Below are 56,344 nucleotides of genomic sequence, written 5' to 3'. Positions count from 1 at the left end.
GATCGCTGGGTGCTCCCGATCGTGGCCATGGGCGTCGTGGTGGGCAATTGGGGGCAGTCACTGCTGTGGATGGCCGTGGCGCGTCGCCAGCTGGATGGGCTGGGTCTGCATGAGGTGGTGCGCCTGTGGACCCGTTTGCTGATCGCCTCCCTGCTGGCCGGCGGCACGGCCTGGCTGGCCGTCTACGGAATGTCCGGCTTCGGACGCTCCTGGCTGCTCTCGGTCCTCACCTGTGCCGTGGCTGGACTGTGCTTCGGGCTCGTCTTCCTGGCTGCCGCACGGTTGATGCGCATCCGCGAGGTCGACGGGATGCTGGCGCCCGTGCTGCGCCGCCTCAAGCTGGCCTGAGCGCCGCAGCCTGGTCGAGTTCGTTCGGTCCAGCTGCGGGCAGCTGCCCGCCCCAAGGTGAATCCACACCAAAAGCCACATGCTCGCGCCGTCCCGGGCATCGCCGCCCGGGTGCCGGAGCCCGAGAATCCTTGCCAGCAACGGATTCGCGATCGATTCCCCAGGGCAACAGAAAGGCCCCGGATTGCGTTTCCGGGGCCTTCCTTGGTGCAAGTTCCGCTCGGGGGTTCGGAACTTGCGATGAAGGAACAGCACTCGGGGGATTGCTGTTCCGTTGTGTCGATGACGCTCGGGGGTTCGTCATCTGTTGATAACTCTATGCAGACCGTGCGACTGAGTCAATGTGAGAAGGGCTTCTACAGCTCGTATTCAGTTGTTAAGTATTAAGTCCTTCTAGTTCAAAGATTTGTTGAAGATTTTATCGTCAATACTTGAACTATCGCTCAACTTGTGGGTCGCACATGAGCCTCGCCGAAGATATCAGGGCCGGGCACCGTCCGCCAAGAATCCGGTGATTCCCTGTCCAGTCTCGTTTTCCGGGGTCAAACCTGGTCGCCGGAGGGGAGTGGTGCCGAGTGCTCGCCTGGAGAAGATGAATCTCGTGGACTCAATGATCACCATCATGTCGCACTGCCCCGAGAGGTGGTCATCAGGGGTCAGCTCCCGGCATCCTGTGGGGTTCAGTAACCGATTCAGATGTCCGAATATCTGCGTTCGGAGTTCTGGGCCTCTGCTCGTCCACGGCTCACTGACCACCGGCTGGGTGGACATGAGGAAGGGCGTGGATTCCAGTGGAATCCACGCCCTTCCTCATGCTGGTCGGGGTGACAGGATTTGAACCTGCGACCTCGTCGTCCCGAACGACGCGCGCTACCAAGCTGCGCCACACCCCGTCCTGCTGGCCCTTGGGCCGTGGAACACTGTATCCCACTTTCCTCTTGGAAGACCAATCGACGCGCCTGCGCCGGCGGCGGTCGCCTCCCTCGGAGGCGGGCTCAGCGGCTGACCAGTGTCAGCAAGGTCGCCTCCGGGCGGCACGCAATGCGATATGGCGCGTACGGTGACGATCCCATGCCGGCCGAGACATGCATCCAGCTGGTGTGCTGGCTGCCGTCGGAGGTCCGCGCGGTGTGCTGGCTCAGGCCCTTGACCCGTTCCGTGTCCAGATCGCAGTTGGTGACCAGCGCACCCTTGAAGGGGAGGCAGACCTGCCCGCCGTGCGTGTGGCCGGCGAAGATCATGTCCATCCGGTCTGCCGTCATCGCGTCCAGCAGCCGCAGGTACGGCGCATGGGTCACCGCGATGTTCAGCAGCGCATCGGCCACGGGCGGGCCAGCGACCTCGGAGTAGTCGTCGCGCTTCAGGTGGGCGTCATCCGTGCCGCGGAAGGCCAGACGTCGTCCGTCAACCGTCACCTCCGCACGACGCTGGTTGAGGTCGGCCCAGCCGCGCGCCGTCATCGCCGCCCGCAGGTCGTCGAAGGGCAGCGCGGGGTGGTCGTGCTCGTCCACCTTCGACGGCCCGGCCAAGTACTTGGCCGGGTTCTTGAAGGCCGGCATCGTGTAGTCATTGGAGCCAAAGACGAAGACGCCCGGGACGTCCAGCAACCGGCCCCACGCATCCAGCAGCGGTTCCATCGCGTCGGGGGAGCAGAAGTTGTCTCCGGTGTTGACCACCAGGTCTGGCTCCAGCCCGGCCAGGCTCGCCACCCATTCCAGCTTTCCCTTCTGGCGGGGCAGCAGGTGGATGTCGCTCATGTGCAGCACCCGGATGGGGCGTTCACCGTCTGGGAGCACCGGCACTTCAACCCGGCGCAGCGTGAACTGCTGCGCCTCCCAGAGGCCATAGCCCAGGGCACCAGCCCCTGTGGCCACTCCGGCCAGGGCCACCTTTGCGGCCGTGCGCATCAGGCGCTCGCCTTGGCTGTGGGCTTGGCAGCCGCCGTCGTCCTGGCGGCCGCGGTCTGCTTCGTCGTGGGCCTGGTGGCCGCGGTCTTCTTGGCGGTCGGCTTGGCCGTGGGCTTGGGTGCCGTGGTGGTCTTCTTGGTCGTGGGCTTGGGGGCCGTGGTGGTCGTCTTGGCCGTGGGCTTGGGGGCCGTGGTGGTCTTCTTGGCCGTCGGCTTGGCGGTCGGCTTCCAGGTGGACTTCTTGGTCTCCTTGGCAGTGGCCTTCTTCGTCGGCTCGGGCTTCGGCTTGGGTCGCGGCCCCTGCGAAACGTAGAAGGTGATCGGCTTGTTGGTGTCCCAGGTGCCCTTGTTGGGCCAGGCGTAGAGATAGGTGCCGTAGCTGTAGTCGCTGTACTGATAGGCGGTCTCGGTGCCGAATCCGGCGGCCTCCACCGCGGCCATGGCCTCCTTCATGTCCATCCCCTTGATGTTGGGGATGGAGAGCTTCTTGCCCTCGATGATCTTGCCGCTCGGCTTGTGGAACTTCGTCTTCGCGACGCCGTCCAGCGCGGCCTCCATGGAGGCCTTCCAGATCTTGCCTGCGTCGCCGGAGCCGGAGCCGGACAGCCAGCAACCACCATCGCCACAGTCGGTGCCGTGGATCCGCTTGCCGGTGATGGAGCGCTTCGCGCGACCCTTGTACTCCGGGGCCTGCTTGTCTGCGGCGATCATGGAGACGCCCGCCATGTCCGGGGTGTAGCCGGCCAGCCAGACGGCCTCGGCCGAGTCCGTGGTACCGGTCTTGGCGGCCTGGTCACGCCCGTCGCCCATGTAGGCGGGGCGGGCCGTGCCGGACTCGATCGTGCGCTTGAGCATCTTGGTCACCTGGTCGGCAACATCCGGGTTGATCGTCTGCTTGCAATTGGCGGACGGAACCGGTGACTCCTTGCCGGCCTTGGTCTTGACCGACTTGATGATGATCGGATCGCAACGCACACCGCGGTTGGCGAGGGTGGCGTAGGCCTGGGTCATCGACAGCGGCGTGACCTCCACCGGGCCCAGCGTGAACGAGACGACCTTGTCGAAGCCCATCACGCCGCCGCTGCCAGGAACCTCGTCCTTGAGCAGGTCCTTGCCGTCGGCGCGCTCCACGCCCGCGGCCTGGGCCATCTTCACCACATCGCAGTTGCCAGTGGCGCGCTGCAACTGCACGAAGTAGGTGTTGATGGACTTCATCGTGGCCTGCTCCATGTCGAAGTTGCCCACGCCCGTCGAGTTCTTGGGGGTGTAGGCCGGCGACTTGAAGGGGCCCTCGCAGGACCGGAAGGTCGAGCCGGTGAAGTCCATCGGTGACGGGGAGTTGTACTTGCGCGTCGGCGGGATGCCCTTGTTGATGGCTGCGGCCGCCGTGAAGACCTTGAAGGTTGAGCCGGCCTGGTAGCCCTCGGCCCCGCCCATGGACCGGTTGACCGAGTAGTTGTACCAGGTCTGGCCGGGCTTGTCTCCGAGCTTCGTGCGGTTCTGGGCCATGGCGACGATCAGACCGGTCTTGGGCTGGATCAACACCGAGGTGGAGATGAACGGGTCGGTGGGGGCGATGCGTCGGGACACGGCCTTCTCGGCAGCGGACTGCGCCTTCGGGTCGATCAGGGTCTGGATGGTCAGGCCGCCGCGCTTGAGCGTGTTGTCACGCTCCTCCTTCGTCTTGCCCAGGCTCTTGAACTGGTCGCTGAGCAGCACATTCTTCACGTACTGGCACATGGTCTGGAAGCGGGAGTCCGTGCAGTCGTTCTTGGGCTCCTGCACCTTGGACCGGTCGAAGCCCTTCTTCTTGGCGGCCGCGGCCTCGTCCTGGGTGATCTTGCCCAACTGCGCCATGCGGTTCAGCACCATGTTGCGGCGGGTCAGGGCGGCGCTCTCGTGCGCAATCGGATCCGTGACGGCCGGGTTCTGCACCAGGCCGGCCAGCAGAGCTGCCTGGTCCAGGGTCAGCTTCTCGGCCGTGGTGTTGAAGTAGCGCTTGGCGGCCGCTTCGACGCCGTAGGCGCCGGCGCCGTAGTAGGCAATGTTCAGGTAACGCTCAAGGATCTGGTCCTTCGTGAGCTTCTTCTCCACCGCGACGGCGTAGCGCAGCTCCCGAATCTTGCGGGTCAGGGACTGCTCGGTCGCCTTGGCCGCGGCCTCTTCGTCGTTGTTGTACATGGCGGCCTCAACCTGCACCTGCTTCACGTACTGCTGGGTGAGCGTGGAGCCACCCTGGGTGGTGCCGGAGGCGCTGCGCACGGCGGCGCGGGCGGTGCCCTCGAAGTCGATGGCACCGTGCTGGTAGAAGCGGTGGTCCTCGATGGCGATCTGCGCGGCCTGCATGACCGGCGCGATCTTCTTCAGTGGCACGTACACGCGGTTCTCGGAGTAGAATTCGGCCAACACGCTGCCGTCGGCCATGAGCACCTTGGAGCGCTCCGACTGGGGGCCGATCTCGAGCTCGGCCGGCAGTGACTCGAGCGACTCGGCGCTCGCCTTCGCCACGGAGCCGGTGATCCACGCATAGGGCAGCACGAGGCCCGCCACGAGCAGGCCGCAGATGACGCTCAGTGCGGCGAACCATCCCAGGTGGTAAGCATTGCTGCCGGTCTTGCGTGAAGTCATGGTGACAAGAGTACGTGAGGACTCGCCTCAGGCTGGTGAATGAGGGGTCGCCGCGGGCGTCTGGGAGCATCTGGTGGGCAGTTGTCCCGATGTACTTGGGTCATTGTCCCCACTCGGTGCACGTGAGGCCCACGTCGTCTGTCTGGTGGGCCGCGGGATTGTCACAACCGTTGTGACGGACTACATTCAACTCGAAAGCCACCTGACAAGCTACGGCGGTTACTTCCAGCGCGGGAAGGAGAACAGGGCATGAGCCTGACAGAGCCTGACGACTGGACCCTTCTTGCCCGGTGTCGAGGGATGGAGGACGCACTCTTCCCCGAGGGCAAGGATCAGAAGCGCGCCCGAGTGGTGTGCATGGGATGCCCGGTGCGCAGCACATGCCTGGCCGAGGCACTCGACAATCGCATCGAGTGGGGTGTCTGGGGTGGGCTGACCGAACGTGAACGTCGCCAGCTCCTGCGCCAGCGGCCGGACGTTCCCTCGTGGGCGGCCGTGCTCGAGGGCGTGGAAGACATCGATGCCGCCACCGGCCGTCCGGGTCTCACCCTGTTGCAGGGCGGTGGTCGTCGCGTGGTCGAGCGGGCCGGCGCCGAGCGCGCTCGCGCCTGACACAACCGCCCCCTGACTGCGCCCAGTGCCAGGGCGGCGCTCAGTGCCAGGCGGCGCGCGGGATCAGATCTCGCAGACCAGCTCCACCTCGACGGGGGCATCCAGCGGGAGCACGCTGACCCCCACGGCGCTTCGCACGTGCTGGCCCTGCGCACCGAAGACCTCACCCATCAGCTCACTGACGCCATTGGCGACGGCCGGCTGGCCGGTGAAGGACGGGTCCGAGGCGACGAAGACCGTCACCTTGAGGATCCTGCTGATCTCGTCGAGACCGCCAGCGGCCTGGGCGGCAGCGGCGATCGCATTCAGGCCCGCGATCCGTGCCTGTGCCTTGGCGTCCTCCGGGGTGATCTGCGTGCCCACCTTGCCCGTGGCCTGCAGCGTCCCGTCGACGAAGGGCAGCTGCCCCGACGTCCAGACGTGGTTGCCCAGCACCATGGCCGGCACATAGGCCGCGACGGGGGCGGCAACCGGCGGAAGCGTGATGCCCAGCTCCTGGAGGCGGCTGGTGGCCGACATCACTTGTCCTCGAGGATGGGGCGCTTGAAGTAGCCCACCAGGGTGTCGGGATTCGGCCCCGGGACCAGCTGCACGAGCTCCCAGCCCTCCGAGCCGAAATTGTTCAGGATCTGCTGGCTCACGTGGCTCAGCACGGGTGCGGTGAAGTATTCCCACTTGGTCATGCCACGAGCTTAGTGGGCCGCGAGGAGCCCCCGACAGTCTTGGCCGCCGTGAATGCGGTGGCGAGGCCTGTACTGGGGCAGTCGATGCGGGATCAGACGATTTGGGGTCAGTCGATCCGGGCCCGCAGCCGGGCGGCGTCGCGGATGACCACGCTCTTGCCGCTCATGGTGATCCACTTGCGGCCGGCGAAGTCCGTCAGCACCTTGTTCACGGTCTCGCGGCTGGCTCCCACCATCTGGGCGAGCTCTGCCTGGGTGAGGTCGTGGTGCACCTCGGTTCCGCGTTCGGTGGCGACGCCGAAGCGCTCACCGAGGGTGAGCAGCAGGTAGGCCATGCGGCCCGGGACGTCGCTGAGGACCAGACCGGAGATGATCTCGTTGGAGACCCGAACCCGGTGCGCCATCTGGTGCATCATGGCGTTGGCAATGTCGTGGTGCTCCTGAATGAGCTTCAGCATCGGCTCCCGCGGCACGTGGTACAGCCGACAGTCGAGCATCGCCGTGGCGGTGGTGCTGCGCTGACCACCGTCAAGCACGGACAGCTCGCCGAACATCTCGCCCGGCCCGATGAGGGAGAGCAGCGATTCCCGCGGTGCCGGGGCCGTGGGGCGACCCTTGCGGGTGATGGTGGCGGTGGGCTGCGGCTGCCGGGAGGGCTTGGTGAGCTTCACCTTGCCCATGGCCAGCACGTACAGGCCGAGCGCCTCGTCGCCGCTGCGGAAGAGGATCTCCCCACGGCTCAATGACAGGGGTTGGACGAACTCATCCAGGGCCTGGCGAGAGCTGGGCTCTAGGTTCTGGAAGAGCGGCAGACGCGCCAGAAGCTCCTCGTGCATGATCCCCCTTCATCGGATGACAAGAGCACGGTGACCGTCAGTCTAGTGGTCTTCCTCACTTCCTGGTGCACATGGGGTCCTCGTGTGGCACGGTGCCACGCCTACTGGGCGCCGCCTTGCTTTGGCGCCCCCACTAGGCTGCGGGCGTGGACGAACGAGAAGGGCCCCTCGCAGATGGCTCAACTGATGAGTTTCCTGCCGAGTTGGGTGGGGAGTCTCCAGATCACGGAGCGGCGCTGCGCGAGCGGGCGAACCGCGCCAACCAACTCCTGGCCCTGCAATACCCACAGGCCCGGTGCGAGCTGGACTTTCGCGATCCCTACGAGCTGCTGGTGGCCACCGTCCTCTCGGCCCAGAGCACGGACAAGCGGGTGAACCTGGTCACGCCGGCGCTCTTCGCACGTTTTCCTGATGCCACTGCCATGAGCCAGGCCAGTCCTGCGGAGGTGGAGGAGATCATTCGTCCGACGGGCTTCTTCCGGGCCAAGACCGAATCGCTGATCGGCCTCAGCGCCCGCATCGTCGATGAATTCGACGGGCAGGTGCCAGACACGCTCGAGGAGCTTGTGACGTTGCCGGGCGTGGGCCGAAAGACGGCCAATGTGGTGCTGGGAAATGCCTTCGGCGTGCCGGGGATCACCCCGGACACCCACTTCATGCGCGTCGCCCGGCGCCTTGGCTGGACGGCGGCCACTCGCCCCGATCCGATCGAACAGGAGGTGGGAGAGCTCTTCGACCCCGCTGACTGGGTGCAGCTGTGCCACAACGTGATCTGGCATGGCCGTCGGCGCTGTCACGCCCGTCGCCCTGCCTGCGGCGCGTGCACGCTGGCCACGCTGTGCCCGGCCTATGGTGAAGGGGAGACCGATCCGGTCAAGGCCGCCAAGCTCGTGAGGGAGCCCAGAGGATGAGACACCTGACCCGCACCGCCCTGCTGGCCCTCGCGCTCGTGGTCACCGCGTGCAGCCCGGCCACAGATGAGGCGAGCGTTCCCAGCATCACGGTCTCCGGCCAGCCGGACAGCCAACGCTCGCTGGCACCGGGCGAGGTCCTCGGCGCTCGACAGGAGGCCGGCATCGATGCCTGCCCTGCCAGCGACGCCAAGGCAACCCAGCGGGAAGGGGGGCTGCCGGCCGTGACGCTGGACTGCCTGGGCGGTGACAGCACGGTGAACCTGGCCGGTCTGCCCACCGGAAAGCCCCGCGTGATCAACATCTGGGCCCAGTGGTGCCAGCCCTGCGCCGAGGAGGCGCCCAGCTTTGCCCAGGTGGCGCGGGAGACCCGCGGCCAAGTGGACTTCCTGGGCATCAACTACGGAGATCCCTTCGTCGGCAAGGCGATCGACTTTGCGGTGGAGCACCAGACGCTGTACCCGCAGTTGGTCGACCCCGAGCAGACGGTGCGCGCTCCTCTGAAGGTTCCCGGCCCGCCGCAGACCTACTTCGTCGATGCGCAGGGCACGCTGGTGCACCACTCCACGACGGTGTACAAGACCCCGGACGCCCTGCGGGCCGACGTGGAGAAGTACCTCGGGGTCACGGCGTCATGACCGAGCCGATCGGTCCCATCGAACCGGTGCTGGCCGACCCGCGGCAACTGCCGCAGGAGCTGGGCGGTCTCACCGACTCCCTGGGCGACGCCGAACAGCTCGTCGAACGGGTCACGGCTCCCCGCCCCACCCGGCCCGGATCCCGTCGGGCCGCGGTGCTGATGATGATCGGCGAGGAGGAGCTGGACCTCACCTTCACCGAACGCTCGGCCATCATGCGCAAGCACCCCGGCCAGATCTCCTTCCCCGGCGGTGCGCTGGAGGAGGGAGAGGGCCCCGTCGAGGCCGCCCTGCGGGAGGCCCATGAGGAGATCGGCCTGGCGCCGTCGCGGGCCAAGGTGATGGGACGTCTGCCGGCGGCCCACGTGGCCGCCAGTGCCTTCGACGTCGCGGGCATTGTCGCGGCCTGGGATGGTGAGGGAGACAGCACCATCACGCCCGTGGACGCGCGTGAAGTGGCGGCCATCCACCGCTACCGGATCGAGGACCTGGCCGATCCGCAGAACCGCGTGACGGCCGTGCTCCCCAATGGGTACAGCGGGCCGGCCTTCAGCATGGGTGAGATCTTCATCTGGGGCTTCACGGCGCATCTGACCGACTGCCTGCTGGACCTGGGCGGCTGGCGTCGGGCCTGGAATCCCAACCTGCAGGTGGAGGTTCCCCAGCGTTTCCTGCGCGACAGGTCCGGCCCGCCCAAGGGCTGGAAGGGGCCGAGCGCCCGGCCTTCCTGACCGTCTGGAATGATCGGGGCATGACTGCTCAGCGACCCGGAAACAACCTCGCCAACCGCCCCGACGACTGGTGGAAGAGCGCGGTGGTGTACCAGATCTACCCCCGCAGCTTCTGCGACTCCGATGGTGACGGCATCGGCGACATTCGCGGCATCATCTCCCGGCTGGACCACCTGGCGGCCCTCGGCGTCGACGCAGTCTGGATGAGCCCCGCCTACAAGAGCCCCCAGGACGACAACGGCTATGACATCAGCGACTACCAGGACATCGACCCCCTCTTCGGCAGCCTGGCGGACCTCGACGAGCTCATCGACGGGTTGCACAGCCGCGGGATGAAGCTGGTGATGGACCTGGTGGTCAACCACACCTCCGACGAGCACCCCTGGTTCCAGGAGAGTCGGGACCGCACCTCCGCCAAGGCCGACTGGTACTGGTGGGCCGATGCCCGGGAGGGCTTCGAGCCCGGCGCTCCCGGGGCGGAGCCGACCAACTGGGCCAGCGCTTTCAGCGGCCCGGCCTGGCACTACGACGAGCAGCGCGGCCAGTACTACCTGCACCTGTTCAGCCGCAAGCAGCCCGACCTCAACTGGGAGAACCCCGAGGTGCGCCAGGCGGTGTACGACATGATGTCGTGGTGGGTCGAGCGTGGCGTCGACGGCTTCCGGATGGACGTCATCAACCTGATCAGCAAGGAACTCCCGCTGGCCGACGGCGTGACGGTGCCGGGTCAGGCGCTGAGCTTCACCGGCTCCTACGTGGACGGGCCGCGGATGGACGAATTCCTGCACGAGATGAACCAGCAGGTGCTGGCCGGGCAGAACCTGCTCACCGTCGGTGAATGCCCCGGCGTCAGTGTGGAGCAGGCCAGCAAGTACACCGACCCTGCCCGGGCAGAGGTCGGGATGGTCTTCCAGTTCGAGCACATGGGGCTCGACGAGCAGCCGGGCATGGGCAAGTGGGCGCTCAAGCCGCTGCACCTGCCGGACCTCAAGGCGAACCTGGCCAAGTGGCAGCACGGGCTCGAGGGCCGCGGGTGGAATTCCCTCTACTGGGACAACCACGACCAGCCACGCATCGTCAGCCGCTGGGGCGATGACTCGCCGCAGCACCGGGTCAACTCCGCCAAGACCTTGGCCACGGTGCTGCACCTGCAGAAGGGCACGCCGTACATCTACCAGGGCGAGGAGATCGGCATGACCAATGCCGGGTTCACGTCGATCGAGCAGTATCGCGACATCGAGGTGCTCAACCACTGGGCCGAGGCCACAGCCCTGGGCGCGGATGGCGAGCAGCTGCTGGAGAGCTACCGGGTGAAGAGCCGTGACAATGCCCGCACCCCGGTGCTGTGGGATTCCAGCGAGAAGGCCGGCTTCACCACGGGCGAGCCCTGGATCGAGATCAACCAGAACCGCGACGTGATCAATGTCGAGGCGGCAGTGGCGGATCCGAACTCGGTCTTCCACCACTACCGGAAGTTGATCGCCCTTCGTCACGAACTCGACGTGGTGCGTGATGGTGTCTTTGCCCTGCTGGAACCCGAGCACGAGCAGCTCTTCGCCTTCACCCGTTCCCTGGCCGACGAGAGCCTGTTGGTGCTGGCGAACATGTCGAGCACCGACTGCGAGATCCCGGGGGACCTGCGCCGAGCCGGTGAGCTGCTGCTGGGCACGCACGACGAGCGGGCCGAGGACCGTCTGGCACCGTGGGAGTCGAGGATCATCCGCCTGGGCTGACCACCGGCCAGGGCACGACAGGAGGGCCGCACCCGATCCGGGTGTGGCCCTCCTGCTGCTGGTCAGCTGGTGGTGATGTGGCTCACTTCAGCGCGTCGGCGCTGGTGGCACCGCCCGTGGCACGCGCCGGGGTGGTGGGCACATCGGTGCGCTGGGCGGGGAAGGTGGTGGCGACGTCCTTGGCGGCGCGCTTGGCGCTGGCCAGACCCTTGCGGTCGCGGATGTTGGCCTCGACCTCGTTCACACCACGGTTCAGCGAGTCCTTCAACGTGGCGACGGTGACCTTGGCCTCCTGGATGGTGGCCTCCGGTGCCTTGACCTGCTTCATCTTGCCCTTGCCGATCATCGCGAGGATGCCGGCCAGGATCAGCAGAACCAGCGCCATGGCCACGAAACCCAGTGCGACGGAGGCCAGCGGGCCCCAGCCGAACAGGTGGGAGAACCACAGGGCGAAGCCGACGCCGCCGGCCAGGAAGAGCAGGGAGGCAGCGTTGGCGGCCAGGTAACCGGCCGCGCCGAACATGCCGCCACCGACGCCCGCCGCCTTGGCTGCCGGAACCACCTCGGCCTTGGCCAGTGCGATGTTGTCCATCACGACTGACTTGGTGTCCACCTTCAGGTTGTCGACGAAGGTCTTCGGATTCTGCCGCTCGGCCATGTGTTCAGCTCCTCAAAGTGTGCTGTGCTCCAGACACAGCCTAGACGCACCGGCTCACGAAGGGCACCTCATGGGCGCTCACTGGGACACTGCATCGTGGGCATTACTCCGACGGCGTAACAGGAAGCCGCCCACCAGGGCGGACAGCAGGGAGGCCATCAGCACGGCGGCCTTGGCGCTCTGGGCAGACTCCAGATCGCCCGGGAAGGCCAGGTCAGAGATCAGCAGGGAGACGGTGAAGCCGATGCCGCACAGGACCGCTGTGCCCGCGATGTCGCCCCACTGGACGCCGGGGGCCAGCTCCGCTGAGGTGAACCGCGCTGTCAGGCGGGCAGCACTGTAGACGCCGACGAACTTGCCGACGAACAGGCCGAGCAGGACCCCCAGTGGCACTGGATTGCTCACCAGCGAACGCATCATCTCGCCGTTGACCGGAACTCCGGCCGCGAAGAAGGCGAAGACGGGCACCACCAGACCGGCCGACCAGGGTTCGATGGCGTGCTTCCAGCGGTCCACCGGGTCATGCTCCTCGAACTCGTCGGTGCGCGTCACCAGACCCAGCGCAACGCCGGCGATGGTGGCGTGCACACCGGACTGCAGCATCAGCCACCAGGCCGCGATGCCCAGCACGATGTAGAGCCACACGGTGTCGATCCTGCGGCGCTGCGCCAGGGCGAACAGCGCGACGCAGACCAGGGCGCCCAGCAGCTTCAGCAGTGAGATGCCGCTGGAGAAGAAGACTGCGATCACGATGATGGCGCCCAGGTCGTCGACGATGGCCAGCGTCAGCAGGAAGGCCCGCACGCCCAGTGGCAGCTGGGATCCGACGATGGCCAGCACCGCCAGGGCGAAGGCGATGTCGGTGGCCATCGGGATGCCCCAGCCGTGCAGGTTGCCGTCGCCGAAGGCGTTGACGCCGACGTAGATCAGCGCGGGCACCGCCATGCCGCCCAGCGCCGCCATGATCGGCAGCAGCGCATCGGCTGGCCGGCTCAGGGATCCCTCGACGATCTCTCGCTTGAGTTCGAGGCCCGCGACGAAGAAGAAGATGGTGAGCAGGCCGTCGGCCGCCCACTGGTGCAGGCTGAGCGGTCCCAGCTGGAGGTGGGACAGGTGCTCGTAGAAGCTGGGCGCCAGGTTGGCCACCAGCAGTGCCGCCGCAGTGGCCACGAGCATCAGGATGCCTCCCACGGTCTCCCGCCGGAGGATTTCTCCCAGGTGGAGCTGGTTGGCTTCCCGGCCGGGGCCAAAGGCGATGCGGCGGCGGGGATGGCGTCGGGCGCCCGTGTCCTGGGGCGTCGAAGGCTCCCCGGGGGTCGTGCCGGACGTGTTGTCGTGCTGAGAGGTCATGGTGCGCAATCTGGGTCGTTGGACAGGGCCGCCGACCAGACTTCCCGGCACACCAATGGGGAAATTCTACAGGCAACGGCTAGAGCGGTATGACCAGTCCGGTGTCGTTGATCTCGATCGGGGCAGTGAGTTCCACGTGGTCAACCCAGGCCCGCCAGACCGTCAGCGTGTACGGCAGGCGCAGGTCATCGGCGCCCGGAACCGCGCTGTCGTAGAGTTCGGCGGCCTCGGCCAGCACCATCTGGCGCAGTTCGTCGTCCAGGGCGGCGACGGCAGGCTGCTGGCGCACCATGGCCAGCAGGGTGGGGCGGTCAACTGGTTGCCACACGCGGAAGCTGCGTTGCTCCACCTCAGGGAAGTACTTGCTGGTGCACAGCGCTCCCATGGAATCGTGGCCGTAGTTCCCCCGCATGGCATTCTCATCCACCTGGCGCAGCAGCTTGACCAGCCGCTTGACCCACGGCACCGAGTCGTCGCGGACCAAGTAGGAGGTGCACGCCACGCCGCCGGGGCGCAGCACACGCGCCATCTCGCTCAGCACCAGACCGGGGGCGAAGCGGTGGAAGACCTGGTGACAGGTGATCGCGTCGAACTGGCAGGGCTCGAAGGGGAGGGCCTCGGCCTCGGCCGCGACGGCAACCATGCGTCCGTCGGCGCGATAGCGCTCAACCTGCTTGCGGGACTTGTCGAGGGCGAAGAGCGTGTGACCGCGGGAGGCGAGCAGCGTGGGGAGCGCCGCACCACCGCCCAGGTTGAGCACGCGGGCAGGCTGGGTGCCGACCATCCAGTCGATGGCCTGACCTGGGAACTGGCTGCGTCGGGGGGAAGGCATGACGGCAACTCTATGGGGTCTGGAGAGCGGCTCGGGGTGACGCCACGGCCGGCGGGTTGTCCACAGGCAGCGTTGTCCACAGCCCAGCCTGCAGCGTGAACGCAGGACAGGGTCGGATGCACATGACGTCGGTATGACAGTTCTGGAGACGGTTCCCCTGGTGATTGCCCGGGAACCCCGGATGATCGAGGCGATCCTTGCGGCCTCAGCCTCCACCGGGGTCCATCCGGAGGTGGTGCGTGACCTGCCCCGCGTACGAGCGGCGTGGCGAAGCGCCCCGTGCGTGGTGGTCTCGGTGGAGATGGCGGCCGCGGTCTGCGGCCTGGGTCTGGAGCCGCGCAGCCGGGTGCACCTGGTGGGCGACGACGTGGAGCAGCTGGCCGCATGGTCGCCCGTGCTGGAGGCGGCCGTCCTGGCGCTTCCGCAGCACACCTCGGCGCTGGCCCAGGCTCTGGGGCAAGGCGACCGTGCGGTGGGGCAGGCCCGCGTGGTGCGCGTGGTGTCCGGTTCGGGCGGGCTGGGTGTGAGCACCCTGTGTTGCGCCCTGGCCCAGCAGGCATCCGCACGGGGCTTGCGCTCCGCAGTGGTGGAACTCGACCCGGAAGGCGGAGGGCTGGACCTGCTCTTTGGAGCGGAGAATGCCCCGGGATGGCGGTGGCATGACCTGCGTTCCGCCAGCGGCCGGCTGGAAAGGCTCGACGGGAACCTGCCCAATGTCTCGGGCGTGGACATCGTGGCCCATGCTGGTCCCGGCCGCGCAGCTCGGGGTGGTTCGGCACCCAGACCCGAAGCGGTCGCATCGGTCCTGCAGTGTCTCTCCCGAACCCATGATCTGGTGGTCCTGGACGCCGGACATGGCAATGCGCTTTCGGACGGCCTGCCCGGCCAGCGTCAGCTGCTCGCCGTCGGAGCCGACGTCCGCGCCGTCATGGCGGCGCGGGCCAGGGCCGAGACCCTCGGCTTGCACGACATCGAGCTGGTGGTGCGCACCGGGCCGGGACGGCGGCTGGCACCACAACTGGTGGCGGAGACCCTGGGCGTTCCCTTGCTGGGCGAGGTGGGGCAGGACCTCTCCGTGGTGCGGGCGGCCGAACAAGGGCGTCCCCTGCGCCCGCGCCGCTGGGGACACGCCCGGCAGGTCGCCCGCATCCTCGACGCTCTGGTGGCGTGATGGCCAGCGCTGCAGAAGACCTGGAACTGGTGCGCCTGCGACTGGCAGCCCTGGGGCGGCCACACCAACCGGCCGACGTGGCGCACGCCCTGCGCTCCCTGGGAATGGTGGTCTCCGACGCGCTGGTCCTGGACACCCTCGAGGCCCTGCGCCGCACCAGCGTCGGCGCAGGGCCTCTCGAACCACTGCTGCAGGAGCCGGGCGTCACCGATGTCCTGGTCAACGGTTCCGGTCAGGTCTGGGTGGACCGTGGTCGCGGTCTGGAAAGGGCCGATCTGACCTTCGCCGATGACGACGAGGTGCGCCGGCTGGCCGTCCGGCTGGCAGCTGCGGCCGGCCGACGACTGGACGAGGCCAGTCCCTGCGTCGACGCGCGCCTGCCCGACGGGACGCGCGTGCACGCCGTCTTGGCCAGCATCGCCGCTCCCGGCACCTGCATCTCCTTGCGTGTTCCTTCCCGCCGGTCGCTGACCCTGGATGACTGGGTGGAGGGCGGCGCCATGTCCCGGGAGTGCGCAGACATCCTGCAGGCAGTGGTGGACCGGCGCATCTCCTACCTGGTCTCGGGCGGAACCGGCTCGGGAAAGACCACGCTGCTGTCGTCCATGCTGTCGCTGGTGCCAGAGGGCGAACGCCTGCTGGTGGTGGAGGATTCCCGCGAGCTCACCCCGCGTCATCCACACTGCGTCCGGTTGGAAGCTCGTCAGCCCAATGCCGAGGGCGTTGGGGCCGTCACGCTCACCCACCTGGTGCGGCAGGCGCTGCGCATGCGCCCGGACCGGCTGGTGGTGGGCGAGGTGCGGGGTGCGGAACTCGTGGACCTCCTGGCCGCACTGAACACTGGGCACGAGGGCGGGTGCGGCACCGTGCACGCGAACTCCGTGACTGATGTGCCGGCTCGTCTGGAATCCCTCGCCGCCCTGGGTGGCATGGGGCGCGAGGCCTGCCACGCCCAGGTGGCATCGGCCATCCGGCTGGTGGTGCACGTGCGACGGGGTGCCGAGGGCAGGCGACGGGTCTCCCAGATCGGTGTGGTCAAGCGCAATGAGAAGCACCAGGTGGAGGTGGTGGAGGCCTTGGCCTGCGACGCCGAACTGGCCATGTCCAAGGGGCCGGGCTGGGCGGATCTGGTGGAGGCGCTGCGATGACGAGCATCGCGTGGGCAGGAAGCCTCTTGATGGCAGCGGCAGTGGGGCTGTGGTTGGGACCGCGGCCCCACGTGCCACCGGCGCCGTTGGAGTGGGGCAGCACGGATGGGGAAGCCGGGCCCCCGGGCCCACCGACGCGGGCGGATCGGCCCCGACGCTGGCTGCGTTGGTGCCTGGCGGCGGGCGGGGTTGTGGGGGTGCTGGTGGTGTGCGCCGCCGTGGGCGGTGCCAACCTGGTGTGCTGGGCTGTCACGGCAGCAGCGTTGGGGCTCACCGTGGGGGGACTCGGCTGGCAGCGTCTGCAGCAGAGGCGGGCGGACCGATCGGCGGCCGAGGTTGCCCAGGGGATGCGGGTGCTCGCCGCCCAGTTGCGCATTGGTGCTGTGCCGGGTCAGGCCCTCCAGCGGGCGGCGGAGCAGACCAGTGCCTTTGAGCGACCCGCCGCCACGCTGGCGATCGGCGGAGATCCCGCTGCCGCCCTGCGACGCGCTGCCGAGGCTCCGGGGCATGAGGCGATCCTGGGGCTGGCCCGCGCGTGGGAACTGTGCGAACGCACCGGGGCCCCCATTGCGGAACTGGCTGCGCGGGCCGGGGAGCAGGCGCGAGAGGAGCGCGCGAGCAGCGAACTCGTCGAGGCGGAGCTTGCGGGGCCACGCGCCACGGCTCGGCTCCTGGCGTTGCTGCCGCTGGTGGGCATTGGCCTGGGGCGGGTGGTGGGGGCCGACCCCGTGGGATTCCTGCTGGGGCAGCTGCCCGGGCAGGTGTGCCTGATGGCGGGGGTGGTGCTGGCCTGCGCGGGGGTGTGGTGGACCGAACTGATGGCTGTGTCTGCACGAAGGGGTTGAGATGACAGTGGCGAGGGTCTTGACGGGATTGACGACGACCTGCCCGTGGGGGACGGCATGACTGGCGGGGCAGCGCTGGCCTGGGCGCTGGCCGTCTGGCTCTGGGTGCTGCCGTCGCCGCGCCGCCTGCACCACCCCAGGGGGCCAGCGGTGCCGTCGTGGTTGGCGGGCCGGCCCGGTGCGCCAACGCTCCTGGTGCGCGTTGGGGCGGGAGCCATTCTGGGGCTGGCTGCCCAGCTGTGGATGGACCCGGCGCATCCACTCCTGCGGCTCACAGTGGCGGTCCTCGTGACGCTGGCAGTGGCCATCGGTCTGGGGCAGGTGGTGGGACGCGACCAGGAACGCGAGGTGGCGCTGGCCCGGGCCCAGCTGCCGCAGGTGCTGGACTTGTTGGCCTCCGCGCTGGAAGCAGGACTGCCCTTGCGAACGGCAGCCCGGGAAGTGGCCAGGGTGGGACCCCAGCCCGGTTGCCGGGCGCTGCAGCGGGTGAACTCGAGGGTGATGGTGGGGGTGGACGAGAGCGGAGCGTGGCTTGCCCTCACCGAGGACCCGGTATGGGCCGACGTCGCCACAGATCTGGCCAGCAGCGCGGCAACGGGTTCGGCGGTGGCGGCGACGGTGCGCGACCACGCTGCCGATGCCCGTGCCCGCAGCCATGAGGTCAGGATCAGACGCGCCCGGGCCATGGGGGTGCGATCCGTCCTGCCCCTGATGGCCTGTTTCCTCCCCGCCTTCCTGCTCACCGGCGTCGTGCCCATCGTCGCCGGGCTGGTGCAGCAGTACGGGCTGCGCTGACCGGGCTTCGACACCCCGCACTCCTCGACGGAGTGCGGGGTGTCTGGCTGTTCCCAGAGGTCCGGCCTGTCCACATCCAGGGTGCACCGAGGAATTGTCCACAGGGCCAATCTCCGGTGAATCCTGGCGCCGCTCGATGTCAAGAGTGCTGGGTGAGTCCGGCGGGGTGCCGGGCCGCAGACGAAAGGATCACCATGCCCCTCGAACGAGCCCTGGCCGTGCAGCCGCGGGCGCACCTCTCCAACTCCCTGACCGACGGTTCCCAATGGGCCGACGGTTCCCAGCTGTCAGACGGCTCGCAGTTGCCCGAGGCCCGCGCCCGGGGCGCCCGCCTCGCGCCGGTGCGTCGGGTCTGCGAGCGTGGGATGGTCACCGCCGAGTACGCGGTGGGCATCCTGGCCGCCATCGCGCTGGCCCTGGTCCTGGTCCAGGTCTTCCAGGACGACGCCTTCTCGGCAGAACTGCTGCGGCAGGTGACCAAGCTGATCGGTCAGTTGGGGGCGAGCATCAAGTGAACACGCAGCGGGGCATGGTGACGGCCGAGTTGGCGGTCGGGCTGATGACGGCCGCCCTGGCCGTCATCGTGTCCTGCTGGGTGGTCAACCTGGTGGTGGTGCAGACGGCGTGCGCAGATGTCGCGTCCCAGGTGGCCCGCCAGGTGGCGCGATCCGATGCGGCGGCTGCGCGCAAGGCGGAGCAGCGTGCTCCGGAGGGTGCCACCGTTCGGGTGGCCCGCGGTACCAGGACGGTGACGGTGACGGTCCGGTCCGAGCAGAAGCTGGGGAAGTTGGGGCCGGTCGTCCTGGAAGGGCGAGCCGTGGCGGACCTGGAACCGGGGGCATGACGTGGTGGGCATCAAGCCACCGGGATCGTGGCCAGTGCGTGGCTGCTCGACCGGTTCTGGTCTGCCAGCCGCTGAGGCAGAGCTTGGGGCAGCCTCCGCCCTGACGGGAGGCATCATCCTGTGCACCTGTATGGCGATGCTGGTGGGGGTCTGCGTGGCCGGCTGGATAGCCGCCATCCATCGGGCACGTTCCACGGCTGATCTGGCAGCTCTGGCGGCCGCTGGCGCCCATGCGCGTGGCCAGAAATCCTGTGCTGCAGGAAAAGTCAGCGCGCGAGCCAATGGTGGTGAATTGGTCTCCTGCCGGGTGGAGGGTGGGGGCGATGAATTTCGCGTCACCGTGGAGGTACGTAGCCTGATCACCCCCGCAATCACCCCAGGTCCCCGATGGGTGCACGCCAAGGCCATCGCGGGGAACCTGACCCAGGACTGAGGAAAAAGGGGACAGCGTGGCCAGCTGAATTGCTCTCGGGAGAGGCTAGGTTTGTGTCGATTACGTCGGCTTCTGCGATCTTCGGGGGGAATACGCGTGCAACGAATCACTGACATCCATGGGCTCTACCACCTGGATCTGGCCCACAGCTCCTTGGGCTTCTCCGTGCGCCATGCCGGACTGAGCCGGATTCGGGGCACCTTCGACCAGTTCCAGGGATACGCGCTCATCGACTGCGCGAATGTGGAGAACTCGGCCCTGATGGTGAGCATCAGCACCGCAAGCATCAACACCTATGTGCCAGACCGCGATCACCACCTGCGCACCAGCGACTTCTTCGACGTCCAGCACTTCCCGGCCATCACCTTCGTCGCGACCGCCTTCGAGATCCTTGACGACACGAATGTCCAGATCTGCGGCGACCTCACGATCAAGGACGTGACGCGCCCCCTGTCACTGGTCTTCGAGTGGACGGGAAGCGTCACCGACCCCTTCGGCAACGAGCGCATCGGCTTCGAGTCCAAGCTGCGGATCAAGCGCAGCGACTTCGGCCTGACCTACAACGCGGCCCTTGAGACCGGCGGCTGGCTCATCGGCGACGACATCGACCTGGAGATCGAGGCATCCGCGGTCCGGCAGGCTGCCGCGATGGCGCGTCGCGGAGCGGATCCCGACGAGGACGAGAGCGGGCAGGACCAGGAACTCGTGGTAGTCATCAGCAATTCCGGCATGCGCAGAGCCCTCGAAGACGACGGTGACGAAGGCAACTACCTCCAGGCCAGCCTCGCCGACGTGGTGGACCTTGACAGGCTGGAGGGCAGCGCGACGCCCGAGGCCACTCCCGCCCGGGTCGCTGAGCCGGAGCAGCGTGCAGAGGGTGACCAGTCCGACCAGCTGAACGGTCATGGGCCCGAGAATCCTAACGGGAGCAACGGTCATGGCAGCCAGACATCAGCTGACAGCTTTGGTCACGGCGCACGCGAGGCCAATGTCTTCAGCTCGATGGGCAAGGATGTGTCCGTCGAGCCTGCGCCCGTCGAGCCCGCGCCCGTCGAGCCCGCGCCCGTCGAGCCCGCGCCCGTCGAGCCCGCACCCGTCGAGCCCGCGCCCGTCGAGCCCGCACCCGTCGAGCCCGTTCCTGCGGTCCCGCCCCAGGAGGCACCCCAGCACCGCGAGGGTCTCGGCGCCCTCCTGCGTCGTCTCGCACACAGGGGCTGACGCGACGGACAGAGCGTGCGGCACCCTGACCGGGAACGGCAGCGATCCGGGGTCCGGGCCGTCCTGCATCGGGCGTCGGAAGTGACTGAGCAGTGGGCCCCCTGAGGCCCCCGCCCCGAAAGAATGTCAGAGCCGCCGCCTAGGGTGACAGCATGATCACGACGGTGGCGATCCGCGGATTCCGGAGCCTGCGCGAGCTGGTACTGCCCTTGGGGAGGGTGACGCTCGTCACAGGCGCGAATGGGGTTGGCAAGTCCAGTCTCTATCGAGCCCTCGGGCTGCTCACCGGGGCCGCCGGTGGCACACTCGTCGGCTCCCTGGCCCAGCAGGGCGGCCTGGGCAGCGTGCTGTGGGCCGGGCCGGAGACCATCAGTCAGGCCATGCGCGATGGCGAGGTCCCGGTACAGGGGAAGGCCCGTCGGGTGAAGCCGGTCAGCCTGGGGCTTGGCTTCGTGACCGACGACATCGGTTACCTGGTGGACGTGGGCCTCCCGACGCCGAGCGACACCATGTTCGTTCACGACCCCGAGATCAAACGAGAAGTCATCTTCGGCGGTCAGGCGCTCCGCCCGGCCACCACTCTGGTGCGTCGCAAGGGACCCATCGTCGACGCTCGCCAGGACCGCTGGGAGCGCGTCACCTCGAACCTGGCCCCCCAACTGTCCATGCTCAGTGAGATCGCTGAGCCGTCCCTCTACCCGGAGCTGCAGGCAGCCCGCCAGGAGGTGCGCAGTTGGCGCTTCTACGACGCCTTCCGCACGGATCCGGCCAGTCCCGCACGCGGCCTGCACGTCAACACCTGGACCCCGGTGCTGGCTCCCGACGGGTCAGACCTCGCTGCGGCCGTGCAGACGATCCTGGAGTCCTCCTTCGGGGAGGTGCTGGGCCGAGCGGTCGACGAAGCCTTCCCCAGGGGGCGGGTGATGGTGGAGTCGTCGGGCACCCGTCTGGAGCTCCTCTTCCAACAGCACGGTCTGCTGCGTCCGCTGGCCAGCGAGGAACTGTCCGACGGCACGCTGCGCTTCCTGCTGTTGGCCGCTGCCCTGCTGAGCCCCAGGCCGCCGCGCCTGCTGGTGCTCAACGAGCCCGAGACCAGCCTGCACCCGGAGATGATTCCTGCCCTGACCCGGCTCGTGGCCGATGCGAGCAGACGCACCCAGGTCCTCGTCGTCTCCCATTCCACCGCCTTGGTGGCCGGTCTGCGTGATCTGCTGGGCGACGAGCTGGAGCACCACGAACTGCTCAAGGACACCGGGGAGACGCTGGTGGCGGGGCAGGGAGTGTTCGACCGGCCAATCTGGGACTGGGGCAGTCGCTAGACCTCACGCGAACGCGTCGATCCCCAACAATCCGGTCAACAACCGTCGGGCCGCGTCACGATCCAGCGACTGGTTGGCGTTGCCGCACTTGGGACTGACCACGCAGCTCGGGCAGCCCGCCTCGCAGTCGCACTGCTCCAGCCTTTCCAAGGTCGCCAGGGCCCATTCCTCGGCGCGTTCGAAACCCCTGTCGGCAAAGCCCGCGCCGCCCGGATGCCCGTCGTGAACCACGATCGTGCAGCGCCCCGTGTCCGGGTGCATGATCGTCGAGACTCCACCGATGTCCCATCGGTCACAGGGCGCGAACATGGGTAGCAGGCCGATCGCGCAGTGCTCGGCCGCATGGGCCGCGCCCGCCAGTTGGACGGCGTTGAGCTTCAGCTCGGCCACCAGCTCGTCGGGAACCTCCCACCACATCGCCCTGGTCCGCAGGACGTGTTCGTCCATCTCCAGCGGGGTGGAGTCCCACACGTCGCCCGTGATCTCGTCGCGTCGTAGGTAGCCCACCACCTGCTCGGTGATCTCCACCTCGCCCCGGTTCACCGTGCCCCGGCCGAACTCGCGCTGCTCGCCCACCGAGAGGATCCGCACCTGCGAGAGGCTCTGCGGCTGGGTGAAGAAGCCCGGCCGCTCCGGGTGCACCAGGGCCTGCAATTCCTCGGGCCGGTAGTCATCCACCAGCCACTGCTCGCCCAGGTGCAGGTAGACGGCGCCGGGGTGCACGGTCCGGTCGGCGGCGCCGCGCTCCACCTGCCCGACCACGCGGCCGGTGCCACGGTCGATGATCTCCACCGGACGCCCTCCCATGGATCGCAGGTCGATCGAGTCGACGGCTCGCTCTGGACGGGTCCAGAACCATCCCGTCGGGCGGCGCCGCAGCAGCCCCTGACGGGCCAGCTGGTCCGCCAACCGTCCCATTCCGGCCCCGAACCACCGCTCGTCGGCCTCGGTGAGGGCCGACTCCTGCGCCGCCGCCGCCAGGTGGGGCCCCAGCACATAGGGATTCTCGGGGTGGAGCACCGTCGACTCCACGGGAGCGGCGAAGATCCGCTCGGGATGCTCGAAGAGGTAGACGTCCAGTGGGTCCTCGCGGGCCATCAGTACCACCAGGGCATCCCGCTCACCACGGCCCGCGCGCCCCGCCTGCTGCCACAGTGCGGCCAGGGTGCCGGGGAAACCGCAGATCACCACGGCGTCCATGCCCGCCACGTCGATGCCCAGCTCCAGCGCATTCGTCGCCGCCACCCCTCGCAGGGCACCCGACGAGAGGGCGTGCTCGATGCCGCGGCGGTCCTGGGCCAGGTAGCCGGAACGGTAGGAGGCGATCTCGCCCCCCGAGGTCACCTGGTCCTGGGCGCGCACGGCAATCAATTCGGCCATCGTGCGGCTGGGCACGAAGGTGATCACCTGCTTGCCCTCGTCCACCAGGTTGGCCATCACCCGCGCCGCGTCTCCGTGCGGGGAGTCGGCGGGCTGCCAGAGCACGACGTCGCGGGCGGCGTGCGGGGAACTGTCCCGGTCCACCACCGCCACCTGGTCCTCGCCGATCAGCCGACCGCCCGCCTCGCCGGCATTGGTGGCGGTGGCGGAGGCCAGGATGAAGACCGGGTCGGCGCCGTACATGGCGCACAGTCGCCGCAGCCGCCTGATCACCGCCGCCACGTGCGCTCCGAAGACGCCGCGGGCACGGTGCGCCTCGTCGATGACCACATAGCGCAGCGAGCCCAGGAAGCCAGCCCACCGGGCGTGGTTGGGCAGCACGGAGAGGTGCAGCATGTCCGGATTGGTCAGCACATAGCTGGCGAAGTCTCGGGCAAAGCGGCGTTCCTGCTGGTCGGAGTCACCGTCCAGACAGGTCACCTTCCAACCGTCGGGGCCAAGTTCCGTGGCACTGCGCAGCTGGTCGTGAGCCAACGCCTTGGTGGGGGCCAGGTAGAGCGCGGTGTGCTTGCGGGTCACCAGCCGGGCTCGGGCGGACTCGACGGGAAGCCCCAGGACCCCGTCCTTCACCGCGGTGGCCGCCATGATCGGCAGCAGATAGGCCAGCGTCTTGCCCGACGCGGTGGACGTGCAGATGACGGCATGCCGCCCCGCGAAGACATGCTCGGCCAGCTCAACCTGATGCCGCCAAGGCCGCGCGATCCCGTGTGCCGTCACGGATTGCCGCACCTGCTCTGGCAACCACTCGGGCCACTCGGCTGTCTGACCGGGCGCGGCATCGCGATGGTGCACGTGCACCACCTCGTCGCCCATCAACCGGTCAGGAACAGCCATGGGGTTCAGGATGCCACGCGGCACCGACAGTGGCGGCAGGCTTGCGCGGCACCGCACCGCCCACCAGCATGGACGCATGCTGACCCCCGAGCAGGTGGACGTCCTGCGCTCCCAGTTCCTGACCGCCAAGTACACGATCGACGAGGTGATCGAGCGGCTCGGGGAGGCCGGGCAGGAGGGGTTGGGCCGCAATTCCACCATCCCCGCGCTCGACGTGCTGGGCGACGCCACCGATCCGCAGGCCACCCTGATCCGGTTGTGGCCATTGCAGCAGGAGGTGGCGTTGGCCGACGTGCGCGCCGCCGTCGACGTGCCGATGCTCGCGGGGGCGGGCATCCTGCTGGTCACCGGGGACCGGGTCCGTGCCCTGGTGGACATCCGCCCCTACGGTTCGCCCGACGACGGTGCGTCCGGGTGGATCGTCAGCGACCTGACCCCGGGGCTGGACCAGGTGACCACCCGCACCCGCCCTGACTACGTGCTGGGCGTCTCGCCCGCGTCCACCTCGCTGGCACAGATGACGATGCGCACGCCGGTGGGCAGTGCCCTGGACTTGGGCACCGGCTGCGGCGTGCAGAGCCTGCACCTTGCCCGGCACGCCGACCACGTCGTCGCCACCGACATCAATCCCCGCGCCCTGGAACTGGCGGCCCTGACCGCCGCGCTGAACCAGGTGGACGTGGACATCCGCGACGGCAGCCTCTACGAACCGGTGGCGGGGGAGCGGTTCGACCTGATCGTCACCAACCCGCCCTATGTGATGAGCCCGCCCACCAGCGACGGGGAACGACTGGTCTACCGGGAGGGCAGCTTCTCCGGCGACGGGCTGGTGGAGGCCGTGGTGAAGGGCGCTCCCGAGCACCTGAACCCGGGCGGCAGTCTGGAGGTGCTGTGCAACTGGGCCATCCTGGAGGGCCAGCCGTGGGAGGAGCGCGTCGCGGGCTGGGCCGAGGGGTCGGGCTGCGATGTGTGGGTGGTTGAGCGCGAACGGCTGGACATCTACAACTACATCGAGGTCTGGCTGACCGACGCCGGGCTGGCCGGCAGCCCGGAGTGGAAGTCCCGCTACCTGGAGTGGATCGACTACTTCAAGGGGCTGGGCATCGTCGGGGTGGGGATGGGCTGGATCATCCTCACCCGCGCCGAACGCACCACGCCCGATGTCCAGGTGGAGAGCTGGCCCCATGCCATCGCCCAGCCGGTCGGCGCCGCGCTGGCCGAGCACCAGGCCTGCGTCACCAATTCCCTGCTGGGCGACGAGGAGATCCTGGCCCAGAACTGGAAGCTCGCCGAGCACGTCAGCCAGGAGACCCTGGGGGAGGCGGGTGCGGCCGATCCGCAGCACATCGTGCTGCGCAGCGCCTCGGGTCTGCGTCGGGCCATGGAGGTGGACACCGTGCTGGGTGGTGTTCTGGGCACCTGTGACGGGGACCTCTCACTGGGGCAGATCACCGACGCGATCGCCATGCTGCTGGAGGCGGATGCCGCCGCCGTGCGGGCCGAGGTGCTGCCGAAGGTCCGTCAGGCCCTGCGCGACGGGATGCTGGTGGCGGCCTGACGTCCGTCCGGCGCCCCGCCCAGATGGTGACGGCCTGCTGCCGAGCAGCTTTCAGCAGCAACTGCACCGTTCGGGCACTGTCGCTTCGGCCGACGAGGATGGACCCTTGAACGGTTGTGGATAGCATGTGCCCCACGGAGCGCCCCGTCTGGACCAGGGCACTCGCACCCAACACCCGTCAATGAATGAGGTTTTCAGCCATGGCATCCACCCCCCGCAGGCTCGTGATCGTGGAGTCACCCAACAAGGTGGCCAAGATCAAGAGCTATCTGGGCGACGGGTACGTGGTGGACTCCTCGGTGGGTCACGTGCGGGACCTCCCCAAGGGCGCCAGCGACGTTCCCGCCAAGTACAAGGGCGAGAAGTGGGCGCGCACCGGTGTGAACGTGGACAACGACTTCGAGCCGATCTACGTGGTGCAGGCGGACAAGAAGTCGGTGATGAAGAAGCTCAAGGACGAGCTGAAGGAAGCCGACGAACTGCTGCTGGCCACCGATGGTGACCGCGAGGGCGAGGCCATCGCGTGGCACCTGCTGCAGGAGCTCAAGCCCAAGGTGCCGGCCAAGCGCCTGGTCTTCAACGAGATCACCCAGCAGGCCATCACGGCGGCCCTGGACAACATGCGTGACCTGGACCTGGATCTGGTGGACGCCCAGGAGGCCCGACGCATCCTCGACCGTCTCTACGGCTATGAGGTCAGCCCCGTGCTGTGGAAGAAGGTCATGCCTCGCCTGTCGGCCGGCCGTGTGCAGTCGGTGGCCACCCGTCTGGTGGTGGATCGTGAGCGTGAGCGGATGGCCTTCCGCACGGCGCAGTACTGGGACCTGGAGGCCGTCCTCGATGCCGGTGCCGAGGCGGAGCCGCGCAATTTCAGCGCTCGCCTGGCCACGCTCGACGGCCAGAAGGTGGCCGCCGGGCGTGACTTCGACGCCACCGGAACGCTGGTCAGCAAGAACACCGTCGCCCTGGACGAGCTGGCCGCGAATGCCGTCGCTGGGGGGCTGACGAGTGCCAGGTTCACCGTCGCGTCGGTGGAATCGCGCCCCTACACCCGCAAGCCCTATGCCCCCTTCCGCACCACGACGATGCAGCAGGAGGCCGGCCGCAAGCTGGGCATGAGCGCCCAGACCGCCATGAGCGTGGCCCAGCGCCTGTACGAGGGCGGCTTCATCACCTACATGCGTACGGACTCGGTGCAGCTGTCCAGCCAGGCGCTCAGCGCCGCCCGGGCACAGGCCGAGCAGATCTTCGGCAAGCAGTACGTACCGGACAAGCCGCGCGTCTACACCTCCAAGGTGAAGAATGCCCAGGAGGCGCACGAGGCGATCCGCCCGGCGGGTGAGAGCTTCCGCACCCCGGCGCAGACCGGGCTGACCGGTGACCAGTTCCGCCTCTACGAGCTGATCTGGATGCGCACCATCGCGTCGCAGATGAAGGATGCCGAGGGGCAGTCGATGACGGTGAAGTTCGACGCCGTCCCCACCGCCCCCATCACCATCGACGGTGGCACCAGCGGCCTCTCCCAGGTCAAGGGCGCCGGCTTCGTGGCCAGCGGCCGCACCATCACCTTCCACGGCTTCATGAAGGCCTATGTGGAGGGCAGCGACGACGAGGACCAGAAGAGCGACGACGCGCAGGCCAAGCTGCCCCGCCTGACGGAGAAGCAGCAGCTGGAGGCAGCCAAGCTCAATGTCAGTGGCCACGAGACCCGGCCGCCGGCCCGCTACACGGAGCCGACCCTGGTGGCGAAGCTGGAGGAGCTGGAGATCGGCCGACCGTCCACCTATGCGTCGATCATCCGCACCATCACGGCCCGTGACTATGTGTACAAGAAGGGATCGGCGCTGGTCCCCACCTGGCTGGCCTTCGCCGTCACGCGCCTGCTGGAGGAGCACTTCCCCAAGCTGGTGGACTACCAGTTCACGGCCGCCATGGAGGGTGACCTGGATGAGGTGGCCAAGGGCAACATGAAGCGCCTGCACGTGCTGAATGCCTTCTACTACGGCGATGCCGATGGCCGCCCGGACGGTGCCGAAGGTGCCGGGGCGGCCGAGCTGATGCCCGACGGCCGCGAGGGTCTCTACCAGTTGGTGAACAACCTGGGAGACATCGATGCCCGTGGCCTGTCCACCTTCCCGATCGGTGACGTGGACGACGGCATCAATGTCCGCGTCGGCCGCTATGGCACCTATGTGGAGGACGAGGAGGGTCGTCGGGCCAATGTCGCCGACGATCTCCCGCCCGACGAGCTGACCGCAGACCTGGCCAAGGAGCTGCTGAGCAAGCCGATGGGCGAGGAGCGGGAGCTGGGGCTCGATCCCGAGACCCACACCATGATCGTCGCCAAGAACGGCCGCTTCGGTCCCTATGTCACCGAGGTGCTGGGCGAGGACGTGCCCACCAAGGGCAAGAATGCGGTCAAGCCCCGCACCGGCAGTCTGTTCAAGACCATGACCGTGGACGACGTGACGCTGGAGCAGGCCTTGCGGCTGATGAACCTGCCGCGCGTGGTCGGCACCGACGAGGAGGGCGTGGAGATCACCGCCCAGAACGGTCGCTACGGCCCCTACCTGAAGAAGGGCACGGATTCGCGCAGCCTGACCAGCGAGGAGCAGATCTTCGACATCACGCTGGAGGAGGCGCTGGCGATCTATGCCCAGCCCAAGCAGCGGGGACGGGCGGCGGCCAAGCCCCCGCTGAAGGAGCTGGGTGAGGATCCGGCCACCGGTAAGCCCGTCGTGGTGAAGGACGGCCGTTTCGGTCCGTACGTCACCGACGGCGAGGTGAACGCGACCCTGCGCCGGGACGACTCGGTGGAGGAGATCACGCTGGAGCGCGCCGCGGAACTGCTGGCCGAGAAGCGCGCCAAGGGCCCGGCCAAGAAGACCACTCGCAAGAAGACGGCTGCCAAGAAGACCACCGCGAAGAAGGCGACCGCTAAGAAGACCACGGCCAAGAAGACGGCGGCGAAGAAGACCACGGCGGCCACGTCGGCCACCAAGACGACGGCCACCAAAACGACGGCGAAGAAGGCGCCGGCGAAGAAGACGGCGGCGAAGTCCACCACCGCCAGGACCACGACGGCTCTCAGCGAGTGATCCCGGCGCCGCTCGGCCCAGCTGGGGCGTCGTGGCCCGGCACGCATGCGTGACGAGTAGCCTGATCACTCCCGGAACCTGATCAGCCCCAGAGGAAGCAGGAGGACGGTCCATGGGCAAGAAGCAGCGCACCCTGCGGTTCGAGCTGCCCTTTGCGGTGGCCGATCCTGTGCTGGTCCATCCCGAACAGGGGATTGCCCGGGCCGTGCGCGGGCGCGGACCAGGCGATCCGCACCGCTCCACCAGCCGCGACGTGACGCTGCTGGACACCACCGACCATCGTCTGCTGCGCGCCGGCATCGTGCTGGCCCACCGGGTCAGTGGCGAGCTGGGTGAGTGGTACCTGGACGCCCCGGGGTGGGAACCGTGGCTGCCCACCGACCGGGTGGAGCCGCTGGGCGCGGCGGGTGACCTGCCCGACGAGTTCGCAGCCCTGGTGAGACCCTTCCGGCGTCGTGCGCCCTTGGGTCCGGTGGCCGCACTGCACCTGGACCGGACGCGGTGGGCGCTGCTGGACGCGGAGGAGCAACCGCTGGCCCGGTTGAGTGACGAGCGGATCACCATCCGTCGCGGCGGGGTGACCACGGGCAGGCACCGTGAGGTGAGCCTGCGCTGCGATGGTCTGGACGCCAGCCAGCGGGAGCTGGTGGTGCAGTCTTTGCTGGCCTGCGGGGCGACGCAGCTGGACGTCTTCCCGTCCCTGGCGGAACGGATCGGACCACCCGCCACGGGTCTGAGCGACTTTCGTGGCGCGGTGGACCTGGGCGAGCAGGTGAGCCTGGAGGCATTCGTCGGGTGGCTCTTCTCCCGACGGCTCGACGAGCTGCTGCGAGCAGACCTGGACCTGCGCAGCGGGCGCGATGACGACATGGACCACCTGCGCGAGCAGCTGGCCGAGCTGCGCGGAGAGGTGCGCAGCCTGGCCTTTGCCCTGGAACCGCAGTGGCGGGAGCACCTGGAGCAGGAGATCGATCTGGTGCTGTCCGGGATGGCGACCAGGACGGTGCACCAGTTGGGGGACGAGTACTTCGACGTCCTCGACTCGCTGGTCCTGGCGGCCCGAGCGCCCAAACTGGGCGACCAGTCGCACCAGCAGGCGATGACGGCCCTGCAGGAGCAGATGGTCCAGACGGCCGCCATCCTGGTGGAGCGGGCGGGTGCCTTGGGGCCGGCGTCGGCGGACGTGCAGTGGGCCGCGACCCTGGCCTCGGCGCGCCAGGTGGGCACCCTGGCCCACACCGGGCGGGTGCTGCTGGGCAAGCAGGCCCGTCGCGCGGAGAAGGCGGTGGCGCAGGCCGTGGAGCTGCTGCAGGCCGCGCAGATGCCGCCCGGCGTGGAGGAACCGGGGATCGACCTGGAGTGGGATGCCGTCACGGCCTTCCAGGAGGGGCGCCGTTTCGAACGTCGCCGCGCCCAGTGTCAGGTGGCACGGGAGAACTTCCTGGATTCCTGGCCCAAGACCGAACGCCGGCTGCGCAAGCTGAAGGAGAAGTGATGAGCGGGCTCTTCGTGGTCTTCGAGGGCGGTGACTCGGCGGGCAAGTCCACCCAGGTGCGGCAGCTCGCCGGGTGGCTCCAGCAGAAGGGGATCGCCTATCGCGTCACCCATGAGCCCGGGGACTCCTGGCTGGGCGGGGAGATTCGCAGACTGGTGCTGAGCCCTGACTCGGGCGACATCACGGCCCGTGCCGAGTGCCTGCTGTACATCGCGGACAAGGCGCAGCACGTGGTCGAGGTGGTCAAGCCAGCGCTGGCGCGCGGTGAGGTGGTGGTCTGCGATCGGTATGTGGACTCGACGATCGCCTATCAGGCCGCAGGCCGCGCCCTGCCTCCCGACGACGTGGAGACCATCGCCCTGTGGGCCACACAGAACCTCCGTCCGGACCTGACCGTGCTGCTGGATGTCGATCCCCGGCAGGCGGTGGGCCGGATTGCCCAGAAGGACCGGATCGAGAGCGCCGGCGATGACTTCCACCAGCGGGTGCGGGGCGGTTTCCTGCGGTTGGCCGAGCGGGATCCGGAGCACTACCTGGTGCTTCCGGCCCGGGACTCGATCGAGTCGATCGCCCGCCGAGTGCGGGAACGGGTGCAGGAACTGCTGGCCGAGGGCGATCTGGCGGCCGCGCCGGTCGAGGCCCAGAAAGTGTCCGACCCCTCGGGCAGACTCGAACCGTGAGCATCCAGCAGCAGGCAACCGGCCAGCCGGTCTCCGACGGCGTGTGGGGTGAGCTGGTGGGCCAGGAGCGCGCCGTGCAGACCCTGAGGCGCGCGGTGGCGGGCGAGTCCCACGCGATGACCCACGCCTGGTTGGTGACGGGGCCGCCGGGTAGTGGTCGCTCCAATGCGGCCCGCGCCTTTGCCGCGGCGCTGCAGTGCCCGCGGGGCGGGTGTGGGCACTGCAATGAGTGCCGAACCTCGCTGTCCGGCGCCCACCCCGACGTCACGCTGGTGCGCACGGAGATGCTGAGCATCGGCGTCGACGAGGTGCGAGACCTGGTGCGTCGGGCCGCGATGAGCCCCACGATGGGTCGCCACCAGGTGATCGTCGTGGAGGACGCAGACCGGGTGACCGATCGCGGTGGGGACGCCCTGCTGAAGGCGATCGAGGAACCGGCCCCCAAGACGGTGTGGATCCTGTGCGCCCCCACTGCGGACGACGTGGTGGTGACCATCCGCTCGCGGTGTCGAAAGCTTGCGCTGTCGACGCCCAGTGACGTGGCCGTGGCCCAGCTGCTGCAGTGGCGTGACGGGGTGGATCCGGCGGTGGCCGCGCATGCAGCCCGGGCTGCCCAGGGGCACATCGGGCGGGCCAGGGTGCTGGCCCGCAATGAGGATGCTCGCAACCGTCGGCATGCGGTGCTGCAGATTCCGGGCAAGCTGGTCAGCGTCGGGGCTTGTCTGACCGCCGCCGACAATCTGGTGAAGGCGGCGGCTGAGGAGGCCAGTCTGGCCACTGCCCAGATGGATGCCGCGGAGCGGGCCAAGCTGGAGGAGGCCTTGGGTTTTGGCACCAAGGGCGCGCGTCCCAAGCAGGCCGCGGCGGCGCTCAAGGAGTTGGAGGAGCAGCAGAAGGCGCGGGCGAAGCGCTACCAGCGCGATGCGCTGGACCGGGTGCTGACGGAGCTCACCACCTTCTACCGCGACGTCCTCGCCCTGCAGACCGGGGCGATCACCGCGCCGATGCCTGCGCAGGCACTGCACTCGGGGGTTCCCGACGACGGCGGTCCGCACCTGATCAATGGGGAGATCCGCAACCAGCTGGAGCGGGAGGCCCGCACCTCCACGCCCGAGCGCACCCTGCGGCACATCGACGCGATCATCGCCTGTCGGGAGGCGCTGGAGACCAATGTGGCGCCGCTGCTGGCCATGGAGGCCATGTTGCTGGAACTGGGTGAGGGGCGCTGAAGGAAGCGGTCGAGGTGCGCTGGCGCTGACCGGTCATCTGTCCCGTTGAGGTGACTCCCGTCGCGCCACACCCGCAGGGGTGGGGTCCGTCGCGTGTCGGGTTCTGAGCTGCCCCTCGCGGTGCAAGACTGGGGGTGCGTATCGGTCTTTTTCCGATCGATCTTCCCCAACTGAAGGACCCGTCGTGACCGACAACCAGTTCGACTCCGGCCGCCGAAGCGGCGGTGGCTCCACCGAGGCAACCCAGATCCTGCAGAGCGACTCGCTGCGCGAGGCCCAGGAGGCCGCCGCCCTGGCTGAGGCCGATGACCGAGCCGCGCAGCGTGCCCGCGAGCGCGCCGAACGGGACCGGGCGCTGGGCAAGGTGGCCGCGCCGCAGGGGCCGGATCCGGTGCTGCCGGAGATCCCCAAGCCCACCACCGACAAGTTCGGCCCCTCGCTGGGGCTTTTCCTGTTGCGCCTGGTCACCGGCGGCATCATGGCAGTGCACGGTGTGCAGAAGCTCACCGACATCGCCGGCACCCAGGACTTCCTCACCCAGCTGGGGCTGCCCAGCCCGCACTACCTGGCCTGGGGCACCGGCATCGCCGAGGTGCTGGCCGGCGTGGCCCTGCTCTTCGGCCTGCTGACCCGGCTGGCCGGTCTGGGCGTCGCCGTCGTCGCCATCGCCGCGCTGGCGCTGGTCAAGTGGGGCGCCAGCAACCCCTTCCAGGCGGGCAAGCCCGGGTTCACCGGTGAGCTGGAACTGCTGCTCGCCGCGGTCGGCCTGACGCTGCTCTTCGTCGGTGCCGGGCGATGGAGCATCGACGGCTCCATCCGTGCGGGTCGTCGACGGGCCAAGCAGAACCGCTGACCTGTCGTTGCCGGTTCGGGTGACTCGCGAGCCGCGCCGCACTGGCCCTCCCAGACCTCGGTCCGGGCTCCCATCTCGGTGGAGCCCGGACCGTTCTGTTTCCCATCGAGTCCTACCAGTCTGCTCCCCGGCCATTCCTACCAAACGTCGTACAGTAAGGGATTTCGCGAATCTGAGAGGAAAGTTCCCCAGATCAAGATTGTTCACTCGCAGGACATGTGATCCCGAACCAGAAGTCACTCAGCCCCTTTGTCATGGCACGCAGACCACTCGGGAGGGAAACTCGTGCTCGGATCACCAGACAATGGCGTGCCCGTCCTCAAGACTGAGGACGCCAGGCGACGTCGACTCATCATGCCCCTGTTCGTGCTGAGCCTCGTGGCCCTGCTCGTGCTGGGGTTGCTGTGGAATCGCGGCAATGACTCGAAGATCGTCGGCGCTGGCTCCACGCTGGCGGCCCCGCTGATCGAGCGCTCCGCCACCAGCTACCGCAATGCCTTCACCGCCGACAATCCCGAGCGTCCGGACGAGACGGGGGGCGACTGGGTCCTGGACGGTTCCGGCCTGGTCTACGAGCCGGTCGGCTCGATGGGCGGCATCATGCGCCTGAACAGCGACCCCGAGGTGGACTTCGCGGTCAGCGACTACCCGCTCGCAGCCGAGACCGTCGACGGGCGCAAGCTGGGCCAGTTCCCAATTGCCGCCGGCGCCATCGCCGTCGTGCACAACCTGGACCTGGGCGGCAAGCAGCTCCAGCTGGACGCGCAGACGGTCGCCAACATCTATCTGGGCACCGTCAAGCGCTGGGATGACAAGGCGATTGCCGCGCTGAACCCCGGTGTGGCGCTCCCCGCACAGGACATCACTCCGGTGCACCGTGCCGACGGCTCCGGATCCACCCAGGGCATCACCAACTGGCTCTCCACCAATTCGCCACAGTGGAATGACGGCCCCGGCACTGGCCCGGCCATCACGTGGCCCCAGGGCGTCGGCAGCGCCGCCGAACGCTCCAGCGGTGTGGTGAAGGCCGTCAAGGCCACCTCGGGCGCCGTCGGCTATGTGGAGCCCGGCCAGGCCCGGGCCGCCGGACTGAAGGTGGCCACCTTGCGCAATGGCGCCGGCGACTTCGTCGCGCCAGCCTCGGAGGGCATGGCCGCCGCCCTGGCCGGCATGGACTGGAACAGCGCCGACCACTTCACCCGCGTCGCCCCCAGCGCCGACGCCACGGGCGCCTACCCGCTGACCGTCCCGATCTACGTGGTGATGGAGCGCGAGCCCCAGCAGGAGAAGGACGCCCGCCGCGCCCTCTCCTATCTCGACTACGTCGTGACGCGCTACGACGCGTCGGCGAGCAAGCTCGGCTACCTGCCGCTGCCCGAGAAGGGCGCCACCCAGGTGGACGCCTACATCAAGGACACCTTTCCCTACGCCCCCTGAGATCCCCGATCTCTGACCCGAACAGCTGAGGACAAGCCGTGGAAGTAGACATTTTCAAGGAAATCCTGGTGCCCGTGATCGGAGGTCTCGGCATCTTCCTGCTGGGCCTCGAGTTCATGGACAGTGGCATCCAGGCCCTCTCCGTCAACAAGATGCGTGAATGGCTGGCCAAGATGGCTGGCACCCCCGTCAAGGGTCTGGCCGCCGGCACGATCATCACGGGCATCATCCAGTCGTCGACGGCCATGACCGTGATGACAGTGGGTCTGGTGAACGCCGGCGTGCTCTCCCTGCGTTCCGCCATCAGCGTGATCATGGGCGCCAACATCGGCACCACCCTGGGCAATGGCCTGATCGCCCTGCCGCTGGGCCCGATCGGCCTGCTCTTCTCCGGCATCTTCGCCTGTGTCTACGTCTTTGCCCGCAAGGAGAAGACCAAGAACACCGCGCTGGCCGCCATGGGCTTCTCGCTGATCTTCTACGGCCTGAACCTGATGACCGGTGGTCTCAAGCCGCTGCGCAACATGCCTCAGGTCATGTCGGCCCTGGAGAAGCTGGACTCGTCGAACATCATCGGCGTCATCTCCTGTGCGCTGATCGCCGCCCTGATCACCGCCATGATCCACTCCTCGTCGGCCACCATCGGCATCGTGATGGGCATGGGCGCCTCGGGCGTGCTGCCCTGGCAGACCGCCATCGCCTTCGCCATCGGCGCCGATCTGGGCACCACCATCACCTCGTGGATCGCCTCGCTGAACCTGAGCAAGAATGCCAAGCGCACCGCCTACGCCCACATCGCCTTCAACGCGATCGGCGTGTGCGTCGTGCTGGCCCTCTTCTTCCCGGCCATCCGCGTGCTGCGCTGGGGTGTGGGCCTGTTCGGCATCGATCCGGGTGCCCCGGTGATGGTCGACGGCCAGGAGACCTTCCCGATGGTCCCCGTTGCCGTCGGTGCCTTCTCCATCGCCTTCAACATCTTCAATGTCTGCATCCTGTTCCCCTTCGTCGGCACCTTCGAGCGTGTGCTGTCCAAGGTGGGCGCCAACGAGGAGGGCGAGGAGGACTACTCGAACCCCCGCTTCCTCACCCAGGATTCGCGCGGCGTCTACAACCAGGCCGTCCCGGCCGTCCAGCAGGAGATCCAGCGCCAGCTGGCCGCCTCCGCACTCTTCCTGGACATCGCCCGCGGCAAGGAGGGCGCTCCGAAGGAGATCGACGAGCACGCCGAGGCGGTCGACTCGCTCTCCCGTGAGATCCGCGCCTACTCGGCCCACCTGTTCACCGACGACCTCAGCCGGGAGCAGATGGACCTGGTGGCCAGCCTGATCGAGGAGGTGGACTTCACCAGCTCGCTCACCGAGCAGCTGCACCAGGTGGCCCGCCGCGCCAAGCGGGAGCAGTTCAGCCCCGCCAGCCAGGTCTTCCTGGAGGAGGCGCTGGAGAAGCTCGACCGTCGTCTGGAGGAGCTGGGCGCCCCGGTGGAGAGCCACGTTCCCGCCGAGGCCGTCAACCCCGAGGCCAGCGTGGAGGACCTGCGGTGGCGCGTCATCGACACCGCGTCGCTGCCCGCCGGCGAGAAGGGTGCCCTGCTGGCCATCCTGGGCTCGATCGAGCGCTCCGAGAGCCTGGGCGCTCGCATCAAGGCCGAGCGCGCTTCCGTCAACCGTGGCATCGCCGCGATGGAGGTTCCCAGCACCACGGCCTGATTCGCTCATCCACGGCACGTCCGTCGGCCCCGCACCCGTCCGGTGCGGGGCCGTCGGCGTTCTGGGCACGCAGCCCGTAGTCTGGGGCGCATGGCGCGTGTGATGGCGGTCATCTTTGAGACCCGTGGGCAACTGCACTACCTGGATCCCGGGGTCTCCCAGTACCGCGTGGGTGACATGGTGCTGCACCCCACCGAGCACGGCCCCGAGGTGGCGCAGGTGGTGTGGGCACCGGAGTACGTGGACAGCCAGAACCTGACCGGGCTGCCGGTGTGCGAGGGCATGGCCAGCGAGCAGGACCTGCGGCGCGACCGGGAGAATCGCCAGCACAAGGCGGAGGCGGAGCGGATCGCCAAGGAGTTGATCGCCCGCCACGAGCTGCCGATGAAGGTGGTGGGGATCGACTGGATCGATCGCGTCACGGACGTGGACCTGATGGTGGCCATCTACTTCACCGCTCCCGGGCGGGTGGATTTCCGCCAGTTGGTCGGTGACCTGGCCCGGGCGTTGAAGGCGCGGGTGGACCTGCGCCAGGTGGCCGGCCGCGACGCCGCGCGCCTGACCGGAGGCATCGGCTCCTGCGGCCGAGATCTGTGCTGCTCCACCTTCCTCACCGACTTCGAGCCCGTCAGCCTGCGGCTGGCGAAGGCCCAGAACCTCTCGCCCAATCCGCTGGCCATCCAGGGCCAGTGCGGCAAGCTGATGTGCTGCCTGAAGTATGAGCACCCGCTGTACGTGGACTTCGCCCAGCAGGCGCCCGCGGTGGGCGAGAGGGTCAGCAGCCCGATCGGCGAGGGCACCGTCATTGGCCACTCGGTGCCGGGCCAGAGCGTCACCGTGCGCAATGGCGAGGGTGAAACTGCCCGGTGCCCGCTCACCGAGGTGTGTGTGAAGTCCAAGCGGCGCAAGGCTCGCCATGGTGCACTGCAGCGCCGGGCAGGAAAGGACGACCAGTGACCAACCGGATCGAGATGGCCCGCGGCTGGGCTCGCGGAGCACTCGCACTCACCGCTGCCGCCGCGCTGGCCGCCTGCACCCCGACGTCGGGTGGCGCGCCGTCGCAAGGCCCGTCGGACAGCACGCCCGCCAGCAGTGCCCCCGCAAGCAGTGCCGCCGGCAGCCTGGACCCGAACGCAGCCCTGGTGAAGACCACGTCGGCGGACGTGGCGGGTTTCGACCTCTCGCAGCACCAGCGGGCGGAGAAGTACTCCTCGCCGGACCGGGTGGAGATGGGCTCCGACGCCCAGCCCGACGGCTTCGCCGCGCCGCCTGCTGGCCAGGGACGCCAGCGCTATCTGGACCAGAAGCTGCAGTGGATTCCGTGCGGGCAGTACGACTGTGCGAGCGTGCTGGTGCCGTTGGACTGGGACCGACCCGACGGTCAGGCGATCACCCTGAAGATGAAGCGTGCCAAGGCGCAGCAGGAGCACAAGGGCTCGCTGTTCATCAATCCCGGCGGCCCCGGCGGATCCGGCCAGCAGATGGTGGACACCTTCGACGGCAAGTCCTTCCCCAACCACGACATCATCGGCTGGGATCCCCGTGGCAGCGGTGACTCCACCACGGTGGTCTGCGGCACACCCGAGCAGACCGACGAGTACGTCGCCATGGACACCTCGCCCGACGACGACCAGGAATGGCAGGAGGTGGCGCAGGGTTTCAAGGACTTCGCCGCCCAGTGCCGGGAAGGTTCCGGCGCCCTGTTGGACCACATCTCCACCCTGGACACGGTGCGAGACCTGGACTACCTGCGCCACCTGGTGGGCGACGAGAAGCTCGACTACATGGGCATCAGCTACGGCACCTACATCGGTTCGCTGTACGGCGAGCTCTACCCGCAGCGCGTCGGGCGGATGGTGCTGGACAGCGCCGTCAACATCACCGACGACGAGTCGGTGATCCAGGCGATGGGCTTTGACCTGGCGCTGAAGAACTACGCGCAGTGGTGCGCCGAGCAGTCCTGTGGCCTGGGTGGCAGCGCCGACGAGGTGGTCAAGACCATCACCGGGCTGTTCGACTCGCTGGACGCGAAGCCGCTGGCCGTCGGAGACCGGGAGCTGACCCAGTCGCTGGGCATCACCGGCACCGTCACCTACCTGTACTTCGGAGCCAGCGGCTACCCGCAGCTCACCGATGCCCTGCAGGAGGCGCTGGCCGGCCGCGGCGAGACGCTGTTGGAGACCGCCGACCTGATGAATGGCCGCGACGCGCAGGGCAACTACTCGTCGATGACCTACTCCTTCCCCGGCATCGGCTGCATCGACGCCGAGGACCCGGGGGAGCAGGGCGCCAAGGACGAGTTCCCGAAGGACGTGGCCAAGGCCCCGATCCTGGCGCCCTACTTCGGCCCCAACTTGCAGTGCACCTGGTGGACCACCAAACCGTCGCCGCAGTTGAAGATCACCGCCCAGGGCGCGGCGCCGATCCTGGTGCTGGGGGCGACGGGTGACCCGGCGACGCCCTACCAGCAGGCCGTCTGGATGGCCGACCAGCTGGATTCGGGCGTGCTGCTCACCTGGAAGGGCGCTGGCCACTCCGCCTGGGACCTGGGCAATGCGTGCGTCAAGGATGCGGTGCGCGGCTACGTCAACAAGGGCGTGGTGCCCAAGGACGCCACCACCTGCTGATCCTGAGCCCGTCGAGGGGTCAGCCCGCCCGCTTGGCGAGCTCGTCGGTGGCCTGCTTGATCACCTGCACCAGCTCCGCCTCGGTCATCTCGCTGAGCGGCTTGTTGGTCTGCACCGTGGTGCTCTCTGGCGTGTCCGTGGTCTTGGGCCGGTCGGTGCGGGAGACCGTCACGGCACCCTCGGGACTGATGTCGGCGCGGTAGTTCACGGTCTGGCCCATGCCGATGGAAGCGGCCCAGTGGCCGTCCTTGGCCGGCACGATCTCGTAGACCCGCATGCCGGCCGACCAGCGGGTGGCCCACTCCGGATCGGAGTCCACCGACGCCGAGCGGATGGTGTTCTCCAGCGTGCTGGTGGCCTGCTGCTTGGCCTTGGTCTCGATGGTCATCTCATGGTCCTGCTCGGTGCCGTCCTGCTGGGCGGGGCCGGTGAGCGTGGCGACGATGGTCTGCGAGGATCCGCGCGGGGTCAACGGCGTGACGTGGCGCATGGCGCCGTCGACCGTGACCAAGGTGAACTCGCCGGTGTTGCCGGCATTCGCGTCGTCCTCGTCCTTGTCCGTGGCGTCGTAGCCGGATCGCTTGCTCCACCAGTCGGCATAGGTCCCGGTGCCGCGCAGACCCTCACGTCGATCCCTGGACAGGGAGGCGGGCATCGTCGGGCCCTCGATCTTCTCCTTGGCCAGCTCCTCTCCGGAGAGGATGCGCAGCCCGTCGGGGGAATAGACAGCGGCGCCGGCCGGCACCTTCGTCGGCACCAGCAAGCCCGACCAGCGGGTGAGCGGCACCACCACGACGGGCTTGCTGCCGTCGCAGTAGCCGTAGGCGTCGGCCTCGTCGTAGTGGGAGAAGGGCGACTTGTTGTGGATGGCGCGATCCAGTGAGCGGTGCGGCCAGAAGGAGCCCAGGCGCAGGCCCATCTCGGACGGCACCAGGCAGCTGGACGACATGCCGCTGCCCAGCGGTCCGACGGCGGGCAGGTTGAACTCGCGGATGGACTGGTAGCCCTGCATGCCCACTGCCGAGCGGCCCGTGATGATCGTCGCGTAGCGGCTGGTGCCCTTCTGCTCGGCATCCGGCACGTACGCGACGCGTCCCAGTGAGCCCACATTGTCGCCCTGGTCGCGTGCGGCCAGGTTGTTGGCCACCAGCCACGGCGCACGGTCCTGGTAGGAGCTGACCGTGGTGGCGTCCTTGGCTGCGATGTGCGAGTAGGCCTTGGCGCGGGCGTAGTGGCCGAAGACCAGCGGGTAGGCGATGGCCAGGATGGCCAGCAGCACGGTCAGCGTGGCCAGGGCGCTCAGCAGCTTCTTGTTGCGGCTGGAGACGATGCCCGCCAGGACCAGGGCGGTCAGCGCCAGTGCCGTCAGCCCGGTGGTGGGGTAGGGGTGGATCATGGCGTCCAGCCCGGTGATGACCCCCAGGCCGTTCCACGCGAAGCCGCCAGCGAGCAGCAGGGCGACGGTGCCCAGGACCACCTTGGGGTTGACGTCAAGCTCGGCCGACGGCTTGCCCTTGGTGGCCAGCTTCTTGCCAGCCGACGTGTTGCCGGTCGACTTCCTGGACTTCTGTGGTGTGGCCCCGTGCTTCTTCTTGGCATTGGGCTGGGGTGCGTCAGGCGTGCCGGTCATGATGGATCTGCTCCAAGGGCCTCGGGAAGTGTTCCTCCGAGACTAGAACCTGCGTGGGGCATTCTGGATTGTCACCCGGTAACGGAAGGATGGTCGGGCCCCTCCTTCCGTCGCCCGCCCGGGTGACGAGGGAAGCCGGCGGTTCCGGGTCAGTGGGTGCGTTCCCACTCCGCCAGGAAGTCATCCACCTCCGCGCGGGTGGGGGCGGTGGCGGGTCCGCGGCGGGTCACCTTCAAGGCGCTGGCGGCATTGGCGCGTCGGGCGGCCTCCACCCAGTCACCGCCGACGATGAATTCGGCCGAGAGCACGCCGGTGTGGCAGTCCCCCGCGCCGTTCGTGTCGACGGGCTTTTGCGGGTAGCCGGGCACGACGTGTGTCTGGCCGGCCAGGTGCACGGCGCACCCCTCGGCGCCGTCGCGCACGATCACCACGGCACCGTCGGGCAGGTGCTCGGCGGCATGCTCGGCGGCCACCTGCATGTCACGCTCCATGGTCAGCTGGTAGGCCTCGTCGGCATTCGACGTCCACACCGTTGTGAGGGCGAGCATTCGCTGACGGACGGGGGCGGGCAGGGCGCTGAAGGCCGCACCCGGATCGAGCAGCACGATGACGCCCTGGGGGAGGGACTCCAACCATTCCAGCAGCGGCCGGCGCGTGCTGCGCACCACCAGTGAGTAGCCGGTGACGTGCACCAGGTCTCCCGGCTGCGGATTGCTGGTGGCCAGGGATTCGACGCTGATCAGGCGCTCCGCACCCATCGTGGTGACAAAGGTGCGCTCGGCCGAGGGTTCGATCATCACGAAGCAGATGCCGGTGTCGATGTCGTCGACGACGGGGGAGGATACCTGGATTCCCTCCGCCGCCATCACCTCGCGAATCAGGTCGCCATTGGGGCCCTTGCCGTGGGCGCCGGCGTGCACGCTGTGTGCACCGGTGCGTGCGCTGGCCACCAAGATGTTGGTGGCGCCACCGGCGTAGCGGTGGTAGGTGGTGGCCATGGAGTTGTCTCCGCGCCACGGCAGGGCGGGGATCTCGACCACCTCGTCGACCAGGGCCTGGCCGGTGTGGATGACGCGGGGCATGGTGTTCCTCTCGGGCTTGCGCGGTGTGGTGCACGCGTGCTGGCCAGACTACTGGGGCGCTCCCGGTGTGGGGTGCGTGTCGGGGCGCGGACAAGGGGTTCTGTGCACTGGTGCCGCGCACTACGGTGGGGCCATGCCCAGCTTCGATGACCTCGAGTTCTACCCCGGTGACCCGATCTTTGGTCTCACCGACCTCTTCCGCGCCGACGAGCGGCCGGACAAGGTGAACCTGGGCGTGGGCATCTATCTGGACGAGCTGGGCCGTCTGCCCCTGCCCGAGGCGGTGCGCCTCGCCGAGCAGCGGCTCGCCGAGCAGCCCGCGCCGCGCGGATACCTGCCGATGGGTGGCGATCCGCAGCTGGTGCAGCTGGTGCAGCAGATGGTCTTCGGCCTCCCGTCCGCCGACGAATCTTCGACGCCCGAGCCCGTCGAGGGCCTGGACCCGCTGCACCAGCGGATCGCGACGGTGCAGACGCTGGGCGGGTCGGGTGCGCTGAAGGAGGGCGCGGACTTCCTGCGCGCCCTGCTGGGGGCCTCGACGGTGGCGCTGAGTGACCCGTCGTGGGCCAACCATGCCGCGATCTTCGGCGGGGCGGGTTATGAGGTGGTCAGTTACCGCTACCACGATGCCCAGAACCACCGGGTGGACGTCGACGGGATGGTCGAGGACCTGTTGGCGATGGTCCCGGGCACCGTCGTCGTGCTCCACGCCTGCTGCCACAACCCGACCGGTTACGACCTGAGCGCCGACGAGTGGGTGCGCGTTGCCGAGGCGTGTGCGCAGCGGGAGCTGGTGCCCTTCCTCGACATGGCCTACCAAGGCTTCAGCCGCGGCCTGGACGAGGACCGCGTGGCGGTGGACACCTTCGTCGCGACCGGGCAGCGTTTCTTCGTCGGCAATTCCTTCAGCAAGAACATCGGCCTGTACGGCGAGCGGATCGGTGGGCTGAGTGTGGTCTGCGCCAGCCGCGACGAGGCGACCCGCGTGCACAGCCAGTTGTGCCGGGTGATCCGCACCAACTACTCCTGCCCGCCGAGCCATGGGGCACAGGTCGTGAAGCTGGTGCTCTCCGACGCCGATCTGCGCGCCAGCTGGGAGGCCGAGCTGGAGCAGATGCGGCTGCGGATCCGTCGCATGCGCGAGGCCCTGGACGCCGGCTTGCGCGCCGAGGGCATCGAGACGATGGGCTTCGTCACCGAACAGGCCGGCATGTTCAGCTACTGCGGTCTGGACGTGGAGCAGATGCACCGCCTGCGCAGCGAACACGGCGTCTACGGCACCGACGACGGGCGGCTGTGCGTGGCGGGGCTCAATGAGGACAATGTCGGCTACGTCGCGAAGGCGATCGCCGCGGTGGTCAGTCGTTGAGCTTGCGCAGTCCGTTCAGGTACCCGATGAGTGGCACCGCGGTGTAGACAACGGGGATGATCGCGACGGTGAGCAGCGCCACATCCACGTGCGATGGCCATGACATCGTCCGGATCATCAGGCCGACGATGAACAGGACGGCCAGCGCAACCGCGGTGTACAGGGCGTAGCGGTTGCGGTTGCGGACCAGCTCGTCGCGCTTGGAGTCCGTTCCCAGGTGCAGGGGTGCGGTCCCGGGGGTGGCCTTGAAGATGTGGCAGTTCCCGACGGAGACCGTGTGCGTCCAGCCGGCGGCGGCGAAGATGTCGAAGTAGTCCTGCGTGGGGTGGTCCTCGTAGGCGAGGTCGAAGATGAGGTCCTCGGCGGGGCCATCGGTGAAGGTGAAGCCGTGGGCCAGGGCGTTGACACCGTTGAGGTGCTTCCCTTTGCGCGCCATGTCCGCGAACATGGCGAGGTCCTTCTCTGGGCTGATGGCCAGGCCGTGGCCCATGCGGGTGGTCATGCTTCCTCCATGATGCGGTCGGCCATCGCGAGCAGTTGGCGACGGCGGTCGATGTTGCGGGTCAGGACGTCCCGGCCGGTGGCGTTGAGTTGGTAGACGCGACGGGAGTCGTCGCCGTCGAGTTCGTCGATCAGGCCGGCGGCGACGAGCTTCTTGAGCGTGGTGTAGAGCGACGCGGGCCCGATGGTGATGTTCCCGTCGCTCTGCTCGGCGAGGAACTGCATCACGGCGTACCCGTGGCGGGGGCGCGTGAGGGCCAGCGCGATGTGCAGGGCGGAGTCGGGCAGGTCACCGCTCTCGAAGCCGGAGCTGCGTGCCATGCTCCACCTCCTCGAGTATCACTGAACGACATATCATTTAGTGATATTCAAGCACGCGGGTGGGTCAGGAGCAAGCGCCCCTGGTTCACGTCCCCCCGAGCTTGTCGAGGGGTCCCGTTCCCCGAGCCCCGCTATGCCGACCCCCGAGCTTGTCGAGGGGCTTGACCCTGACGCAACGTCAGGCCGCACAGTCGGACGCATGAGCACCTTCAACGCCTTCGACATCAGCCCCGTTCCGGCACCCGGACCCGACGCGCAACCGCCCGAGCTGTTCCGTGGGATCTACGGGATGCCGATGTTCTTCCGGATCCCGTGCACGGACCTGGCGGCGTCGGTGGACTTCTGGACCAGGGGCCTAGGCTTCTTCGAGCTGTTCGGCATCCCCCGGGAGGCTGGTGCACCTGCGGAGGTGGGCCTTCCAGGACGTGCTGCTGGTCCCCGGTCCGGTTGCTGGGCTGTCGGATCTGCAGGTGAGTTTCGCGTGCGTGCTGTCGCAGCTAGACGAGGTCGCCGATGCGTGCCGGGCCTTCCCCGGCTCCGACGTGCAGGGCCCGACGGATACCCCGTGGAATACCCGCGACCTGGCGGTGACCACGCCCGAGGGAACCCGCGTCGTCTTCACGGCCGCCAAGCCGCTGGTTGTCGGGAGTGCTGAGGCGGCGGGCTTGGCCGACGTGGGGATCGTCGCGCCGAGGTGACCGACGAGAATGTGGCCATGGACCTGGGCGAGGGGATCACCGTCGGCATCGCCGCCGCGCGGGTGGGCGTGACGGTGCGGACCCTGCACCACTGGGACCGGATCGGGTTGGCGGGGCCGTCGGGGAGGTCGCCCGGCGGCTACCGGCTGTACCTGCCCGGCGATGTCGAGCGGTTGCGACGAGTGGTGGCCTACCGGGAGGCTGGGCTGTCGCTGGAGGAGATCGGCGACGTGCTGGACTCCGCGTCGTCCGACGTTGGGGCGGTGTTGCGGAAGCGCCGCGCCCAGCTGGCTGCCCAGATGGATGACCTGCGACGCCTTGATGAACGCCTGGCCCGACTTGCCGATGCCCATGAGCGCGGAGTGCTGCTGAGCGACGAGGAGCAGTGCGTGGCCTTCGGGGACCGGTGGCGCCCCGAGTGGGTCGACCAGGCCAAGCAGCGGTGGGGCGACAGCGCCCAGTGGGCGCAGTTCGCGGAGGGTTCTGCGGGCAGGTCGGCGGAGCAGTGGCGCGCCCAGGCCGAGGCGATGCGGCAGTGGGAACGTGACGCCGCCGAGGCTCTTGGCAGGGGAGTGGAATCCGACGCTGACGAGGCCCTCGCCCTGGCCGACCGACACAAGTCCGTCTTCGGCGCGTGGTTCCCGATCACCCGCAGCATGCAGCTCTGCCTGGGGCGCCTCTTCGAGTCCGACGAGGGCTTCGCCGCCCACTACGACCGGCTGCACCCCGGCCTCGCCGGCTGGATCCGCGAGGTCTTCGACGCCGCCGCCCGGGCCGACGGGATCGACCCCGGTTGCCCGGTCTGGAGTTAGCCTGTCAGCGGTCGCCCCGCGCTCATCGGTTCAAGAGAAGTCCGTCGGGGCGGAGACGAGCAATGGTCTGGTGCTCCAGTAGCTTCGCTGCCTGCCCACTGCTGGCAACCGCCCAGGACAGTTCGGGATTTAGCCGGTCGATGGCCAGCTTTGCCCACTCCGTCGTCCGCTCCGGCCCCGAGGCAGCCAGGTGTTCGATGCGATCCATGAGCCATTCAGTATCTGCAAGGGCCAAGTCCATAGCATGCTCGCCAAAACCGCTTGTTGCGGCCTTGCCCGAACGGTACTTGCTGAGCCTTCCCCAGATGCCTTTGCCCGACCTCTCCCTGGCCATGCCAACGTAGCGAATGCTTCCAGAGAATCGGATCAAGTAGACCCCGGGGTGACGCGGGGCTTGCGTAGTGCCTTCGAGGAACGGGATCCATTCGGACCAATCAGCAAGTTCTGCTAGGCCGTACATATCCGGATCTAGCGAGGGCGTGATAATCATGTCTTTCAGCATAGATTTGAATGCGACTCCAGGGCTGAATTACTGCGTGATCGAGGTCGCGGCGAACAGGTCCGCGGGCATCGGGTGGCGCAGGCGCCAGGTGATCGCAATGGGCCGGTCTCCGGTGTGGCTGACGTACTGGGCGTCGCCCAGGAAGACATACGGCGACGTGCCGAACTCACCCTGCCTCTGCTGTCGCACGAACAGCAGCGGGGTGCTGCCGCCGGTCAGGTAGCGCTGTCCCGTCTTGGAGTTCACCGACGTCGTCGACTGCGATTCCCAGTGGAACTCGGTGCGGCTGATTGGGTAGTCACGGTAGAGCGTGGTGGGTGAGTAATCCGCCTCGGACTTCTTGAGCGTGATGAAGAAGGCATCAACCGGCTCGCCATCGACGTCGGTGAACAACACGCCCTCGCGGAAGTTCGATGGTGCCCGACCTGGCCGCGCGTGACCGAGTGCCGCCAGGATCTCCTCGCGGGTGTAGCTCGCGTGCGGGCGCAGCGGCAATCCGGCCAGCGGCCCGCTCATATCGACGGTGATCCGTCTGCTGGCGTCGAAGGCGAGGTCAACCACTTGGCGCATCTCGTCGGTGACCAGCGGGTGCTTCTGCAGGGTGGCAAGGCCTTCGTCCACCGAAGCAAAGCCGCCGCCATCGGGCCAGATGGTCCAGAACATCATTTCTGCGAGTCGTCGGCTGCGGGTTTCCCGGCCTTCGAGGACCGCCTGGTAGTCCGCGGCGCGCACCGGATCGTCGACGTGCGTGACGGCACGAACTCGTCGCAGAAGCTGGGAATCCTCACGGGACAAGGGCTCGATGAGACCGGCGTCGGCGCGCAGGTGCGTCCAGCTGCGGTTTGCCGAGGGGCGGATCACCTGGTTGAGCTCCAGGTGATTGTCGTCAAGGAAGTCGCGCAGTGAAGCCGTGGGTTCGGAGCGCAGCTCGCCGACCAGCTGCGGCCAGCGCATCTGCAGGTTGTCCTTGAGGTTCTGCATAACCGTCTGCTGTGCGACGCGGTCCAGCACGATCTGGCAACCCGATGGCAGCAGGGGGAAGCCCTGGTCCACCTGCTTCTCCAGCTTTTTGCCACGATGCCCCGTCAGGGCGCGGAAGCGCAGGTCCAAGCGGTACTCCTTGCGGTGCTGGGCGACAAAGTCCAGGACGGTGAGCACGTCCTTGCCGGGGCTGGTGCGCAGACCGCGGCCCAACTGTTGCAGGAAGATCGTCGGGGATTCCGTGGGGCGCAGGAGCATCACGGTGTCGATCTCCGGGATGTCGACGCCCTCGTTGAAGATGTCGACGGTGAAGATGCAGCACAGCTCGCCGGCACGCAGCTTGGCGACGGCGGCGTCGCGTTCCGCACTGGAATGGGCACCCGTGAGCGCCACTGACGGGAGTCCGGCGCGTTGGAAGGCGTCGGCCATGAAGTGCGCGTGGTTGACGCTGACGCAGAAGCCGATGGCCTTCATGGCGCCCGGATTCATCACCTTGGCGCGCAGTTGATTGAGCACCAGGCGTGCCCGGGCGTCGCTGCCGGTGTAGATCTTCTCGAGCTCGTTGATGTCGTAGCGGCCCTGGCGCCAGTTCACTTGGGTGAGGTCAACGCCGTCGCTGATTCCGAAGTAGTGGAAGGGCGACAACAGACCGCTCTGGATGGCATCCCAGACGCGCAGCTCCGCGGCCACCCGGCCGCCGAAGAAGCCACGCACGTCCAGCCCGTCACCGCGTTCCGGCGTGGCGGTCAGGCCCAGCAATTCCTTGGGCTGCAAGTGCTCCAGGAGCCGACGGTAGGTGCTGGCCTCGGCGTGGTGGAACTCGTCAACCACCACGACGTCGAAGGCGTCGGCGGGGATGTTCTCCACCCCGTAGCCAGACAGCGACTGGATGCTCGCGAAGACGTGATCCCACTTCTCGGGGCGGTTGCCATCGACGAACAGTTCACCGAAGATGCCGTCGCCCAGGACCTCGCGGTAGGTGCGGCGCGACTGGGTGAGGATCTCGCGGCGGTGGGCAACGAAGAGCAGCGTGGGGCGCGTGGGGCCGGTGCACAGGGACTTGTAGTCGAGGGCGGCCATCACGGTCTTGCCCGTGCCGGTGGCGGCGACGATCAGGTTGCGGTGGCGGTCATGCGCGGTGCGCTCCGAGGCCAGCGCGTCGAGGATCGTCTGCTGGTAGGGGTAGGGACGCACCTCGAGACCGGAGATCTGGGTCTCGGATGAGCCCTGCTTGATGCCCTTGGCACGGGCCAGTTCCTGGTCGAGCCGGTCGGCGTCGATGGGCCCGCGGTAGGGCTGGAACTGGTCGCTGTTCCAGTAGGACTCGAAGGTGGCGGCGAACTTGTCCAGCAGGTGCCCTGTGCTGGCTGACGAGAGCCGCACATTCCACTCTGCGCCGTCGACGAGGGCGGCGCGGGACAGGTTGGAGGAGCCGACGTAGGCGGTGTCGAAGCCGGAGCGACGGTGGAAGAGCCACGCCTTGGCGTGCAGGCGGGTGACGCGGGCGTCGTACTGGACGCGGACCTCGGCGCCGAACTCCTCGATCAGCCGGTCCAGCGCGCGGCGTTCCGTGCCGCCGATGTAGGTGGTGGTGACGACGCGGATGGGGACGCCGCGCTCCCGGGCGTCGGCAAGCTCGGCTTCCAGGAAGCGCAGGCCGTGCCACTGGACGAAGGCGCAAAGCAGGTCGATCCGGTCCGCCGAGGCCATCTCCGCGCGCAGTTCGTGGCCGAGGTTGGGTTCGCCGGGGGCGTTGGTGAGAAGGGCCACGTCGGACAGGGGAGTGCTGGGGCGCAGGTGAGTGACCGCTCGGGTTCCAGGGCCAGCCTCGGGGCTGAGACGCGTGAGCTGCCGAATGGGAGCCAGCGGCTCGTCTTCGGGAGAATCCAGCAGGTCCAGAAGTTGCTTCACGACGGCGACCCGCTCGTCGGGGTTGCGCGGCAGGCGGCGACGCAGGGCTTCGGCCAGGTGACGGGCGAGGACGTCGGGCTGGTCGGCGGGGTCGATGTCGCCGTAGTCGGCGGACAGCGGTGAGGCGGCCAACTCGTCGGCGAGGGCGCGTGTGATGAGGCTCTCGTACAGGCCGGCTTCCGCGCCGTGGTGACTCATGAGGACCAGGTTGGCACAAGCCTCTGACAACTCTGGTGAGGCCGGCCGACGGATGTCAGCCGCGGGCTCGTTTCGCGTCCGAGCCCGCGGACCGGCTATAGTTCTCTGGTCCGCTCCGGCGGGCGTGCCGCCCTAGCTCAGTTGGTAGAGCAACGCACTCGTAATGCGTAGGTCAGGGGTTCGACTCCCCTGGGCGGCTCCACCAAGTCCCCTTGTCAGGGGGCTTTTTCATTTGTCCAGTGAGCGGGAACGCCCGCCAATCTCGCGGATTGCAGCAAATGTTGCAGCTTTTGGCCTTCCGGCGAGATCGACGGGCATCGGTGCCTGTGGCTCAGTGCATGCCGAGGCGACTAGGCAGCGAGGGGACACAGGCCTCGAACAGCTCGCGGCGACTGGATGCGCCCGTGGCCTCCACCAGTTCGTCGATCACGGCCAGATCGCTTTCGAGCAAGCGACAGCTCAACTGCTTGCAGGGTGCGGCTGGGCGCCGGCTCTTCGAGGTGCCCGCGAACCGGAAGAGGGTCAGGGCGTCCGCTTCTGACCCTTGATGGGCAGCTACCAGCCGTGAAGCTTCCTCGGTGTCCAGATCGACGGCATGGAGGAGCGCGTCTGCGGTGGTCATGCCGAAGTGCTGTTTGACACGCTGCACCGTCTCGATATCGGGGATGGAGAGGCTCACCACTAACTGAGTTCGCGGCTCTTCCACGTCGGCGGTCTGTGCACCATCGTTGGAGTGGCGCGGGTCGGCAGGGCTGAGAGGCCTCTGGATCAGCTCCCACGTCAACGTGACGCGGTACTGCGTGTTGGGATCATCGTCGATCCACGGGGCGTTGAAGACGGCTTCTAAGGTCATCGGTTCCTGCTGGCTCACCATTCTGCTGCTTCCTTCTGTCGGTTTGGTTGGAAACCTGGGGTACTGCTTCAAAGCGGCAGGCTGGTGAGGCCTGCAAATGGAGTTGTTGCGGTCAAGGTTCCCAGTTGATCGAGTCCGCCTGTCCCTACGTCCACAATGCGGCGGCCATAGTGTCGGCAGCCTCGCGGGACACCTTGGGAGCCACGTGGCTATAGGTGTTCATCGTCAGGTCGAAGGTCGAGTGGCCGAGCGTCTCCATCACCACGCGGGCATGGATGCCTTCCGTCAGCATGTTGGACGCGGCCGTATGGCGCAGGTCGTGCAGCCGGATGGGCGGCAGGCCGGTGTCCCGCAGGTGGTGCTGGAAGGTCCGGTAGTCGTTGCGCGGATGCAGCGGCTTGCCCTGTGCAGTCGTGAAGACCAAGCCAGTTTCCTCCCACTCGTCGCCAGCCTCGGCCCGCTGCTGGTCCTGTTCGGCCCGGTGGGTCTTGAGGGAGCGGACGAGCGGCTCGGGCAGCGGAATGGTCCGACGGGACCGGGCAGTCTTCGGCTCACCAAGGACCAAGCCTTCACCGGGACGGTAGCTCAGCGCCTTGCGGATCCGCAGCGTCTGTCCGGCCCAGTCGATGTCCTCCCACGAGAGGCCGAGGGTTTCGCCCTGGCGCAGCCCGAGGACCACCGCCAACTGCCAGCGTGCCGCCATGGGCCGGGACTCGATGAAGACGAGGAACGCGCGGGTCTGCTCCAGGGTCCACGGTTTCACCTCCTGCCGAGTGACCGACGGGGGATCGACCGCCAGAACGGGATTGCTGGCCATCAGCTTCCACCGCACGGCCACGGTCAAGGAGCGACGGAGCAGGGCATGGAGCCGACGAACGCTGCCAGCCGACAGCCGACGGCCCATCAGCTGGTAGAAGTCGGAGATGTGGTGGGGCGTCAGCTTGTCCAGACGGAGCTTCCCCAGCACGGGAATGATGTACAACCGCGCCTCCTGCCGGTACCGGCGCAGGGTGGACGGGCGCACCGTCTGGGAGGCCACCTCGTCGAGGTACTGGGTGAGCCAAGCCTGCAGGGTGGGCGACCGGCCAGCGATGACCGTGCCCTCCTCAGCCTGCGTCATCAGGCGGCGGACCTTCTGCTGTACGTCGGCCTTGGTCCGGCCGGAGACGTACTTGCGCTGCCGCTTGCCGTCCTTCCAACCCAGATCCGCGTAGCCGCGCCAGGCGCCAGCCCCGGTCTTGTAGACGGCTCCTTCACCGTTGCCGCGACGGTTCCCGGACTGGCTCATGCCGCAGCCTCGGTGCTGGCCGCGACGAAGCGCTTGAGCTCGTCAACAGCGATCCGGCGGGAGCGGCCCATCTTCACGGAGGCAAGTTGGCCGGAGTAGATGAGTTCGTACACGCGGTTGCGGCAGACGCCGAGCATCTGTGCGACTTCGGCGACGGTCACCATGAGCTTTTCCATGGAGGGGTTCCTTTCGTGGGGTTTTGATCCAAGGGCGGAGTTCGTCCCAGGGGCGCAGTGCCTCTGAGAGGGCTTCGAGGAGGATGTCGAACTGCTCCAGAAGGGGAAGTTCAACCGTGGTGCTGAGGACGTTGATGAGAACGTCGGCAAGGGAGATGAGCGCTTTCACACAGCCGGACCATGCGCAAATGCGCTTGGCTCGCGCCGGCGACAGGGTTCATGCGGGACCAGCTGCCAGCGCTACGGCGGAGTTGCTGAATTGATGACCGGGGCGTTGGTCTTGAGTTCGCTCCGCGCCTGACGTTCGACGGCAGCTTGGAACGTCTTGGCCTCGGAGTACTGGCTGATCCACAGGCGCTTCTCCTGGATCCCGCGCATGATGATCCGCGAGTACGTGGCCGGGTTCGCCTGCTTGGGCGTCCACAGGTAGCGCGGCTTGCCGTCGTCGGCCAGGACTTCTGCCGAGAGACGCTCGATTTCCGGGGCCACGTAGCCGTAATTGAGCAGGGCCTCCTTCACCACCTGGGCACGGTCTGCCTTGTGGCGCTTCAGCGTCTTGCCGGTCCACTTGCGGGAGACGAGGCAGCGACGGCCACCCAGTCCGAGGTGTTCACGATCGTGGTGCTTCTTCGGGCAGGATCCAGGAACCATCCCCTCAGCGGCCCCCGCGGGCTGCACCCCGTAGCGGAGCCAGTTGGAGCACTGTTCGGAGCAGGGCAGCCAGCGCAGTTCGCAGTGGAGCCGGTCGATGTGCGCCTCATAGGCGGCGTCGGCGTCGTCATCCGCGAAGGGCTCGGCAATCGACTTGTTGAGGTACTTCACCAGGTAACGGACGGCGCGATCAGCGTCGGGCGTCCCGGCAACAATGCCCTTGATGTCGGTCTGGGTGCCGCAGTTGGAATCGTACGGCGCCAGCCTCTACCGACGAAGAGGGCGACGGTTCTTCCCCTGAGGCGCACTGAGGGCGCCACTGCTTGTGCGCTCACATGTCTCTGTGGCCCTCACTCGAGCGTGCTGCTGACTTGTGCTCTATGAGATCAAGCCCGTCGCTGCGCTCGGGGTCGACACCGGCTTGTGTCCTCGCTCGCTGCGCTCGCTGCGAGCCCGCCGCTGCCGTCACTCGAGTCCTTCTGCGTAGCGTGGAAGCCACACATCGCAAAACCAACTATCTGCTGCGAGTGTGCGTTGGAGAACGACCCCCCAGTGATTTTCCCCTAGCTTATTCGCATCCTTATCGGCAGAGTTCAGCAACACTTCGGGTGCGTTTGATAGATCTCCCGCGTGAACCTCGGTTCCAGCTAGAAGGGAGTCGGCGACCTCGATAACCCGACCCGCTGAGGCTTTCATGTATCGTCCACGTAGGTTCAATGCGGTGAAGTAATTAACTACGCGCGCGGTCGTAGTGCCATCCCAGTCATCTGGCGCGGAAACGAAAAAATCGATGAGAGGCTCCTCGTATCTCAGTACCTTGCCTGAGAGCCATCGCGCATCGTCGCGCCAAAAGTATGGGTGTATATGTTCGGTTAAAGCAGTGTCTGCGGTAAGAGCCAAGAGCTTCTTATTGCATGCTTGGCAGGCGGGTATCAGATTCCAGGGGTCCAATCCCAGTGCCGAATAGCTGCTAATGGGTAAAAAGTGATCCAATGTATCTGCATCAAGGCGTTCGCAGTATGTGCATCGAGTCAATTTAGCGCTTGCCAAAATTTTGTCATAAATATCGCAGCCGGACCCGCCTACGAGGAGATTGTTGTAGGCCTTCTCCATGTCAGTTTTAGTCACTTTGCGTGACGTGCATTCTTTTGGCGTTAGACTCCAACATTCGCTCATGGCCGCGGCTCGCTGATAATTCTGGGAAATGATCTGGAGATCAGTCTTGGCCGCGGAGAGTCGTCTCTTTGTCAAACTTGTGCGTCCTTGGGTGCAAGCTTCGACGATATCATCGACGGTAAGTGTGGGCGGTTCTAGCTGCCACATTACTCAAAACTCACCCCCTCTTCTGCGAGAAGAGTCATTGCACGCAGCAGTCCGCGTCCCTCTTTACCGAGTTGGTTATCCAGCGCCTTCAGGACTGCCTTGTAGGAGCCGAGGTCCTCGGTCATGTCGCGGAGCAGCCTATAGAATCCCGTTCCCTCGACCTCGAGTCCGAAAATCTCATGCGTGAGAGTCCCGACGTTCTCTCCGAAAGTCTCGATATCGGGCCGGGCGACCGCCGTTTGACGGCCAGACCGCGTCACCTTCCACACGCAGGAGCGTGGAACTTCCTGCAGAACAACGGGCGAGTGAGTAGCAATGATTGCCAGCCCGTTTCGATCGATCAAGAGATCGCTCAGTGCTCTCATGTATGCACTCAGCAAGGGAGGGTGCAGGTGTGCCTCTGGCTCATCAATTAGCACTAGGCTCTTTTCGCGAACTGAGTCGACAAGCCTAGTTGTCGTGAGAAATACAATGCGATGTCCAGAGCTCAAGCGCCAGTACTTCTCGGCAACCTCGTTAATAATCTCCTTGGGGGTACGCTCTGATGCCAGCGACTCGGAAATCTTTGATTCCGCGAAAATCGGATCATTCTCCAGAATTTCGATGGCGCGGATGAGTCGAGATCTCCTTGGCTGGGCCATGCATTCGGTGAGGGATTTCTTGAGTTCGGCGCCAAGATCCACGTCGGACTTGAGTTCCGTTGGATCAAAGGGATCCTCCATCGGCTTCTTTAGGCCGATGAATTCGACCGGTCGCTTCGCGCCTTCGGCCTCTAGGGGGGTTCCGAAAAAGTCGAAAGCGCTGAAGGAAACTACAACCAGGTTGGTGATCTTGACGCCGAGCTTCTCTCGGTTTTGAAAAGTGTTCAAGATCTGCGTCAGAAGCGTCGATTTTCCTGCGCCATTGCGTCCGATAAGAATCTGCAGATTAGTCGGCGGCTGCGAGTCGGGCTTCACAGCGAATTGCAGTTCCACTGCCCCCATTCGGGATGATTCTTGGCGGGAGAACTTGAAATCATAGGGGGTGAGCATTGCTCCTCCCCGGGATGCTCGTTTGAGCTGGCCCTCAAGCGTCTCCTTCCCAACGCTGCGGAGGAGTGACCGAGTGGTTACTCCTAATGGATAGACTCTGCGTCTTATTTCATCAGAATACGCAATATCGCCAAGGAGCTTCAGGACAGTTTCCGCTTCTTCTGGTACTATCGCGCGAAGATTCTTATAGTAGGAAACATCTTGACCCAAGGAGAAAGTTCCAGAGTTATTCTTGGTGATGATCTTTTCTAGTTTGGGTACTCGACCCTCGAATTCTTTGGAGGCTACTTTCACCCACCCAATATTCTCAATTTCATTGGCGGGTGTCTTGTAGCGGAGAAGGTAGAGCGTCTCGTACTCCCACCAGTCGTTCCATCCATCGTGCGCCAAGAGGAAATGGCCTGGTGGCAGTGACTGGGCGTCGGTGGGCTGTCCGACATGAATTGTTGTCACGGGATCGCTCCTTCCATCATGACGATCCTATGGCATCACAGCTCATCCGTCTGCCCATTCGTGACATCCACCCACTCTTAACCTCTTGCGGCACGCGCCTCTAGAAAGGCCGATGGGCTTAGACGAGGCGAATGAGGCCATCGAGGGACCCCCGGCTGCGTCTCGCGGTGCCGGAGCGGTGCCGCGATCACTCGGTGGTCCCTCGGCGCGGCTAACCCCTCGGGCTAGGGGCGAAGCGCCGCACGCAGAGACTGCCCCTCTAGCGAGACCTCAAAGTGCAGCCAGAGTTGCAGCCAAACGGCAGGGCTTTGCGGGTCGCAGGGGGACGCCACGGGACGATGATCACCCAGAGGAGCAGATCTCCAGTGCCTCCTGATGCTTCTCGTAATGCGTAGGTCAGGGGTTCGACTCCCCTGGGTGGCTCTGGAAGTTCTTGGAAGGTCTTGCACAGAAGGGATTCCCGCAGATGCGGGAATCCCTTCTTGTGCGTCAGTCAGCTCACCGGTCAGCTCACGTCCTGCGTTCCATGGTTATCCACCGCAGCGCTGGACTGGGGAGTCGCCACGTCGAGAGGGCAGGGCTGGCCCTAGAGTCCTGTCATGACTGAATCCCTCCAGGACTCCAAGTACTGCGAATTGCTGCTGGCGCCCTTGCGCAAGTGTGCCGACTATCGGCCAAAGATGGGTGGACAGGACAACGTCGATGTTGACCAGTTCACGATCCTCTACGGGGATGATCCGCTGTATCACTGGATGGGACTTGACTCGCCGCTGATGTATGCCGCTCACAAGGCTGCTGGAGGCATGACCTCGGTGTACCGGCAGCTTGGCATCGGTTGTGAGCGACTCTTCCGTCAGATTCTTCGAGATCAGCTCGGCCTGGCGGCCGAGCAGGTCAAGTGGGCCTACGAGTACCTGCCTGAGCCTGACCCGGATCAGCCGGGCAAGCCCCTGAAGAGCCGCAAGCTGGAACTGGACGGACGGGTCGACCTGAACGATGTACAGGACGCAGCCGCCAAGGACCGGATCAGCCAGTGGGTCCAGCAGCAGCAAGCGCTACTCGACATCAGCACCCCGCTGAAGGGTGCCGTCTTCGAGGTGCGCCAAGGCTACAAGAGCGCTGATTCAAAGCGTCAGAACGGAGACCTGGCCAACGCTGCCCAAGCACTCGGACACGGCTACCTGCCTGTGTTGGTGATCATGAGCACCCAGATCAACCATGCTGTGCGTGCCCGGTACATGGTCGGCAACTGGTCGGTGCTCATGGGTACAGTAGGCCAGCGCGACGCCCAGACAAGCACCTACAGCTTCCTGGACGATGTGGTCGGATACGACCTCCCGGCCTTCTTCGAACGCAACACAGCGCTGCTTCGTCAAGACGTTGAAAAGATCCTCAAATCGCTATTGGAGCCCAAGTGACATCTGCCTTGCCATCCCGTCGGTCGTTGCCTCGCAACGAACACATGACGTTCAAGGCCAACATGGGCGTGGGCCGTCATGGATGGCTTCGGCTCACGCCGGCCTACGGGGTCAAGCTCGTCCGTGAGCGAATCTCGACACTGCCAAGTGGAGCGGTCATCACCGATCCCTTCTCGGGCACCGGGACGACCCCTCTGGCCGCGGCCGAGCTTGGGCACTACGGTCAATCGGTCGATGTCAACCCATTCCTCGTGTGGTTGGGCAACACCAAGATGGCGCACTACTCGCCCGAGGCGCTCGAGCAGACCCGTGAGGCAGGGCACCACGCCGTTGCCTTCGCACGCAGCCTTGAATCGACTGCTGACCTCTGGCAGCCATCGCTGTTCAAGATCGAGAAGTGGTGGAGTCCTGGAGCGTTGCATGCTCTCAAGGGTTTGCGTTCAGCTATCGACAAGCACCACGGTCAAGTCCGCGATCTTATGGAAATCGCGCTGTGTCGAACCCTGATCGCTTCCAGCAACGCCGCCTTCAACCATCAGTCGATGTCGTT

At 67.2% G+C, this 56,344-nt stretch carries 51 protein-coding genes and 2 tRNA genes (2 of these 53 running past the window's edge); 31 read left to right on the top strand and 22 right to left on the bottom strand.

The features are described from left to right. On the top strand, nt 1-348 hold the final stretch of the coding sequence (gene murJ / locus ACTQ49_RS06010; RefSeq protein ID WP_441826938.1) for a murein biosynthesis integral membrane protein MurJ. 1,440 nt of this gene lie to the left of the window's left edge; only the last 348 of its 1,788 coding nucleotides appear in the window; its start codon lies beyond the left edge, outside the window; it ends in the stop codon at nt 346-348. A gap of 816 nt (nt 349-1,164) precedes the next feature. On the opposite strand, the gene ACTQ49_RS06005 is transcribed toward murJ, so the two are convergent. The 3 genes from ACTQ49_RS06005 to ACTQ49_RS05995 all read right to left on the bottom strand — a co-directional run bounded on the left by ACTQ49_RS06005 (nt 1,165) and on the right by ACTQ49_RS05995 (nt 4,882). Continuing rightward, nucleotides 1,165-1,241: transfer RNA gene (locus tag ACTQ49_RS06005), tRNA-Pro, on the bottom strand. Nucleotides 1,242-1,343: 102 nt separating this feature from the next. Further along, entirely contained in the window at nt 1,344-2,255 is a 912-nt protein-coding gene (locus ACTQ49_RS06000) for a metallophosphoesterase (RefSeq protein ID WP_441826937.1), read from the bottom strand. Continuing rightward, entirely contained in the window at nt 2,255-4,882 is a 2,628-nt protein-coding gene (locus ACTQ49_RS05995) for a transglycosylase domain-containing protein (RefSeq protein WP_441826936.1), read from the bottom strand. Before ACTQ49_RS05995 ends, ACTQ49_RS06000 begins: the two co-directional genes overlap by 1 nt. Nucleotides 4,883-5,131: 249 nt before the next feature. On the opposite strand from ACTQ49_RS05995, the gene ACTQ49_RS05990 reads away from it, so the two are divergent. Then, nucleotides 5,132-5,494, top strand: a complete 363-nt coding sequence (locus tag ACTQ49_RS05990) for a WhiB family transcriptional regulator (protein WP_441826935.1) — start codon at nt 5,132-5,134, stop codon at nt 5,492-5,494. A 63-nt stretch (nt 5,495-5,557) separates the two neighbouring features. Here ACTQ49_RS05990 and ACTQ49_RS05985 read toward each other — a convergent pair whose 3' ends face one another. From ACTQ49_RS05985 to ACTQ49_RS05975, 3 genes are all read right to left on the bottom strand, one after another. After that, nucleotides 5,558-6,013 (bottom strand): RidA family protein, encoded by a 456-nt coding sequence (locus tag ACTQ49_RS05985; RefSeq protein ID WP_441826934.1) that lies wholly within the window; start codon nt 6,011-6,013, stop codon nt 5,558-5,560. Continuing rightward, nucleotides 6,013-6,177 (bottom strand): DUF4177 domain-containing protein, encoded by a 165-nt coding sequence (locus ACTQ49_RS05980; RefSeq protein ID WP_441826933.1) that lies wholly within the window; start codon nt 6,175-6,177, stop codon nt 6,013-6,015. Before ACTQ49_RS05980 ends, ACTQ49_RS05985 begins: the two co-directional genes overlap by 1 nt. Nucleotides 6,178-6,284: 107 nt before the next feature. Continuing rightward, nucleotides 6,285-7,013 carry a Crp/Fnr family transcriptional regulator gene (locus ACTQ49_RS05975; protein WP_441826932.1) on the bottom strand — a complete coding sequence of 243 codons (729 nt, stop codon included), beginning with the start codon at nt 7,011-7,013 and terminating at the stop codon, nt 6,285-6,287. A gap of 236 nt (nt 7,014-7,249) precedes the next feature. Between ACTQ49_RS05975 and nth the strand changes: the two genes are divergently transcribed. The 4 genes from nth to ACTQ49_RS05955 are packed head-to-tail and all read left to right on the top strand — an operon-like array spanning nt 7,250 to nt 11,026. After that, nucleotides 7,250-7,924 (top strand): endonuclease III, encoded by a 675-nt coding sequence (gene nth, locus ACTQ49_RS05970; protein ID WP_441826974.1) that lies wholly within the window; start codon nt 7,250-7,252, stop codon nt 7,922-7,924. After that, nucleotides 7,921-8,562, top strand: a complete 642-nt coding sequence (locus ACTQ49_RS05965; RefSeq protein WP_441826931.1) for a TlpA family protein disulfide reductase — start codon at nt 7,921-7,923, stop codon at nt 8,560-8,562. The genes nth and ACTQ49_RS05965 overlap by 4 nt, the downstream gene beginning before the upstream one ends. Continuing rightward, nucleotides 8,559-9,293, top strand: coding sequence for an NUDIX hydrolase (locus ACTQ49_RS05960; RefSeq protein ID WP_441826930.1), 735 nt, complete (start codon nt 8,559-8,561; stop codon nt 9,291-9,293). The genes ACTQ49_RS05965 and ACTQ49_RS05960 overlap by 4 nt, the downstream gene beginning before the upstream one ends. Nucleotides 9,294-9,313: 20 nt before the next feature. Beyond that, nucleotides 9,314-11,026 carry an alpha-glucosidase gene (locus ACTQ49_RS05955; RefSeq protein ID WP_441826929.1) on the top strand — a complete coding sequence of 571 codons (1,713 nt, stop codon included), beginning with the start codon at nt 9,314-9,316 and terminating at the stop codon, nt 11,024-11,026. A gap of 82 nt (nt 11,027-11,108) precedes the next feature. Here ACTQ49_RS05955 and ACTQ49_RS05950 read toward each other — a convergent pair whose 3' ends face one another. The 3 genes from ACTQ49_RS05950 to ACTQ49_RS05940 all read right to left on the bottom strand — a co-directional run bounded on the left by ACTQ49_RS05950 (nt 11,109) and on the right by ACTQ49_RS05940 (nt 13,866). Continuing rightward, a complete protein-coding gene (locus ACTQ49_RS05950; protein ID WP_441826928.1) occupies nt 11,109-11,684 on the bottom strand; it encodes a phage holin family protein in 576 nt (191 codons plus the stop codon). 78 nt (nt 11,685-11,762) lie between these two features. Further along, nucleotides 11,763-13,034, bottom strand: a complete 1,272-nt coding sequence (gene nhaA, locus ACTQ49_RS05945; RefSeq protein WP_441826927.1) for a Na+/H+ antiporter NhaA — start codon at nt 13,032-13,034, stop codon at nt 11,763-11,765. A gap of 79 nt (nt 13,035-13,113) precedes the next feature. Continuing rightward, complete coding sequence (locus ACTQ49_RS05940) at nt 13,114-13,866, bottom strand: class I SAM-dependent methyltransferase (RefSeq protein ID WP_441826926.1); 753 nt, start codon at nt 13,864-13,866, stop codon at nt 13,114-13,116. A gap of 133 nt (nt 13,867-13,999) precedes the next feature. On the opposite strand from ACTQ49_RS05940, the gene ssd reads away from it, so the two are divergent. From ssd to ACTQ49_RS05895, 9 genes are all read left to right on the top strand, one after another. Then, nucleotides 14,000-15,037 carry a septum site-determining protein Ssd gene (gene ssd / locus ACTQ49_RS05935; protein WP_441826925.1) on the top strand — a complete coding sequence of 346 codons (1,038 nt, stop codon included), beginning with the start codon at nt 14,000-14,002 and terminating at the stop codon, nt 15,035-15,037. Next, on the top strand, nt 15,037-16,185 hold the full coding sequence (locus tag ACTQ49_RS05930) for a TadA family conjugal transfer-associated ATPase (protein WP_441826924.1): 1,149 nt from the start codon (nt 15,037-15,039) through the stop codon (nt 16,183-16,185). The genes ssd and ACTQ49_RS05930 overlap by 1 nt, the downstream gene beginning before the upstream one ends. Next, complete coding sequence (locus tag ACTQ49_RS05925) at nt 16,182-17,030, top strand: type II secretion system F family protein (RefSeq protein WP_441826923.1); 849 nt, start codon at nt 16,182-16,184, stop codon at nt 17,028-17,030. Before ACTQ49_RS05930 ends, ACTQ49_RS05925 begins: the two co-directional genes overlap by 4 nt. Before the next feature lie 57 nt (nt 17,031-17,087). Further along, the gene (locus ACTQ49_RS05920; RefSeq protein WP_441826922.1) at nt 17,088-17,825 is read left to right on the top strand and encodes a type II secretion system F family protein; all 738 of its coding nucleotides are present in this window, start codon (nt 17,088-17,090) and stop codon (nt 17,823-17,825) included. Nucleotides 17,826-18,019: 194 nt separating this feature from the next. Next, entirely contained in the window at nt 18,020-18,340 is a 321-nt protein-coding gene (locus ACTQ49_RS05915; RefSeq protein ID WP_441826921.1) for a DUF4244 domain-containing protein, read from the top strand. Nucleotides 18,341-18,354: 14 nt separating this feature from the next. Further along, complete coding sequence (locus ACTQ49_RS05910; protein ID WP_441826973.1) at nt 18,355-18,669, top strand: TadE family type IV pilus minor pilin; 315 nt, start codon at nt 18,355-18,357, stop codon at nt 18,667-18,669. Between the two features lies 1 nt (nt 18,670). Continuing rightward, complete coding sequence (locus tag ACTQ49_RS05905) at nt 18,671-19,102, top strand: Rv3654c family TadE-like protein (RefSeq protein WP_441826920.1); 432 nt, start codon at nt 18,671-18,673, stop codon at nt 19,100-19,102. A 96-nt stretch (nt 19,103-19,198) separates the two neighbouring features. Beyond that, nucleotides 19,199-20,320, top strand: a complete 1,122-nt coding sequence (locus ACTQ49_RS05900; protein WP_441826919.1) for a YceI family protein — start codon at nt 19,199-19,201, stop codon at nt 20,318-20,320. 152 nt (nt 20,321-20,472) lie between these two features. Then, nucleotides 20,473-21,639, top strand: coding sequence for an AAA family ATPase (locus tag ACTQ49_RS05895; protein ID WP_441826918.1), 1,167 nt, complete (start codon nt 20,473-20,475; stop codon nt 21,637-21,639). Nucleotides 21,640-21,642: 3 nt separating this feature from the next. On the opposite strand, the gene ACTQ49_RS05890 is transcribed toward ACTQ49_RS05895, so the two are convergent. Beyond that, nucleotides 21,643-23,913, bottom strand: a complete 2,271-nt coding sequence (locus ACTQ49_RS05890) for a DEAD/DEAH box helicase (protein ID WP_441826917.1) — start codon at nt 23,911-23,913, stop codon at nt 21,643-21,645. 76 nt (nt 23,914-23,989) lie between these two features. On the opposite strand from ACTQ49_RS05890, the gene ACTQ49_RS05885 reads away from it, so the two are divergent. The 10 genes from ACTQ49_RS05885 (at nt 23,990) to ACTQ49_RS05840 (ending at nt 38,596) form a co-directional block, all read left to right on the top strand. Continuing rightward, a complete protein-coding gene (locus ACTQ49_RS05885; RefSeq protein ID WP_441826916.1) occupies nt 23,990-25,471 on the top strand; it encodes a DUF7059 domain-containing protein in 1,482 nt (493 codons plus the stop codon). A 200-nt stretch (nt 25,472-25,671) separates the two neighbouring features. Next, the gene (gene topA, locus ACTQ49_RS05880; RefSeq protein ID WP_441826915.1) at nt 25,672-28,569 is read left to right on the top strand and encodes a type I DNA topoisomerase; all 2,898 of its coding nucleotides are present in this window, start codon (nt 25,672-25,674) and stop codon (nt 28,567-28,569) included. Between the two features lie 112 nt (nt 28,570-28,681). Further along, nucleotides 28,682-30,064: a hypothetical protein gene (locus ACTQ49_RS05875; protein ID WP_441826914.1), complete on the top strand. Its 1,383-nt coding sequence runs from the start codon at nt 28,682-28,684 to the stop codon at nt 30,062-30,064. Next, nucleotides 30,064-30,744 carry a dTMP kinase gene (tmk, locus tag ACTQ49_RS05870; protein ID WP_441826913.1) on the top strand — a complete coding sequence of 227 codons (681 nt, stop codon included), beginning with the start codon at nt 30,064-30,066 and terminating at the stop codon, nt 30,742-30,744. The genes ACTQ49_RS05875 and tmk overlap by 1 nt, the downstream gene beginning before the upstream one ends. After that, nucleotides 30,741-31,973 (top strand): DNA polymerase III subunit delta', encoded by a 1,233-nt coding sequence (locus ACTQ49_RS05865; protein WP_441826912.1) that lies wholly within the window; start codon nt 30,741-30,743, stop codon nt 31,971-31,973. The genes tmk and ACTQ49_RS05865 overlap by 4 nt, the downstream gene beginning before the upstream one ends. 184 nt (nt 31,974-32,157) lie before the next feature. Next, entirely contained in the window at nt 32,158-32,826 is a 669-nt protein-coding gene (locus ACTQ49_RS05860) for a DoxX family protein (protein ID WP_441826911.1), read from the top strand. A 285-nt stretch (nt 32,827-33,111) separates the two neighbouring features. After that, nucleotides 33,112-34,263 carry a phosphate ABC transporter substrate-binding protein PstS gene (gene pstS, locus ACTQ49_RS05855; protein WP_441826910.1) on the top strand — a complete coding sequence of 384 codons (1,152 nt, stop codon included), beginning with the start codon at nt 33,112-33,114 and terminating at the stop codon, nt 34,261-34,263. A gap of 38 nt (nt 34,264-34,301) precedes the next feature. After that, on the top strand, nt 34,302-35,969 hold the full coding sequence (locus ACTQ49_RS05850; RefSeq protein WP_441826909.1) for a Na/Pi cotransporter family protein: 1,668 nt from the start codon (nt 34,302-34,304) through the stop codon (nt 35,967-35,969). A 90-nt stretch (nt 35,970-36,059) separates the two neighbouring features. Further along, on the top strand, nt 36,060-36,926 hold the full coding sequence (locus ACTQ49_RS05845) for a PSP1 domain-containing protein (RefSeq protein WP_441826908.1): 867 nt from the start codon (nt 36,060-36,062) through the stop codon (nt 36,924-36,926). A 272-nt stretch (nt 36,927-37,198) separates the two neighbouring features. Continuing rightward, nucleotides 37,199-38,596 (top strand): alpha/beta hydrolase, encoded by a 1,398-nt coding sequence (locus tag ACTQ49_RS05840; protein ID WP_441826972.1) that lies wholly within the window; start codon nt 37,199-37,201, stop codon nt 38,594-38,596. 19 nt (nt 38,597-38,615) lie between these two features. Here ACTQ49_RS05840 and ACTQ49_RS05835 read toward each other — a convergent pair whose 3' ends face one another. Both ACTQ49_RS05835 and ACTQ49_RS05830 read right to left on the bottom strand, forming a co-directional pair. Then, nucleotides 38,616-40,226, bottom strand: coding sequence for a hypothetical protein (locus ACTQ49_RS05835; protein ID WP_441826907.1), 1,611 nt, complete (start codon nt 40,224-40,226; stop codon nt 38,616-38,618). A 149-nt stretch (nt 40,227-40,375) separates the two neighbouring features. After that, nucleotides 40,376-41,308: a PfkB family carbohydrate kinase gene (locus tag ACTQ49_RS05830; protein WP_441826906.1), complete on the bottom strand. Its 933-nt coding sequence runs from the start codon at nt 41,306-41,308 to the stop codon at nt 40,376-40,378. A gap of 133 nt (nt 41,309-41,441) precedes the next feature. On the opposite strand from ACTQ49_RS05830, the gene ACTQ49_RS05825 reads away from it, so the two are divergent. Continuing rightward, nucleotides 41,442-42,677 (top strand): amino acid aminotransferase, encoded by a 1,236-nt coding sequence (locus ACTQ49_RS05825; RefSeq protein ID WP_441826905.1) that lies wholly within the window; start codon nt 41,442-41,444, stop codon nt 42,675-42,677. Here ACTQ49_RS05825 and ACTQ49_RS05820 read toward each other — a convergent pair. Both ACTQ49_RS05820 and ACTQ49_RS05815 read right to left on the bottom strand, forming a co-directional pair. Beyond that, nucleotides 42,667-43,179 carry a DUF2812 domain-containing protein gene (locus ACTQ49_RS05820; RefSeq protein ID WP_441826904.1) on the bottom strand — a complete coding sequence of 171 codons (513 nt, stop codon included), beginning with the start codon at nt 43,177-43,179 and terminating at the stop codon, nt 42,667-42,669. The genes ACTQ49_RS05825 and ACTQ49_RS05820 overlap by 11 nt on opposite strands. Further along, a complete protein-coding gene (locus ACTQ49_RS05815; protein ID WP_441826903.1) occupies nt 43,176-43,499 on the bottom strand; it encodes a PadR family transcriptional regulator in 324 nt (107 codons plus the stop codon). Before ACTQ49_RS05815 ends, ACTQ49_RS05820 begins: the two co-directional genes overlap by 4 nt. A 395-nt stretch (nt 43,500-43,894) precedes the next feature. Between ACTQ49_RS05815 and ACTQ49_RS05810 the strand changes: the two genes are divergently transcribed. After that, complete coding sequence (locus ACTQ49_RS05810; RefSeq protein WP_441826902.1) at nt 43,895-44,197, top strand: hypothetical protein; 303 nt, start codon at nt 43,895-43,897, stop codon at nt 44,195-44,197. Beyond that, nucleotides 44,194-45,009: a MerR family transcriptional regulator gene (locus ACTQ49_RS05805; protein WP_441826901.1), complete on the top strand. Its 816-nt coding sequence runs from the start codon at nt 44,194-44,196 to the stop codon at nt 45,007-45,009. Before ACTQ49_RS05810 ends, ACTQ49_RS05805 begins: the two co-directional genes overlap by 4 nt. Nucleotides 45,010-45,031: 22 nt before the next feature. Here the strand turns inward: ACTQ49_RS05805 and ACTQ49_RS05800 are convergent, their stop codons facing one another. Then, nucleotides 45,032-45,511, bottom strand: a complete 480-nt coding sequence (locus ACTQ49_RS05800) for a hypothetical protein (RefSeq protein WP_441826900.1) — start codon at nt 45,509-45,511, stop codon at nt 45,032-45,034. A gap of 27 nt (nt 45,512-45,538) precedes the next feature. Beyond that, on the bottom strand, nt 45,539-48,601 hold the full coding sequence (locus tag ACTQ49_RS05795) for a DUF3427 domain-containing protein (RefSeq protein WP_441826899.1): 3,063 nt from the start codon (nt 48,599-48,601) through the stop codon (nt 45,539-45,541). 126 nt (nt 48,602-48,727) lie between these two features. Here ACTQ49_RS05795 and ACTQ49_RS05790 point away from each other — a divergent pair. Then, nucleotides 48,728-48,803: transfer RNA gene (locus ACTQ49_RS05790), tRNA-Thr, on the top strand. Between the two features lie 129 nt (nt 48,804-48,932). On the opposite strand, the gene ACTQ49_RS05785 is transcribed toward ACTQ49_RS05790, so the two are convergent. The 6 genes from ACTQ49_RS05785 to ACTQ49_RS05760 form a co-directional block, all read right to left on the bottom strand. Continuing rightward, nucleotides 48,933-49,475, bottom strand: a complete 543-nt coding sequence (locus ACTQ49_RS05785; protein ID WP_441826898.1) for a hypothetical protein — start codon at nt 49,473-49,475, stop codon at nt 48,933-48,935. A gap of 124 nt (nt 49,476-49,599) precedes the next feature. Next, a complete protein-coding gene (locus ACTQ49_RS05780; RefSeq protein ID WP_441826897.1) occupies nt 49,600-50,742 on the bottom strand; it encodes a site-specific integrase in 1,143 nt (380 codons plus the stop codon). Continuing rightward, nucleotides 50,739-50,918 (bottom strand): helix-turn-helix domain-containing protein, encoded by a 180-nt coding sequence (locus tag ACTQ49_RS05775; RefSeq protein ID WP_441826896.1) that lies wholly within the window; start codon nt 50,916-50,918, stop codon nt 50,739-50,741. The genes ACTQ49_RS05780 and ACTQ49_RS05775 overlap by 4 nt, the downstream gene beginning before the upstream one ends. 240 nt (nt 50,919-51,158) lie before the next feature. Beyond that, nucleotides 51,159-51,833 (bottom strand): replication initiator, encoded by a 675-nt coding sequence (locus ACTQ49_RS05770; RefSeq protein ID WP_441826971.1) that lies wholly within the window; start codon nt 51,831-51,833, stop codon nt 51,159-51,161. Nucleotides 51,834-52,034: 201 nt separating this feature from the next. Further along, nucleotides 52,035-52,682 carry an HNH endonuclease gene (locus ACTQ49_RS05765; RefSeq protein ID WP_441826895.1) on the bottom strand — a complete coding sequence of 216 codons (648 nt, stop codon included), beginning with the start codon at nt 52,680-52,682 and terminating at the stop codon, nt 52,035-52,037. 209 nt (nt 52,683-52,891) lie between these two features. Continuing rightward, the gene (locus tag ACTQ49_RS05760; RefSeq protein WP_441826894.1) at nt 52,892-54,376 is read right to left on the bottom strand and encodes an AAA family ATPase; all 1,485 of its coding nucleotides are present in this window, start codon (nt 54,374-54,376) and stop codon (nt 52,892-52,894) included. 599 nt (nt 54,377-54,975) lie between these two features. Here ACTQ49_RS05760 and ACTQ49_RS05755 point away from each other — a divergent pair. Continuing rightward, entirely contained in the window at nt 54,976-55,794 is an 819-nt protein-coding gene (locus ACTQ49_RS05755) for a hypothetical protein (protein ID WP_441826893.1), read from the top strand. A gap of 44 nt (nt 55,795-55,838) precedes the next feature. Further along, nucleotides 55,839-56,344, top strand: the 5' portion of a protein-coding gene (locus ACTQ49_RS05750) for a hypothetical protein (protein WP_441826892.1). It continues 700 nt past the right edge of the window; the window shows 506 of its 1,206 coding nt (coding positions 1-506); the start codon lies at nt 55,839-55,841; the stop codon falls past the right edge of the window.

Source organism: Luteococcus sp. Sow4_B9 (genome assembly GCF_052116585.1).
In the GTDB taxonomy this organism is placed as follows: Bacteria; Actinomycetota; Actinomycetes; order Propionibacteriales; family Propionibacteriaceae; genus Luteococcus.
Note: the sequence above shows the minus strand (reverse complement) of the source record. Positions and strands in the feature narration are given on the sequence as shown.

Coding starts and splice junctions, on each gene's coding strand:
- ACTQ49_RS06000 (WP_441826937.1), bottom strand. CDS start 2,255: ATGCGCACGGCCGCAAAGGTGGCCCTGGCCGGAGTGGCCACAGGGGCT.
- ACTQ49_RS05995 (WP_441826936.1), bottom strand. CDS start 4,882: ATGACTTCACGCAAGACCGGCAGCAATGCTTACCACCTGGGATGGTTC.
- ACTQ49_RS05990 (WP_441826935.1), top strand. CDS start 5,132: ATGAGCCTGACAGAGCCTGACGACTGGACCCTTCTTGCCCGGTGTCGA.
- ACTQ49_RS05985 (WP_441826934.1), bottom strand. CDS start 6,013: ATGTCGGCCACCAGCCGCCTCCAGGAGCTGGGCATCACGCTTCCGCCG.
- ACTQ49_RS05980 (WP_441826933.1), bottom strand. CDS start 6,177: ATGACCAAGTGGGAATACTTCACCGCACCCGTGCTGAGCCACGTGAGC.
- ACTQ49_RS05975 (WP_441826932.1), bottom strand. CDS start 7,013: ATGCACGAGGAGCTTCTGGCGCGTCTGCCGCTCTTCCAGAACCTAGAG.
- ACTQ49_RS05965 (WP_441826931.1), top strand. CDS start 7,921: ATGAGACACCTGACCCGCACCGCCCTGCTGGCCCTCGCGCTCGTGGTC.
- ACTQ49_RS05960 (WP_441826930.1), top strand. CDS start 8,559: ATGACCGAGCCGATCGGTCCCATCGAACCGGTGCTGGCCGACCCGCGG.
- ACTQ49_RS05955 (WP_441826929.1), top strand. CDS start 9,314: ATGACTGCTCAGCGACCCGGAAACAACCTCGCCAACCGCCCCGACGAC.
- ACTQ49_RS05950 (WP_441826928.1), bottom strand. CDS start 11,684: ATGGCCGAGCGGCAGAATCCGAAGACCTTCGTCGACAACCTGAAGGTG.
- nhaA (WP_441826927.1), bottom strand. CDS start 13,034: ATGACCTCTCAGCACGACAACACGTCCGGCACGACCCCCGGGGAGCCT.
- ACTQ49_RS05940 (WP_441826926.1), bottom strand. CDS start 13,866: ATGCCTTCCCCCCGACGCAGCCAGTTCCCAGGTCAGGCCATCGACTGG.
- ssd (WP_441826925.1), top strand. CDS start 14,000: ATGACAGTTCTGGAGACGGTTCCCCTGGTGATTGCCCGGGAACCCCGG.
- ACTQ49_RS05930 (WP_441826924.1), top strand. CDS start 15,037: ATGGCCAGCGCTGCAGAAGACCTGGAACTGGTGCGCCTGCGACTGGCA.
- ACTQ49_RS05925 (WP_441826923.1), top strand. CDS start 16,182: ATGACGAGCATCGCGTGGGCAGGAAGCCTCTTGATGGCAGCGGCAGTG.
- ACTQ49_RS05920 (WP_441826922.1), top strand. CDS start 17,088: ATGACTGGCGGGGCAGCGCTGGCCTGGGCGCTGGCCGTCTGGCTCTGG.
- ACTQ49_RS05915 (WP_441826921.1), top strand. CDS start 18,020: ATGCCCCTCGAACGAGCCCTGGCCGTGCAGCCGCGGGCGCACCTCTCC.
- ACTQ49_RS05910 (WP_441826973.1), top strand. CDS start 18,355: ATGGTGACGGCCGAGTTGGCGGTCGGGCTGATGACGGCCGCCCTGGCC.
- ACTQ49_RS05895 (WP_441826918.1), top strand. CDS start 20,473: ATGATCACGACGGTGGCGATCCGCGGATTCCGGAGCCTGCGCGAGCTG.
- ACTQ49_RS05890 (WP_441826917.1), bottom strand. CDS start 23,913: ATGGCTGTTCCTGACCGGTTGATGGGCGACGAGGTGGTGCACGTGCAC.
- ACTQ49_RS05885 (WP_441826916.1), top strand. CDS start 23,990: ATGCTGACCCCCGAGCAGGTGGACGTCCTGCGCTCCCAGTTCCTGACC.
- topA (WP_441826915.1), top strand. CDS start 25,672: ATGGCATCCACCCCCCGCAGGCTCGTGATCGTGGAGTCACCCAACAAG.
- ACTQ49_RS05875 (WP_441826914.1), top strand. CDS start 28,682: ATGGGCAAGAAGCAGCGCACCCTGCGGTTCGAGCTGCCCTTTGCGGTG.
- tmk (WP_441826913.1), top strand. CDS start 30,064: ATGAGCGGGCTCTTCGTGGTCTTCGAGGGCGGTGACTCGGCGGGCAAG.
- ACTQ49_RS05845 (WP_441826908.1), top strand. CDS start 36,060: ATGGCGCGTGTGATGGCGGTCATCTTTGAGACCCGTGGGCAACTGCAC.
- ACTQ49_RS05840 (WP_441826972.1), top strand. CDS start 37,199: ATGGGCTCCGACGCCCAGCCCGACGGCTTCGCCGCGCCGCCTGCTGGC.
- ACTQ49_RS05835 (WP_441826907.1), bottom strand. CDS start 40,226: ATGACCGGCACGCCTGACGCACCCCAGCCCAATGCCAAGAAGAAGCAC.
- ACTQ49_RS05830 (WP_441826906.1), bottom strand. CDS start 41,308: ATGCCCCGCGTCATCCACACCGGCCAGGCCCTGGTCGACGAGGTGGTC.
- ACTQ49_RS05825 (WP_441826905.1), top strand. CDS start 41,442: ATGCCCAGCTTCGATGACCTCGAGTTCTACCCCGGTGACCCGATCTTT.
- ACTQ49_RS05820 (WP_441826904.1), bottom strand. CDS start 43,179: ATGACCACCCGCATGGGCCACGGCCTGGCCATCAGCCCAGAGAAGGAC.
- ACTQ49_RS05815 (WP_441826903.1), bottom strand. CDS start 43,499: ATGGCACGCAGCTCCGGCTTCGAGAGCGGTGACCTGCCCGACTCCGCC.
- ACTQ49_RS05800 (WP_441826900.1), bottom strand. CDS start 45,511: ATGCTGAAAGACATGATTATCACGCCCTCGCTAGATCCGGATATGTAC.
- ACTQ49_RS05795 (WP_441826899.1), bottom strand. CDS start 48,601: ATGAGTCACCACGGCGCGGAAGCCGGCCTGTACGAGAGCCTCATCACA.
- ACTQ49_RS05785 (WP_441826898.1), bottom strand. CDS start 49,475: ATGGTGAGCCAGCAGGAACCGATGACCTTAGAAGCCGTCTTCAACGCC.
- ACTQ49_RS05780 (WP_441826897.1), bottom strand. CDS start 50,742: ATGAGCCAGTCCGGGAACCGTCGCGGCAACGGTGAAGGAGCCGTCTAC.
- ACTQ49_RS05775 (WP_441826896.1), bottom strand. CDS start 50,918: ATGGAAAAGCTCATGGTGACCGTCGCCGAAGTCGCACAGATGCTCGGC.
- ACTQ49_RS05765 (WP_441826895.1), bottom strand. CDS start 52,682: ATGGAGAAGGCCTACAACAATCTCCTCGTAGGCGGGTCCGGCTGCGAT.
- ACTQ49_RS05755 (WP_441826893.1), top strand. CDS start 54,976: ATGACTGAATCCCTCCAGGACTCCAAGTACTGCGAATTGCTGCTGGCG.